This is a genomic window from Saccharibacter sp. 17.LH.SD, assembly GCF_009834805.1.
In the GTDB taxonomy this organism is placed as follows: Bacteria; Pseudomonadota; Alphaproteobacteria; order Acetobacterales; family Acetobacteraceae; genus Saccharibacter.
Genome location: NZ_WVHO01000010.1, coordinates 114,614 through 172,284 on the forward strand (window position 1 = coordinate 114,614; position 57,671 = coordinate 172,284).

50 protein-coding genes and 1 riboswitch (2 of these 51 running past the window's edge) are annotated in these 57,671 nt (G+C 49.6%); of the genes, 23 read left to right on the top strand and 27 right to left on the bottom strand.

The window, feature by feature from the left end; all coding sequences use genetic code 11:
• Positions 1 to 396: the 3' end of a LysR family transcriptional regulator gene (locus GS501_RS05165; protein ID WP_160830813.1), read on the top strand. The gene continues 540 nt to the left of window position 1, outside the view; only the last 396 of its 936 coding nucleotides appear in the window; its start codon lies off the left edge, out of view; its stop codon occupies positions 394 to 396.
• 143 nt (positions 397 to 539) lie between these two features.
• Here GS501_RS05165 and GS501_RS05170 read toward each other — a convergent pair whose 3' ends face one another.
• Together GS501_RS05170 and ilvD are read right to left on the bottom strand one after the other, a co-directional pair.
• Complete coding sequence (locus tag GS501_RS05170) at positions 540 to 1,244, bottom strand: hypothetical protein (RefSeq protein WP_237442435.1); 705 nt, start codon at positions 1,242 to 1,244, stop codon at positions 540 to 542.
• Between the two features lie 435 nt (positions 1,245 to 1,679).
• Positions 1,680 to 3,536 (bottom strand): dihydroxy-acid dehydratase, encoded by a 1,857-nt coding sequence (ilvD, locus tag GS501_RS05175; protein ID WP_160830815.1) that lies wholly within the window; start codon positions 3,534 to 3,536, stop codon positions 1,680 to 1,682.
• A 171-nt stretch (positions 3,537 to 3,707) separates the two neighbouring features.
• On the opposite strand from ilvD, the gene msrA reads away from it, so the two are divergent.
• Positions 3,708 to 4,241, top strand: a complete 534-nt coding sequence (gene msrA, locus GS501_RS05180; protein ID WP_160830816.1) for a peptide-methionine (S)-S-oxide reductase MsrA — start codon at positions 3,708 to 3,710, stop codon at positions 4,239 to 4,241.
• A 16-nt stretch (positions 4,242 to 4,257) separates the two neighbouring features.
• On the opposite strand, the gene GS501_RS05185 is transcribed toward msrA, so the two are convergent.
• From GS501_RS05185 to GS501_RS05205, 5 genes are all read right to left on the bottom strand, one after another.
• Positions 4,258 to 5,580 (bottom strand): AAA-associated domain-containing protein, encoded by a 1,323-nt coding sequence (locus GS501_RS05185; RefSeq protein WP_160830817.1) that lies wholly within the window; start codon positions 5,578 to 5,580, stop codon positions 4,258 to 4,260.
• Positions 5,577 to 7,046, bottom strand: coding sequence for a hypothetical protein (locus GS501_RS05190; RefSeq protein WP_160830818.1), 1,470 nt, complete (start codon positions 7,044 to 7,046; stop codon positions 5,577 to 5,579). The genes GS501_RS05185 and GS501_RS05190 overlap by 4 nt, the downstream gene beginning before the upstream one ends.
• Positions 7,047 to 7,156: 110 nt before the next feature.
• On the bottom strand, positions 7,157 to 7,606 hold the full coding sequence (gene dut / locus GS501_RS05195) for a dUTP diphosphatase (RefSeq protein WP_370517958.1): 450 nt from the start codon (positions 7,604 to 7,606) through the stop codon (positions 7,157 to 7,159).
• Positions 7,607 to 7,625: 19 nt separating this feature from the next.
• Positions 7,626 to 8,822 carry a bifunctional phosphopantothenoylcysteine decarboxylase/phosphopantothenate--cysteine ligase CoaBC gene (gene coaBC, locus GS501_RS05200; RefSeq protein ID WP_160830820.1) on the bottom strand — a complete coding sequence of 399 codons (1,197 nt, stop codon included), beginning with the start codon at positions 8,820 to 8,822 and terminating at the stop codon, positions 7,626 to 7,628.
• Between the two features lie 3 nt (positions 8,823 to 8,825).
• A complete protein-coding gene (locus GS501_RS05205) occupies positions 8,826 to 9,614 on the bottom strand; it encodes a class I SAM-dependent methyltransferase (protein ID WP_160830821.1) in 789 nt (262 codons plus the stop codon).
• Between the two features lie 30 nt (positions 9,615 to 9,644).
• Between GS501_RS05205 and mutM the strand changes: the two genes are divergently transcribed.
• From mutM to GS501_RS05260, 11 genes are all read left to right on the top strand, one after another.
• Entirely contained in the window at positions 9,645 to 10,496 is an 852-nt protein-coding gene (gene mutM, locus GS501_RS05210; RefSeq protein WP_160831089.1) for a bifunctional DNA-formamidopyrimidine glycosylase/DNA-(apurinic or apyrimidinic site) lyase, read from the top strand.
• 109 nt (positions 10,497 to 10,605) lie between these two features.
• Entirely contained in the window at positions 10,606 to 10,878 is a 273-nt protein-coding gene (rpsT, locus tag GS501_RS05215; RefSeq protein WP_160830822.1) for a 30S ribosomal protein S20, read from the top strand.
• Positions 10,879 to 11,148: 270 nt separating this feature from the next.
• Positions 11,149 to 12,597, top strand: coding sequence for a chromosomal replication initiator protein DnaA (gene dnaA / locus GS501_RS05220; protein ID WP_160830823.1), 1,449 nt, complete (start codon positions 11,149 to 11,151; stop codon positions 12,595 to 12,597).
• A gap of 70 nt (positions 12,598 to 12,667) precedes the next feature.
• On the top strand, positions 12,668 to 13,792 hold the full coding sequence (dnaN, locus tag GS501_RS05225) for a DNA polymerase III subunit beta (protein ID WP_160830824.1): 1,125 nt from the start codon (positions 12,668 to 12,670) through the stop codon (positions 13,790 to 13,792).
• Positions 13,793 to 13,801: 9 nt separating this feature from the next.
• On the top strand, positions 13,802 to 14,911 hold the full coding sequence (recF, locus tag GS501_RS05230) for a DNA replication/repair protein RecF (protein ID WP_160830825.1): 1,110 nt from the start codon (positions 13,802 to 13,804) through the stop codon (positions 14,909 to 14,911).
• 76 nt (positions 14,912 to 14,987) lie between these two features.
• Entirely contained in the window at positions 14,988 to 17,429 is a 2,442-nt protein-coding gene (gyrB, locus tag GS501_RS05235; RefSeq protein WP_160830826.1) for a DNA topoisomerase (ATP-hydrolyzing) subunit B, read from the top strand.
• On the top strand, positions 17,419 to 18,267 hold the full coding sequence (locus GS501_RS05240) for a DUF3108 domain-containing protein (protein WP_160830827.1): 849 nt from the start codon (positions 17,419 to 17,421) through the stop codon (positions 18,265 to 18,267). Before gyrB ends, GS501_RS05240 begins: the two co-directional genes overlap by 11 nt.
• A 68-nt stretch (positions 18,268 to 18,335) precedes the next feature.
• On the top strand, positions 18,336 to 19,667 hold the full coding sequence (gene glmU / locus GS501_RS05245) for a bifunctional UDP-N-acetylglucosamine diphosphorylase/glucosamine-1-phosphate N-acetyltransferase GlmU (RefSeq protein WP_160830828.1): 1,332 nt from the start codon (positions 18,336 to 18,338) through the stop codon (positions 19,665 to 19,667).
• Complete coding sequence (gene glmS / locus GS501_RS05250) at positions 19,667 to 21,493, top strand: glutamine--fructose-6-phosphate transaminase (isomerizing) (RefSeq protein ID WP_160830829.1); 1,827 nt, start codon at positions 19,667 to 19,669, stop codon at positions 21,491 to 21,493. The genes glmU and glmS overlap by 1 nt, the downstream gene beginning before the upstream one ends.
• A 22-nt stretch (positions 21,494 to 21,515) precedes the next feature.
• The gene (locus GS501_RS05255) at positions 21,516 to 24,422 is read left to right on the top strand and encodes an FAD-binding and (Fe-S)-binding domain-containing protein (protein WP_160830830.1); all 2,907 of its coding nucleotides are present in this window, start codon (positions 21,516 to 21,518) and stop codon (positions 24,420 to 24,422) included.
• Positions 24,423 to 24,547: 125 nt separating this feature from the next.
• Positions 24,548 to 27,130 (top strand): cation:proton antiporter, encoded by a 2,583-nt coding sequence (locus GS501_RS05260; RefSeq protein ID WP_202405326.1) that lies wholly within the window; start codon positions 24,548 to 24,550, stop codon positions 27,128 to 27,130.
• A 26-nt stretch (positions 27,131 to 27,156) separates the two neighbouring features.
• Here the strand turns inward: GS501_RS05260 and GS501_RS05265 are convergent, their stop codons facing one another.
• The 9 genes from GS501_RS05265 to alr all read right to left on the bottom strand — a co-directional run bounded on the left by GS501_RS05265 (position 27,157) and on the right by alr (position 36,308).
• Positions 27,157 to 28,551 (bottom strand): MFS transporter, encoded by a 1,395-nt coding sequence (locus GS501_RS05265; protein WP_160830831.1) that lies wholly within the window; start codon positions 28,549 to 28,551, stop codon positions 27,157 to 27,159.
• A gap of 264 nt (positions 28,552 to 28,815) precedes the next feature.
• The gene (gene thiD / locus GS501_RS05270) at positions 28,816 to 29,607 is read right to left on the bottom strand and encodes a bifunctional hydroxymethylpyrimidine kinase/phosphomethylpyrimidine kinase (RefSeq protein WP_160830832.1); all 792 of its coding nucleotides are present in this window, start codon (positions 29,605 to 29,607) and stop codon (positions 28,816 to 28,818) included.
• Positions 29,604 to 30,590, bottom strand: a complete 987-nt coding sequence (locus GS501_RS05275; protein WP_160830833.1) for a HesA/MoeB/ThiF family protein — start codon at positions 30,588 to 30,590, stop codon at positions 29,604 to 29,606. Before GS501_RS05275 ends, thiD begins: the two co-directional genes overlap by 4 nt.
• A complete protein-coding gene (gene thiE / locus GS501_RS05280) occupies positions 30,587 to 31,195 on the bottom strand; it encodes a thiamine phosphate synthase (RefSeq protein WP_160830834.1) in 609 nt (202 codons plus the stop codon). The genes GS501_RS05275 and thiE overlap by 4 nt, the downstream gene beginning before the upstream one ends.
• Positions 31,192 to 31,986, bottom strand: coding sequence for a thiazole synthase (locus GS501_RS05285; RefSeq protein ID WP_160830835.1), 795 nt, complete (start codon positions 31,984 to 31,986; stop codon positions 31,192 to 31,194). The genes thiE and GS501_RS05285 overlap by 4 nt, the downstream gene beginning before the upstream one ends.
• A 6-nt stretch (positions 31,987 to 31,992) precedes the next feature.
• Positions 31,993 to 32,190: a sulfur carrier protein ThiS gene (gene thiS / locus GS501_RS05290; protein WP_160830836.1), complete on the bottom strand. Its 198-nt coding sequence runs from the start codon at positions 32,188 to 32,190 to the stop codon at positions 31,993 to 31,995.
• Positions 32,187 to 33,185: an FAD-dependent oxidoreductase gene (locus tag GS501_RS05295; RefSeq protein ID WP_160830837.1), complete on the bottom strand. Its 999-nt coding sequence runs from the start codon at positions 33,183 to 33,185 to the stop codon at positions 32,187 to 32,189. Before GS501_RS05295 ends, thiS begins: the two co-directional genes overlap by 4 nt.
• Entirely contained in the window at positions 33,169 to 34,947 is a 1,779-nt protein-coding gene (gene thiC, locus GS501_RS05300) for a phosphomethylpyrimidine synthase ThiC (RefSeq protein WP_160830838.1), read from the bottom strand. The genes GS501_RS05295 and thiC overlap by 17 nt, the downstream gene beginning before the upstream one ends.
• Before the next feature lie 85 nt (positions 34,948 to 35,032).
• Positions 35,033 to 35,136, bottom strand: a riboswitch (TPP riboswitch).
• 83 nt (positions 35,137 to 35,219) lie between these two features.
• Complete coding sequence (gene alr, locus GS501_RS05305; RefSeq protein ID WP_160830839.1) at positions 35,220 to 36,308, bottom strand: alanine racemase; 1,089 nt, start codon at positions 36,306 to 36,308, stop codon at positions 35,220 to 35,222.
• 379 nt (positions 36,309 to 36,687) lie between these two features.
• Here alr and GS501_RS05310 point away from each other — a divergent pair, with 379 nt between their 5' ends.
• The 3 genes from GS501_RS05310 to spt are packed head-to-tail and all read left to right on the top strand — an operon-like array spanning position 36,688 to position 39,942.
• Positions 36,688 to 38,436: a fatty acyl-AMP ligase gene (locus tag GS501_RS05310; RefSeq protein WP_202405327.1), complete on the top strand. Its 1,749-nt coding sequence runs from the start codon at positions 36,688 to 36,690 to the stop codon at positions 38,434 to 38,436.
• Between the two features lie 52 nt (positions 38,437 to 38,488).
• On the top strand, positions 38,489 to 38,743 hold the full coding sequence (locus tag GS501_RS05315; RefSeq protein WP_160830840.1) for an acyl carrier protein: 255 nt from the start codon (positions 38,489 to 38,491) through the stop codon (positions 38,741 to 38,743).
• Positions 38,740 to 39,942 (top strand): serine palmitoyltransferase, encoded by a 1,203-nt coding sequence (gene spt / locus GS501_RS05320; protein WP_160830841.1) that lies wholly within the window; start codon positions 38,740 to 38,742, stop codon positions 39,940 to 39,942. Before GS501_RS05315 ends, spt begins: the two co-directional genes overlap by 4 nt.
• A gap of 47 nt (positions 39,943 to 39,989) precedes the next feature.
• Here spt and GS501_RS05325 read toward each other — a convergent pair whose 3' ends face one another.
• Both GS501_RS05325 and GS501_RS05330 read right to left on the bottom strand, forming a co-directional pair.
• The gene (locus tag GS501_RS05325) at positions 39,990 to 40,925 is read right to left on the bottom strand and encodes a hypothetical protein (RefSeq protein WP_160830842.1); all 936 of its coding nucleotides are present in this window, start codon (positions 40,923 to 40,925) and stop codon (positions 39,990 to 39,992) included.
• Entirely contained in the window at positions 40,918 to 41,892 is a 975-nt protein-coding gene (locus tag GS501_RS05330) for a diacylglycerol kinase family protein (RefSeq protein ID WP_202405328.1), read from the bottom strand. The genes GS501_RS05325 and GS501_RS05330 overlap by 8 nt, the downstream gene beginning before the upstream one ends.
• A 156-nt stretch (positions 41,893 to 42,048) precedes the next feature.
• Here GS501_RS05330 and GS501_RS05335 point away from each other — a divergent pair, with 156 nt between their 5' ends.
• The 5 genes from GS501_RS05335 to GS501_RS05355 are packed head-to-tail and all read left to right on the top strand — an operon-like array spanning position 42,049 to position 46,781.
• Positions 42,049 to 42,963, top strand: coding sequence for a metallophosphoesterase (locus GS501_RS05335; RefSeq protein ID WP_160830843.1), 915 nt, complete (start codon positions 42,049 to 42,051; stop codon positions 42,961 to 42,963).
• A complete protein-coding gene (locus GS501_RS05340) occupies positions 42,960 to 44,114 on the top strand; it encodes an LptF/LptG family permease (RefSeq protein WP_160830844.1) in 1,155 nt (384 codons plus the stop codon). The genes GS501_RS05335 and GS501_RS05340 overlap by 4 nt, the downstream gene beginning before the upstream one ends.
• 11 nt (positions 44,115 to 44,125) lie before the next feature.
• The gene (locus GS501_RS05345) at positions 44,126 to 45,226 is read left to right on the top strand and encodes an LptF/LptG family permease (RefSeq protein ID WP_160830845.1); all 1,101 of its coding nucleotides are present in this window, start codon (positions 44,126 to 44,128) and stop codon (positions 45,224 to 45,226) included.
• Positions 45,223 to 46,029: a sterol desaturase family protein gene (locus GS501_RS05350; protein WP_160830846.1), complete on the top strand. Its 807-nt coding sequence runs from the start codon at positions 45,223 to 45,225 to the stop codon at positions 46,027 to 46,029. The genes GS501_RS05345 and GS501_RS05350 overlap by 4 nt, the downstream gene beginning before the upstream one ends.
• On the top strand, positions 46,026 to 46,781 hold the full coding sequence (locus tag GS501_RS05355) for a nucleotidyltransferase family protein (protein ID WP_160830847.1): 756 nt from the start codon (positions 46,026 to 46,028) through the stop codon (positions 46,779 to 46,781). Before GS501_RS05350 ends, GS501_RS05355 begins: the two co-directional genes overlap by 4 nt.
• A gap of 85 nt (positions 46,782 to 46,866) precedes the next feature.
• Here GS501_RS05355 and GS501_RS05360 read toward each other — a convergent pair whose 3' ends face one another.
• Positions 46,867 to 47,757, bottom strand: a complete 891-nt coding sequence (locus tag GS501_RS05360; RefSeq protein WP_160830848.1) for a hypothetical protein — start codon at positions 47,755 to 47,757, stop codon at positions 46,867 to 46,869.
• A 120-nt stretch (positions 47,758 to 47,877) separates the two neighbouring features.
• Here GS501_RS05360 and GS501_RS05365 point away from each other — a divergent pair, with 120 nt between their 5' ends.
• Positions 47,878 to 48,684, top strand: coding sequence for an inositol monophosphatase family protein (locus tag GS501_RS05365; protein WP_160830849.1), 807 nt, complete (start codon positions 47,878 to 47,880; stop codon positions 48,682 to 48,684).
• Positions 48,685 to 48,739: 55 nt separating this feature from the next.
• Positions 48,740 to 49,489, top strand: a complete 750-nt coding sequence (locus tag GS501_RS05370) for a lipid-binding SYLF domain-containing protein (RefSeq protein WP_160831093.1) — start codon at positions 48,740 to 48,742, stop codon at positions 49,487 to 49,489.
• Between the two features lie 56 nt (positions 49,490 to 49,545).
• On the opposite strand, the gene mltG is transcribed toward GS501_RS05370, so the two are convergent.
• The 8 genes from mltG to GS501_RS05410 all read right to left on the bottom strand — a co-directional run.
• Positions 49,546 to 50,619, bottom strand: a complete 1,074-nt coding sequence (gene mltG / locus GS501_RS05375; RefSeq protein ID WP_160830850.1) for an endolytic transglycosylase MltG — start codon at positions 50,617 to 50,619, stop codon at positions 49,546 to 49,548.
• 64 nt (positions 50,620 to 50,683) lie between these two features.
• The gene (gene fabF / locus GS501_RS05380; protein ID WP_160830851.1) at positions 50,684 to 51,967 is read right to left on the bottom strand and encodes a beta-ketoacyl-ACP synthase II; all 1,284 of its coding nucleotides are present in this window, start codon (positions 51,965 to 51,967) and stop codon (positions 50,684 to 50,686) included.
• Positions 51,968 to 52,097: 130 nt separating this feature from the next.
• Positions 52,098 to 52,343 (bottom strand): acyl carrier protein, encoded by a 246-nt coding sequence (locus GS501_RS05385; protein WP_160830852.1) that lies wholly within the window; start codon positions 52,341 to 52,343, stop codon positions 52,098 to 52,100.
• A 158-nt stretch (positions 52,344 to 52,501) separates the two neighbouring features.
• Positions 52,502 to 53,245, bottom strand: coding sequence for a 3-oxoacyl-[acyl-carrier-protein] reductase (fabG, locus tag GS501_RS05390; RefSeq protein WP_160830853.1), 744 nt, complete (start codon positions 53,243 to 53,245; stop codon positions 52,502 to 52,504).
• A 13-nt stretch (positions 53,246 to 53,258) separates the two neighbouring features.
• A complete protein-coding gene (gene fabD / locus GS501_RS05395) occupies positions 53,259 to 54,203 on the bottom strand; it encodes an ACP S-malonyltransferase (RefSeq protein WP_160830854.1) in 945 nt (314 codons plus the stop codon).
• 92 nt (positions 54,204 to 54,295) lie between these two features.
• Entirely contained in the window at positions 54,296 to 55,015 is a 720-nt protein-coding gene (locus tag GS501_RS05400; protein ID WP_160830855.1) for a glycine betaine ABC transporter substrate-binding protein, read from the bottom strand.
• A gap of 112 nt (positions 55,016 to 55,127) precedes the next feature.
• Positions 55,128 to 57,233 carry a M13 family metallopeptidase gene (locus tag GS501_RS05405; protein WP_160830856.1) on the bottom strand — a complete coding sequence of 702 codons (2,106 nt, stop codon included), beginning with the start codon at positions 57,231 to 57,233 and terminating at the stop codon, positions 55,128 to 55,130.
• Between the two features lie 63 nt (positions 57,234 to 57,296).
• On the bottom strand, positions 57,297 to 57,671 hold the 3' end of the coding sequence (locus GS501_RS05410) for an acyl-ACP desaturase (RefSeq protein ID WP_160830857.1). Its footprint extends 453 nt past the window's final position; 375 of the gene's 828 nt are visible here — the last part of the coding sequence; its start codon lies beyond the right edge, outside the window — the gene reads right to left on this strand; its stop codon occupies positions 57,297 to 57,299.

Here is a 57,671-nt window from a genome sequence, read left to right on the forward strand (position 1 = left end):
GCCACGCAGCCTCCCAGCAAAGTCCTACTAGCGCGTTATGCACACGTCGAAATTCGTGGAATGGAAGCCGTCGGGATGTCTGTTATAGAAGAAGGAAAAATATGGCGCATGAATACTGTTGAAACAGCGATCGAAGGGGTAAGGCGAGGCTTATGCTACGGATGGTTACCTTATCATCTTATTGAGCATGACCTTCGAGATGGGATACTTGCTCCTTTACCGCTTAACGTCGGAGGAACACGTCATATCCCCCTCGGATTATTAGTCAATGAACATAAGCTGATGAATGGCCCATCAATCAAAACGCTAGCATCACTTCTATCAACCGACACAACAAAGGGTACAAAGAGCAACGCATTAAATTATAACGATATAATAACAAATATCCATCTATGACCCGCGAATGATCACGTCAATTACTTGGGAAGCCTCATAAGTTATAGCGAAGATGAAAAAATATCTCCGCTATGAGGATAGTTGTCTCTAATCTACTTTTATAGCGGTTCTTTCGATCATTTCATACGAAAGAAGAGACTCTTTCAATGTGCCATAGACTCCAACATTTTCGCACGCTCCATACTGATCCATGCTTCAGCACCTTGTTTACCCCAAGCGGGGTATACTTTTTCAGCGAAATCGCCCCAAGCGTCTCTATAACGTTCCCACGTTTTCTGTGTTTCTGAAATACCATTCCATTCAATTGTACTATTAGGAATGACACCTTCTTTTTTAAGCTTTGCGAGAGAAATTTTCATGATTGCGTTGCTTTTAATGATGTCTTTTTGAGTATATTTTGGGAAATCACTCCGTTGCAAACGTATTAGTAACGCAACAAAATTTTTCTTCTGATTTTCTTCAGCTTCAATAGTTTCACTTGCTCTATCTGTTCCCGTGAGGTCAACCTCATTTTCTGAGGTTTTTTTGGTCCATTTTTTCTGCTTCTCCAACACATTTTGAAATGATTTTTGAGCGTTTGGAGAAAGTTTTTTTTGAAAATCTATGATACTTCTATCGAGTTCAACATCTTGCAGCCTCGCATGATGAGAAGAACATATTCCTCCTACGTAACCACTTGTTGCCCCATCACAGAAATCGAAAGGTCGTGTTGATGGCTTATATTGGCGTGCACGTAAATCCTCAAGACGTTCGGTTTCTTCAGCAGGAGCCCAAGAGGATAAGCATGCTAGGTGCATGGCATAAGGAATATTTTTATGCACTCCGCGCCCATTTGCGTAAATCATCATTAATATATGTGAACCGGAAAAGCCATCCGGTGTGCCATTATCTTTCTCAGAACGTTGTTCAACGAAAGCGCAAAGCCGAGCCTTTATAGGGTCTGCGGGCTGACCAATTCCATAATACAGACTCTCACTATCACAATGCTCAAGGAGCTTTTGATCCGTTTTGTTAGGCAAGTCAGATAAAGGAGGGTTTACCGTACGGACTTGTGCACATAGGCTTTCAACTTGCGCATCAGACAATGTATTTAAATCATCTGCTTGTACATCTTCTATGCAGAAGAACGCATATATAACTGGGATAATGCACAAAAAAATTCGTTTTATCATTGGCCAACACACTGAATATCATAGAAGATCCGACAATAACCCTTACAAGGCTCAGTCATACCTTCTTAAAAAAAGAGGGAGGACACAAGCCCTCCCTGACGATATGTTTCTTTATGATCGTTTCTTAACGATAATTTGGGATAAATCACGCACCGCCCCATGGGCAGCACTTGTGGTCATAGCACCATAGGCTTGCAACGCAACGGAAACGTGACGTTCACGCTGTGGCTGCCAAGCCTCATCGCCTTTAGCCTCCATAACCGCCCGGCGCTTTTTCAGCTCACTCTCAGACACCGCTAAATGCAACCGACGCGCAGGAATATCGATCTCAATCTTATCGCCTTCTTCAATAAGACCAATTAATCCACCCTCTGCCGCTTCAGGAGACATATGACCGACCGATAAACCGGAGCTCCCTCCTGAAAAACGACCATCCGTGATCAACGCGCAGCTTTCACCCAACCCCATCGACTTTAAATAGCTGGTTGGGTAGAGCATCTCCTGCATGCCTGGCCCACCTTTGGGGCCTTCATAGCGAATAACCACCACATCACCAGGGACAATTTGTTTTCCTAAAATCGCGTTCACAGCACTTTCTTGACTGTCAAACACCCGGGCACGCCCCTGAAATGTCAAAATATGGTCTGCCACACCAGCCGTTTTCACAATGGCACCTTCTTCAGCCAAATTGCCGTAAAGAACCGCCAATCCACCATCCTGTGAAAAGGCATGTTCGCGCGTACGGATCACACCCTTTACCCGGTCTGTATCCAACTCTTTATAATGACTATCTTGAGAAAAGGCTTGAACCGTCCGCACGCCTCCTGGGGCCGCGCTAAAGAGAGATCGCGCTTCATTCCCTCCTTGCAGAATATCCCATTTCCGCAAAGAGTCCGCCATCGTCGCGCTATGTACTGTTGGCACCTGAGTCTCGATCAATTCCAGGCGCGACAATTCTGCCAAAATAGCCGGAATTCCTCCAGCACGATGCACATCTTCCATATGCACATCGGCCTTCGCCGGAGATACTTTGCACAGATTGGGGACATGACGCGACAAACGATCAATATCGTTCATATGAAAATCGACACCAGCCTCACGCGCCGCCGCTAAAAGATGCAGTACCGTGTTGGTGGATCCTCCCATGGCAATATCCAACGTCATCGCATTTTCAAAAGCCGCTTTTGTTGCAATGCCACGGGGAAGGGCCATTGCATCATCTTGCTCATACCAACGGCGTGCTAGCTCAACGCTCAATCGTCCTGCTTCTAAAAACAACTCACGTCGTGCCGCATGGGTCGCCACTAAAGAACCATTACCAGGAAGGGACAAACCAAGCGCTTCCGTGAGGCAGTTCATGGAATTAGCTGTAAACATCCCTGAGCAAGACCCACATGTCGGACATGCTGACCGTTCCACGAGTTCAGATTGCTCATCACTCACGCGCTCATCAGCGGCCGCGACCATGGAGGTTACAAGATCCGTAGCTTGCACCACACCATCCATATCCGTACGTCCTGCCTCCATAGGCCCACCAGAGACGAACACAGTCGGGATGTTAAGCCGCAATGACGCCATCAACATGCCAGGCGTGATTTTATCGCAATTGCTGATGCAAATCAGCGCATCCGCACAATGCGCATTCGCCATATATTCAACGGAATCCGCAATCAGTTCACGCGAGGGGAGGGAATAGAGCATCCCACCATGCCCCATAGCGATCCCATCATCGACAGCAATCGTATTAAATTCACGTGCAATCCCGCCCGCTTCTTCCACGGCCGAGGCCACTAACTGCCCCATATCTTTCAAATGCACATGGCCTGGCACAAACTGGGTAAAGGAGTTCGCGACCGCGATAATTGGTTTGCCAAAATCTTTTTCTTCCATGCCGGTTGCCCGCCAAAGAGCCCGCGCCCCCGCCATATTGCGGCCATGGGTGCTGGTGCGTGATCGGTAAGCCGGCATGAGAAACCTCGTTCAATCCTATGAAAAACAAACAGTGTTGGAAATAATCATAAACATAACCAACAAAAATTGAAAGATATGGAAAGCACTTCTTCTTCCCCCTAGCGATTCATTTTTTTATCAACCATATGGAGACAGTACGAAATGTCATTCTAAGGTAGGACGATTATTATGGCTGAAACCTCATCTATTCTTCTCGGTGGCGGATGCTTCTGGTGTGTCGAGGCGGTTTTTGATGGCTTGAAAGGGGTTTATTCTGTAAAACCCGGCTATGCTGGCGGGCATACAGACCATCCTACCTATAAAGAAGTCTGCACCGATAAAACGGGCCATGCGGAGGTCGTGGAAGTCCGCTTTAACCCAGAAGAAATTTCGTTAGAGGATCTTCTCCGCGTTTTCTTCACAACACATGACCCCACACAGCTAAATCGCCAGGGAGGCGATGTCGGGTCCCAATATCGGTCCGTTATTTTTGGTGATGCTGCTCAACAAAAAATCGCCCATCACGTGCGCGATGCCATAGAGGCAGAGAAAATTTGGAACGCCCCCATTGTCACGAAAATTGAAGGGCCAGTTACCTTTTGGGAAGCGGAAGAAAGCCACCATCATTATTTTGAACGCAACCCAGAAACGGCCTATTGCTCCGCTGTTGTGGCACCCAAAGTCGCGAAAGCACGCAAAATGTACCGTGACCGTCTGAAGTAATCAGCCCTCGTGGAGGTTACTCATCCTGCTCGAGTAAAAACCGGTCTGTATCTTCATCATAGCTGAAGAGATTAGCATAGCGCGCCCAGGCAATAGCCGTGTTCAATGTCTGGCGCGCATAATTCTCAGACATGGTATTCTCGAGCAATTTACGGAAACGATCAGCATCCACCATGTGGCTAGGACGTTCGTCCAAAACCCCGCGGATATTTCTCAATAGTGGGAAAGCGTGAAGTAGAGCAGAGCGCATCAAGTCACGGCGTGCGTCAGCATCCCCTGCGATAAAGGTTTGACCAGCACTGGTGAGAAGAATATCGCCATCCTCCAGCTCGGCTAGATCTAAAAGTTCCAACGTTTCGCCAATAGGGAGCAGATCATCCAATGTCATCTGAAGATGTTGGGCCAGTTCTGGCAAGTCCGCTCGGCCAGACCGTGGCTTGGCCTCTAGAGCCTCTAGAAGTCCAACCAAAAGCTCAATCGACAAATCAGGCAGAGTGACAGAAACCACATCCTCCTCAGCACTCGCACGGCTTTCGGGAGAGGCTAACAAATCTACTTCTGAAACAATGGGCGCCCGGCGGGTCATTAATGTGTAAATCTGATCCACAAAATGCCGAAACTCAACATCCTGCCGGTTACGCGGATGAGGGAAGGGCACGGGGATTTCATGCGTCACACGCCCTGGTGAAGACGAGAAAAGCAAGATACGGTCACACATCAAAACCGCTTCTTCAACAGCATGTGTGGCCAACACCATAGCTTTTAGAGGGGCAAGACGCTTCTCGCTCCATAATTCAATAAGATCCGTGCGGAGATTTTCTGCACTGAGCATTTCAATATCGTGAAAAGGCTCATCAAGAAGCAAAATTTCTGGCTGCTGAGCGAGAGCGCGTGCAAGGATAGCGCGCTGCTGCATAGCTGCTGAAAGCTCACGTGGGTAAGCGCTCTCATAGCCATCCAAATCCATAATTTCGATAATGTTGTCGGCAATCTCCTTGCGCTGCGCCACGGGCAGACGCCGAGCTTCAAGGCCTAAAAGCACATTTTGTTCAATCGTCAACCAGGGGAACAAAGCATCATCATGAGAGATAGTCGCAACACGTTCAAAATCCTGCGGTTTTGCTGGGTGACCAGTCCAATAAACCGTACCGCGCAGGGGGGGTTTTAACCCCGCCATAATCTCCATTAAACTTGACTTACCCGACCCAGAACGCCCCACAAGGCCGAGAATTTCACCCTCTTGCACGTTCAAACTGACGCAATCAATAATGATCAATTCTTGAGGGCGCGCCTTGTCAAAAGCCTGCGAGCATTCTTGAAGGCGAAGAATATTAGTCATGGTGATACTCGATATTTACGAGAGAAACGAAGCTGCAGCGGCACTATTACAGCGTGACGCACCCCAAAAGCCAGCAACGTCATCAAAATAAGTAACGCTGCTTGCTTACCAAAAGACGATAGCTGGAACGCCGAGAATAAAAGGTTCCCTAGGCCAGTGGAAGACGCAGCGCGAGGGGCAATCATCTCCGCTAAATAAATCTGGTTCCATAAGAGAGGAAGAAGCACCGACATGCTCCGCAAAAGGGGCGGTAAAACAAGTGGTATACGGACATAACGCCACGTCAGTAGGGAAGGGAGATGCAGGCGCTGCGCCGTTTGATAGAGCCGTTCCCGTGGGCCATCATCCTCTCCTGAGAGAAAAATCCCCCAGCCTAATGCCCCTTGCATACTCACAATCATAAGAGCCGTTATCCCCCAAGGAGATAAAAACGGGTCACATAGAAAAACGGGAATGAGCACACAACCGCTGCACAACAAACGGAAAAGGCACCGCTTTTCGGGGCGTACCCCCACCAGTGCGCCTCCCAAAAATCCCCATAGGATAAAGCAGGGAAGGAGGACCGCCAAAACATGCAGCACACTCTGCCATAACGCAGGAATAACTCGATACCAGGGGTGAATAATCACCAGAATTACAGCAAAGCTAACCCCTAAAGCACCCCATACTCCCAAAAGCCGTGGCTCCTGCCACCAGGGAGATCGCCCTTCCTCCGTCCGTGCTGCCCGTGTCGGTGCCAATACATGCGCTTCATAGCGTTGTGCCCGCCATAAAAGTGGCACAATAAAAGCATGCTGACACAACGCAATCATGACGGCTGTAGCGAGGAATATTTCCCCCAAAAGAACACCCTCATGTGCTCGGTCCGCCGTAATAAGTTGTGCACCAATCCCTACAGAAAATTTCGGCCCTTCCACAACAGCAATAATGGCTTGCGAACCGATAAGACGTACCCAGAAATCTGGAATATCGCGCACAATGGCACGCATTAAACGCGGCACAGCAACCGGAATTTGTAAACGCCAAAAACACTGCCACGGTGTCATACGCAAGGCACGCGCACTCCGTACGAGGGACAGAGGAATGGTCTCTTCTTCCTCTAAAACAGCGTGAATCGCCTGGGCACAAACGCTAAAAGCAGCTACTAAAATGCACCCTAGAAAACTAGGGCAACACCACATCACAAAACCAACCCAACCCAGGGCCGGTACATCAATAAGGAGGGTAATAAGGGAACGAACAATACGGCGCAAAAACCGCGAAGAAGCAACAAGAGAAAAGACGAGAAGACTGCCGCATCCCGCTAGTGTAAAGGCGAGAAAACTTTGCATGAGCGTCGGAAGAAGAGCGCCCCAAAAAACAGAGCTCCCCATCCATGCAGCAAAAGAGGGAAACACCCATCGGGCCACACATAGAAGGAGCCCTAACACATACAGGCAAAGCGCTACACCACTCCCGTAATGCATAAGGAGCCCACGGGAGATCTTACCTTCCACCCACGATAACCATGGAAGTAGAGAGAAATGTCCCCTCATAGCTTACCCATGGATATTCGGTCGCCCATCGTCTTTCAGCCTTAATGCCCAGTACTGCCAAACCCATCTTGCCCACGGGCCGTCTCCTCCAGGCGGTCACTTTCCTGCCAAACGATTCGAACCACAGGAGCCAGTACACCCTGGGCAATCCTCATGCCTCTTTCAATAGTAAAAGCCTCATGCCCGGCATTCATCACGATGACTTTAATCTCACCACGATAATCTTCATCAATCGTTCCCGGGGCATTCGGCAAGGTAATTCCATGTTTGAGCGCAAGCCCTGAGCGCGGGCGTAGTTGCAGTTCATACCCTGGAGGCAGAGCGATACATAACCCTGTCGGGACTAACACCCGCTCCCCTGGCGCAACATGTAAAGGCTTCTCCACCGCAGCAACAAAATCCAACCCCGCAGCACCCGCTGTTGCATACTGGGGTAGGGGAAGCCCTTCAGCGTGCGCAAGACGCTTTAACGACACAGCTACATTGGACATGGAAGAAGACATGTAATTTCTACTCTTTAAAAAGATCAGACGTTAGGTAACGAGAAACTTTATCGGCCAAACGCATCGCGAGCACTTTCTTATCCATCACAGGCCAGGTCTCATAGCCTTCTTGATCGAAGAGATAGACCTGGTTTGTCTGGCCTCCAAACGCATATTGGCTCACATCATTCGCCAAGAGCCAATCGCACCCCTTGCGCAAACGCTTTGCACGCGCATGATCAAGAACGTTCTCCGTCTCTGCTGCAAAACCAATCACCAAAGGCGGGCGCTGCTCATGATGGCTTAACGTGGCAAGAATATCGGGGTTTTCCACCAATTCAAAAGTTGGTGGTTGGTCCCCTTGCTTCTTCATCTTCTCTGTGGCTTGAGAGCGCGGGCGCCAATCGCTCACCGCCGCGACACAAACCGCCACATCCACAGGCAAGAGTGCCTCACAGGCTTGTGCCATCTCCACAGCCGTTTGCACATCAATACGCGTAACCCGAGGCGGCGTTGGTAAAGAGACGGGACCACTCACCAGTGTAACCTCAGCACCATAATAAGCCAGCGCTTCTGCAACGGCATAACCCTGCAAACCTGACGAGTGATTGGACAAAAAGCGTACTGGGTCCAAGGGCTCAACCGTCGGTCCCGCCGTCACAAGCACTCGCTTCCCGCGTAGTGACTGTGGCGGATTAAGACAGTGCTGCACAGAAGCAACAATGGCCTCAGGCGTACTCAGCCGTCCCACACCTTGCTCGCCACAGGCCATACTACCCTCATCCGGACCAACCAAATGCACCCCACGTTGACGCAGGAGGGCAAGATTCTGCTGCGTAGCCGGATGCTCCCACATACGCCAATTCATCGCAGGGGCGAGTAAAATAGGCGCTGTCGTGGCCAATAAGAGGGTTGTTGCCAAATCATCAGCCAACCCCTGAGCCATACGCGCCATAATATGCGCTGTAGCTGGGCACACAAGCACAAGATCAGCTGCACGTGCTAAGGCGATATGCCCGATCGTGCTCTCTTGAGCCGGCTCAAAAAGCGTCTCGTGCACGAGCTCGGCACATAAAACCTCAAGCGACAAAGGGGTAATAAATTCCTTTGCAGCCTCGGTCATCACAGGTGTTACATCCATACCTTGCTGACGAAGCAGCCGTGCAACATCTAGAGCACGATAGGCGGCAATACCGCCACTCACGATCAAAAGAACGCGAGACATGTGTTAAAGCCGCCACCCCGAATGAATCGCAACAATACCACCCGAGAGATTGCGATATTCAACCCGCTCCAATCCCGCTTCACGCATCATCTCCGCGAGCGTCTCTTGATCAGGGAACATACGGATACTCTCCGCCAAATATTGATAGCTCTCTGAATCCCCCGCGATCATTTTCCCCATACGTGGCAGAACCTTAAAAGACCACGCATCATAAAGAGGGGCGAGCGCTGCAATATCTACTTTTGAGAATTCAAGGCAGAGGAAGCGACCTCCCGGCTTCAAAACACGCCGGACTTCACGCAAAACAGCACTTTTATCAGTACAGTTGCGTAACCCAAATGCCATTGACACACGATCCATGGACGCATCAGGGAAGGGAATTTCTTCCGCATCCACGACAGTCACACCCATACGGTCAATCAGCCCGGCCTTAATCGCGCGTTCACGCCCTACTTCCAGCATCGCTTCATTGATATCAGACAAAATAGCGTGACCACCGCCATGCTTCAGCCAACCAAACGTGATGTCACCCGTACCACCGGCGAGATCAAGCAGCTGATAGTGCGGACGCGGCGAGAGCATCGTGATGAAAATATGCTTCCATACCCGATGGATCCCCAACGACATCGCGTCATTCATGACATCATATTTACCCGCAACACTTTCAAAAACGTGGCGGACCATCGATTTTTTCTCATTCCGGGGAACATCACGATACCCGAAATCAATAAAATCATCCTCTGACTCTGTCGAAGAGGAAGACGAAGGGTGAGGTTTAGCGCTATCAGTCATAAATCCACCATTACCGTATTGCCGACGATTATGCCAGAACTGCCCGAAGTTGAAACCATTATGCAAGGAATGCGCCCTGCCTTAGAGCAAAGATTCCTTCAAAAAGTGCAGGTCAATCGCCCTGATTTGCGCCGGCCATTTCCTGCACATTTAAAAGAAACCCTGACACAACGCCGCATTATTAAGCTCTATCGCCGTGCAAAATATATTCTTGCGGACCTCGAAGGGGGATGGACGCTCCTCATCCATCTCGGCATGTCAGGGCGGATCTTTATCGATCCACCAGGTCACCCGATAGAAGAGCGTCGCCACGAACATGTCGTGATGATCACCGATGAACATACACGCCTCGCTCTAGTTGACCCGCGGCGTTTCGGAATGGTTGACCTCTTCCGCACAGAGGAGGCTGCCCATTACCCTCCGCTGGCCTCATTAGGGATCGAACCACTCGACGATGGCGCTTTAACTCCTGAACATCTCAAGCACGCCCTTGGGAAGAGCCTTACGCCGATCAAAAATGCGTTACTGGATCAAAAACGCATTGTTGGTCTGGGAAATATTTATGTGTGCGAGGCGCTTTTCCGTGCCTCTATTCATCCAGCCCGTCCAGCCACACAGCTCACCAACAAAGAACGTGAACGCCTGTGCATGATTATACCGGAGATCCTGCATGAAGCGATCAAAGCGGGAGGGTCTACCCTACGTGATTACGTTACAACGGACGGTGAAAAAGGCACCTTCCAAACCATGCACCAAGTCTATGGGCGGGAAGGGGAGGAATGCATCTTTTGCGCACAACATCATAAGAAGACGGCTTTGATTATGCGAATCACCCAATCAGGGCGTTCTACTTTCTTTTGCCCTCAACATCAGAGAAAATAGCCCTGTTCTTTTGGCGAAAATGGCATAACAACGCTTGACGAAACCCAGATCTCAGAGTAGAGGGCAGGCAATAATTTAGAGAACTGTCTGCAGGAAAAACGGAAGACCCATGGCAAATAACCCTTCAGCTCGTAAACGTATCCGTCAGAATGAGCGTCGTCGTGAGCGCAATATCGCTCGCCTTTCCCGTATGCGCACCTTCATAAAGAATGTTGAAAAAGCTATTCTGTCAGGTGACAAAGAAGCAGCTGCAACCGCTTTCCGTGCAGCACAACCAGAGATGCAACGCGCTGCTGGCAAGGGTGTTATTTCACGCAACACAATCGGCCGTAAGCTTTCCCGTTTGTCTGCGCGCATCAAATCTCTTTCTCAGGCAGCCTAATTTTTTAGGGATTCTACCTGGAAAAAAGCGGCTTGCATAAAAGCCGCTTTGGGCGCGCCTTCTGGGCGCGTTCTTTTTTAGACACCAGGTCGTTTAACGTGCAAGGTGGCTTTTCCTTGCCTCCTGGGAGAGAGAGGTTTTATGCTTCTCCTTTGCTCACCACATGGTGAAATGTTGCTAACCTATTGACCACATCGAACAGAGTAAGAAAGACAGCCATCCGCTTTTCTTTCGATGGAGCGAGTCACAAACAAGAAACGGAGACCGGAAGTGGAAAACGCTCAGTCCCTGGACGCTGCTGTCACCTCTTCTGAGACCGCTCTTTTAGAGGCTACTTGGATACGCATCCGCGACCGTCTCAAGACGGAGGTCGGCGATGTGGAATACCGCACGTGGCTCCAGCAAATTGTCCTTGGGCCACTTGATGAGGATGAAATTGTTCTATTTCTTCCCTCTCGCTTCTTGCGTGACTGGGTCCGCGGGCAATATGGGGAGCGGCTACAAACCCTTTGGCGGCAAGAAAGCAAAGTCATCCAACGGGTAGAACTTCAAGTCCGTAAAGAAACCACATCCCCCGCAAATGCCGCTGGAGGAGGGGCTTCTGCTGCAACATCAGCGACGGCATCCCCCTCGCCAGAGAGTATTGAGGCTGAGGTGCCCAATGCGCGTTTCCCTACGCATGAGATCCGTAGCGACCTCGCCGCTCCACTTGATCCACGGTTCACCTTTGAGAGCTTCGTCGTTGGTAAGCCTAATGAATTTGCCTATGCCTGCGCACGCCGTGTCGCAGAACGGCCTTCAAGCCCTGGCTTTAACCCACTCTTTCTTTATGGTGGGGTGGGGCTCGGTAAAACACATTTGATGCATGCTATCGGCTCAGAGCTTATCCGTATGGGCAATGTTTCGGTTGCCTATATGTCCGCCGAAAAATTCATGTATCGCTTCATCGCTTCCATCCGCGCGCAATCGACTATGGAGTTCAAAGAACAGCTTCGCTCTGTTGATGTGCTGATGATCGATGATCTGCAGTTCCTTATCGGGAAAGACAACACACAAGAAGAGTTTTTCCACACATTCAACGCGTTGGTCGATGCTGGGCGGCAGATCATTGTTAGTGCGGATAAAAGCCCATCTGATCTCTCTGGGCTAGAGGACCGGCTCCGCACACGTTTGGGCTGCGGGATGGTCGCTGATATCCACGCAACTACATTTGAATTGAGAATTTCCATTCTCGAGGCCAAAGCAAAAGCCTCTGGTGTGGCGGTTCCAAGCAAGGTGCTCGAATATCTCGCGCATAAAATTACAAGCAATGTGCGTGAGCTTGAAGGCGCTCTTAACCGCTTAATCGCCCATGCGGATCTTGTGGGGCGTCCTGTGACATTAGAAACCACACAAGACGTGCTCAAAGATATGCTCAAAGCCCATGAGCGCCGCGTGACCATTGATGATATTCAGCGCAAAGTGGCAGAGCATTGGAATATCCGTCTAACGGATATGTCCTCCGCGCGCCGCGCTCGTGCTGTCGCACGTCCACGTCAAGTCGCCATGTATCTCGCTAAGCAGCTCACCAGCCGCAGCCTTCCGGAAATTGGACGCAAATTCGGCAATAGAGATCATACAACCGTTATGCATGCTGTCTCACGCGTCACCGAGTTGATTGAAGAAGATCCTACATTTGCAGAAAGTGTTGAACTCTTGAGACATATGCTTGAAAATTAGGCCTTATTTCCTTTTGTGGCAGAGCTCTGCTAAACTGGGACAAGATTACTCGTAGGGGTTTGAGACTGATATGAAATTCACGGCCGATCGTGCACCACTCCAGCGCGCCCTTGCTCACATTCACGGTGTGGCAGAAAAACGTAATACGATCCCCATCCTCGCGAACGTTCTCTTGTCCCATGATGGTGAAACGCTTCGCCTCACTGCCACGGATATGGAAATTGCTCTGGTAGAGGAGCTGCCATCAGAAGGGGATCGGCCTGGCGCCACCACCGTACCTGCGGCCGTCTTGTTTGAAATCGTACGCAAGCTCCCTGATGGTGTGCGTGTTGAGTTTGAACAAGCAGACGAAGACGCCCCCCTTATCGTGCGTGCTGGCCGTTACGAGACGAGCCTCAATGTTCTCCCAGTCGATGATTTTCCAGCTATGGTAGCGGGAGATCTCCCGCACCATTTCACACTTCCTTCTGGCATATTGCGGAACCTGATTGATCGCACACGCTTTGCGATGTCAAATGAGGAAACACGCTATTACCTCAATGGAATCTTTTTCCACGTCGCCTACGAGGGGAAGACACCTTTCCTACGTGCTGTTGCAACAGACGGGCATCGCCTCGCGAAGATTGATGCAGAGCTTCCTCTTGGTGCCAAAGACATGCCAGGGGTCATCATCCCGCGTAAAACCGTTACCGAAGTCCGGAAACTATTAGACGCTGACGATGTCTCTATCGTAATTTCTCTTTCAGAGACACGTATTCAGTTCCAAGTCGGGCCTATTACCTTAACGTCTAAGTTGGTCGATGGCACATTCCCTGAATATAGCCGTGTTATTCCTAGCAAAAATGACCGCGTCTTACGTGTATCCCGCCAAGATCTCGCCGCCGCTGTGGGACGTGTTGCCGCCATCAGTCAGGAACGTTCACGCCCTGTTAAACTGACAGCAACAACCAATCATCTTTCCCTCTCGGCCGTCAGTCCCGATCAGGGCGTGGCCCAAGAAGAGCTGGATGAAAATAGCGTCACCTATAACGCTGCTCCGTTGGAAATTGGCTTTCAGGCCCGTTACCTAACAGATATCACAGATCAAATTGACGTTGAGGCTGAATTCGCCTTTTCAGATAATGCATCACCAACATTAATTCGTGATACGCAGGCCCCAGAAGCTCTTTATGTTCTGATGCCCATTCGCGTTTAATTTTGTCTCTTGCAGCTGCTCCAATTAACGCTGACAGACTTCCGTAACTATAAACGGTGTGTGTGGAACCCCACATCACCGTTTGTCATTCTTCATGGCGAGAATGGAAGTGGCAAGACCAATTTATTAGAAGCCCTTTCTCTTTTAGCACCGGGCAGGGGCCTCCATGGAGCCTCTTCCGCCCATTTTTGCCGAGAAGGCGCGCATAATTGGGGAATTTCAGCTTCTCTCAAAAAGGGAGAGCATGTTTTCCGCCTCGCGACAGGCACAGCACCATCCAACACAAAACGCCGTGTATTCCTTGTTGAAGGTGAACCTGTTCGATCTCAAAGCGATGTGGCCAGCCTCTATGCTTGCGTTTGGCTTGTCCCGCGGATGGACCGCTTATTAAGCGACAATGCAGCACACAGACGCCGCTTTCTAGACCGCCTTGTCGTTGCGTTATTCCCTGACCACGCACAACAACTTGCCGCCCATGAACGCTCTGTGATGAGCCGAAACCGCATTTTAGCAACACAACCCTCACAAAAAACCTGGCTTAGTTCCGTAGAGGATTCCATCAGCCGACACGCCGTTGCGATCACCGATGCCCGACTGACCTTTTTAGAGCGCATGAAAAATTCCGCCATCACCACGCCAGGCTTTCCAGAAATTGACCTCCAGCTCGATTGTCTTTTAGCGCAAGAATTACAACGTCATTCAGCTTTAAAGGTTGAAGACTGGTTGCGTGACAACCTTCAAAAAACCCGCACTGATGACCAACAACGGGGAGGAACACGCTATGGAGCGCACCGGGCCGATTTTTCTTTAAATGACACTACTCATGGTATTCGGGGTGCTTTAGCCAGCAGCGGGCAGCAAAAAATTATGCTGCTCAGCCTTCTGCTTGCTCACGCTCATTGTGTCCAAGAAGGGTGGGGGGACGCTCCTTTTTTATTGCTTGATGAACCACTTGTGCATTTGGATGAACCCCATCGACAAGCCCTGATGACGAATATCCTTGAGCGTAAAATGCCCTCTTTTCTCACAGGAACAGATGCAGGACTTTTTGCTCCCTTAAAAAGTTCTGCCGATTTTGTTCACGTTAAGAACGGTTTTCTTCACCCTGAAGCCCCGTGATTGCTCTGGCTTTACCAGCCATAACGCAGTATATTCACCTTTTAGACGACGACCGAAATTGGAGTGACGCGTAAGCATGTCAGAGACCCAAAACCAGCCGGATCCCTCTTCCGTCAATGCAGAAGAATATGGCGCATCTTCGATCTCGGTCTTAAAAGGGTTAGATGCTGTCCGTAAGCGCCCCGGCATGTATATCGGTGATACGGATGATGGTTCTGGCCTTCATCACATGGTTTTTGAAATCATCGATAACGCGGTGGACGAAGCCCAAGCCGGCTACGCAACCTATTGTATTTTAACCCTGAATGGTGATGGTTCCATTTCCGTACGTGACAATGGTCGTGGTATTCCCACCGACATGCACGAAGAGGAAGGAATAAGCGCGGCTGAAGTCGTGTTGACCAAGCTTCATGCGGGCGGAAAATTCAACCAAAATTCTTACAAAGTTTCAGGAGGGTTACACGGCGTCGGTGCAGCTGTTGTCAACGCCCTGTCTGAATGGATGGAAGTGCGCATTTGGCGCCAAGGCAAAGAGCACGTTATCCGCTTCCAACATGGGGAGCGCGATGAAGCGCTCCGTATCGTCGGACCATCCTCAGAAGAAACCGGCACACTTGTTACCTTTAAACCCAGCCAAGAAACATTCACAAAAGTAGATTTTGACATCGCGATCCTTGAGCGACGCGTACGTGAACTCGCGTTTCTTAACTCTGGAATGGAAATTATTCTGCGTGATGAGCGCAGCAGTGAACCTAAAGAGACCATCTTCCATTATGAGGGCGGCCTCAGCGCCTTTGTCCAATGGCTTGATAGCTCAAAAACCTCTTTGCTGGACCCACCCATCACGGGTGAAACATATGATGAAGCAAGCGGCATTCGCGTAGAATTCGCTCTAAGCTGGAATGACAGCTATCACGAGACGATGCTCTCCTTCACCAATAATATTCCACAACGCGATGGTGGGACACATCTTGCTGGCTTCCGGCAGGCCCTCACGCGTTCTGTGGGAAAATATGCAGCCCAGAGTGCAAAAAAAGATAACGCCCTCACAGGTGAAGATATGCGTGAAGGCATGACCGCTGTTTTGTCAGTGAAGGTGCCTGACCCTAAATTCTCATCACAAACCAAAGACAAACTCGTTTCTTCCGAGGTGCAGCCCGTTGTCCATACGGTTGCTGCCGATATGATCAGCCATTGGTTTGAAACGCACCCTAAAGAAGCGCGTATTATCGTTTCTAAGGTGATGGATGCGGCCAATGCACGCGAAGCTGCCCGCCGCGCACGCGAGCTTACACGCCGTAAAGGTGTTTTGGATGTCTCATCGCTTCCTGGAAAATTAGCAGACTGTCAGGCACGTGACCCTGCCGAAGCTGAAATTTTCATCGTAGAGGGGGATTCCGCTGGCGGGACGGCCAAGCAGGGGCGTGATCGCCGTTTTCAGGCGATCCTCCCATTGCGCGGGAAAATCCTCAATATTGAACGGGCCCGCTTTGACCGTATGCTCGGCTCTGCTGAAATCGGCACGCTCATCACCGCTTTAGGAACGGGGATTGGCCACGGGCCGGTTGAGCAAGGCGGCTTTAATCTTGAGAAACTGCGCTATCATAAAATTGTTATTATGACAGATGCAGACGTTGACGGCTCTCACATCCGTACCTTGCTGCTCACATTCTTCTTCCGTCAAATGCCGGAATTGATCGATAGAGGGCATCTCTATATCGCTCAGCCGCCTCTTTATCGTGCCAAACGCGGTCAGGAAGAGCGTTTTCTAAAAGATGACGCAGCCCTTGAAGCCTATCTGTTAGATAAAGCGCTCCATCGCGCCTCTTTAACCTATTCAGATGGACGCGTTTTAGAAGACGACGCACTTATACAGAATATTCAATCCCTCATGCCGATCGCGCATAGCCTTCGCACATTGTCAGCACGCATTCCGCTCTGGGTTGTCGAGCAGGCAGCGATTGCCCGCATGTTGGATACAGATCGCGCTGCACGCGAAGCGCACCTCTCAGACTTCCAAAGACGGCTTGATGCCGCATCGGCTGAGAATGAGCGTGGCTGGAAGGTTTCGTTCACAGAGCAAGGCTTTAGCTGTGCACGGTCACTACGCGGAGTTGGAGAGCTTTATACTTTTGAAGGGTCGCTCTTACGCTCACGTGACGCCCGTCTGCTTAATCAGCAAGGCGAGCGCCTCGCACGTGATTTTGGCCAACCTGTGATACTCACAATCGACCAAAAAGACTCAGCCCTCCCAGGGCCGGGCCTTCTGGTTGAACATATCTTAGCCCAGGGCCGCCGTGGGTTGGCGATCAACCGCTTTAAAGGTCTGGGGGAAATGAATGATGAGCAGCTGTGGCACACAACGTTAGACCCAGCGACACGCAGCCTCCTTCAAGTTCATGTTGGTGATGTTGAAGATGCTGGTAAGGTTTTCTCAACCTTAATGGGCGACGTTGTTGAACCTCGTCGTGAGTTCATCATTGATAATGCATTGAAGGTCGCTAATCTTGACGTGTAAACGGATATTTCCGCGCTTCCTCAGTTGGAAAACGGCTTTCTTGTGCCTCGGTGTCTCCATAAGCAGCTTATGCGCTCGTCCCGTTTTGGCGCAAGAGACACAAGCCACCCCCTCTGCACAAGAGGGGCAGACCAACCTACGTTATGCAGTCATGATCCATGGATATCATGTGCTTGATGCTACGGCTTCATACGCCATGCGCCCTTGGGGATATGGGGGTACCACCCATCTTTACACCGTGGGGTTAGCGAGCTGGTTTCTTACGGCGAACCTCACCTCAACGGTGGAGGGACGCTTTGATGGTGACAAAGCCATCCCGCTGAGCTTTGACAATCAAGGCTATTCCCGCGGGAAAGAGCGTCACGCACATTTGACGTTTGATCAAGCTGGCCCGCATATCACGGCACTTACCCCCATTGATGATGACCGAGAGCCTCTGCCGAAAGAGGAGCTTTCCTCCTCTCTTGATATGCTCAGTGCCCTCGCAGCACTTTTGCATAATCTTGAACATCATGCGTCATGCACGATGGCAGGAAATGTGTTTGACGGGCTCCGCCTGTTCCATATTGATGCACAAGGTCCGCATCAAGAATCGATCCCAGAAGGGCGTAATCCGTATTATACAGGGACAGCCTTCCGCTGTGATTTTTCTGAGCGACAAATTGGTGGTTTTGTAAAAGGCTCTCATCATAAAGCCGAACAAGCCTCTCCACACCCTGGTACAGCATGGCTCAAACGCCTTGATAATGGGCAAGTTGTCCCTGTACGTATTGAGCTACAACATCCTAAATTGGGTAAAATGGTGTTTGTCCTTCAATCACTTGCCTACCAACCGTAAGTATGAACGGATTTTTGACGTATTTCTCTCGTTAAGGTAACCCAGAGGAAAACTGGGGTGGAGTAGCCATGACATCGACGACCACAGCCGTCATTCTCGCTGCCGGGATGGGAACGCGTATGCGTTCGCGTATGCCCAAAGCATTGCAGCCCTTGGCCAATCGCCCCATGATCCAGCATCTCATCGCAGCCGCTGAAACGGTTTTTGATTATATTATCGTCGTTGTCGGGCCTGATATGCCTGAGCTTGAAAAAGCCGTTTCTCCCCATAAAACGGTCATTCAACGTGAACGTCTCGGCACAGGCCATGCGGCCTTAACCGCTATTTCATCGGTGAAGGAAGGAGAGGTTGTTTTCCTTTATGCAGACAATCCACTTTTAACACCACAAACCATGCAGCGCCTGCTTAAGGGCCGTCATGAGAAAGGTGTTGTCCTGACATTACTCGGGATGCGCCCTGCGGATCCGGCTCAATATGGTCGTCTCATCACACATGAGGATGGTTCCGTACAGCGGATTGTTGAATATAAAGATGCTTCCCCTTCAGAGAGGGCCATCCCACTCTGTAATGCAGGCATGATGTGCGCTGACAGTGCATCTTTTCAACGTTGGTTGTCTGAAATACGCCCGAATAATGTTCAAGGAGAATATTACCTCACAGATATTGTTGAATTTGCTGCTCGGGAAGGGCGCGTTCATTGCATTGAAGCGGATGAAAAAGAACTCGCTGGGGTTAATTCTCGCGTGGAACTCGCACGCGCCGAAGCCACATTGCAAGAGCGTTTCCGCCTCAACGCTATGGAAGCAGGGGCTACACTCATTGACCCCGCCTCAACCTTTCTCAGTGCTGATACGCAAATTGACCCTGATGTGATCATCGAACCAAATGTCTTCATCGGGCCTGGTGTTGTGTTGAAAGAGGGCTGCACAATCCGAGCCTTTTCCCACTTAGAACGTTGCGTCGTGGGAGAGGAAGCCATTATCGGGCCATATGCCCGTTTGCGGCCTGGCACGCATTGCGAAAGTAAAACCCGTGTTGGAAATTTTGTTGAACTCAAGAACACAACCCTTGGGGAAGGCAGTAAGGCAAACCATCTATCATACCTAGGGGATACCTCCATCGGAAGAGACGTCAATATTGGGGCAGGGAGCATTACATGCAATTATGATGGCGTCTTCAAACATAAAACAACGATTGGAGACCGATCATTCATCGGCTCCAACAGCCTCATGATTGCCCCCATATCCATTGGGAAAGAAGCGCTCATTGCAGCGGGATCCATCTTAACCAAAGAGGTTCCAGCCCGAGCCATGGCTTTTGGCCGAGCCAAGCAGATAAACAAAGAAGAACGTGGTCTTGCCTATCAACAGGCACTTAGAGCGAAAAAGGAACAAGGCTGATGTGTGGGATTTGTGGCGTAGTTGGACACCGTCCTGCAACACCCATCGTGTTCGAAGGTTTACGTCGTTTAGAATATCGCGGTTATGATTCAGCAGGGATCGCGACACTGGACGCCCAACAGCGTATCACGCGCTGTCGTGCTTCGGGCAAGTTGGACAATCTTGCAGAAGCCCTAAAAGAAACACCCTTAACGGGCACAACGGCGATTGGTCACACACGGTGGGCTACGCATGGCGCGCCAACCACCAATAACGCCCATCCTCACAAGGCGGGGAAGGTGGCGATTGTCCATAATGGCATTATCGAAAACTACGCTGAACTCCGTCAGAAATTACAAAAAAATGGGCGTGAGTTCAAAACAGAAACAGATTCTGAGACCGTCGCCCATCTTCTTGATGAGGAATTAAAACGCGGTTTGTCACCCAAAGATGCCGCTTATGCGACCATACGCCAACTCGAAGGCGCTTATGCAGTCGCTATGATTTTTGAAGACCATGAAGGACTTCTGATTGGTGCACGTCATGGGGCCCCTCTCGCGATTGGCTTTGGCGAAGGGGAAATGTTCCTCGGCTCAGACAGTCTTGCACTCGCACCATTGTCACAACGCATCACCTATCTCGACGATGGTGATTGGTGTGTGCTGCATGCCGATAGTGTAACGATCTATGATGCCACAGGGTCTGAAGTGCAGCGCCCTGTCCAAACCGTCGCTCTTACGGCGGGTCAGATTGGTAAAGACGGCTATCGTCACTTCATGGAAAAAGAGCTGCACGAGCACCCTGTCGCCATTGGGCAAACTTTGCAACGTATGATGGACCCCGTCACGCGCCGCATCACTCTGCCTGATATGCCATTTGATCCTGCTGACCTCCCACGCGCGACCATCACGGCCTGTGGGTCTGCTTTTTATGCCGGTATGGTCGGACGTTATTGGTTGGAATCTTTAGCGCGCCTGCCGGTCGATATTGATGTCGCCTCTGAGCTGCGTTATCGGAATCCACCTCAGCCCAACCAAGGAATGGCGCTGTTAATTTCTCAGTCTGGCGAAACAGCCGATACACTCGGGGTATTGCGCGCGTTAAAGGCTGAAAATCAACGTATCGTCTCTATCCTGAATGTAGAACAATCAACCATGGGACGTGAGAGTGATTTAGTGCTCGGCATGGTGGCAGGGCCTGAAATCTCCGTCGCTTCGACCAAAGCTTTCACCGCACAGCTTTCCGTTCTCGCAGCCTTGACCATCACATTCGCCCGTAAACGAGGCACACTTGATGAGGCTCAAGAGCAAAAGCTCACCCAGAGCCTGCTTGATCTCCCATCTCATGCAGCAACGGTGCTTGGGCTATTTGACGCCATCCGCAAAATGGCTCGTATTATCGCACAAGCACGTGATGTCCTGTATCTTGGCCGTGGTATTTGCATGCCCATCGCACAGGAAGGCGCCTTAAAGCTCAAAGAAATCAGCTATATCCATGCTGAAGCCTATGCGGCTGGAGAGCTAAAACACGGCCCCATCAGCTTGATTGACCCCAGCGTACCTGTTGTTGCCATCGCACCATCGACGATTTTGTTTGAAAAGATGTTGTCCAACTTGCAGGAAGCCAAAGCACGTGGGGGGCTCATTCTCGCTTTCACCGATGCACAAGGGGCAAAACGGCTTGAGGGCATTGCGGACCATATGGTTGTGCTGCCAGATGTTGATGCTTTTGTTGCGCCTATTTTATACACCATTCCCGTGCAAATTTTGGCCTATGAAGTCGCCCTTCTTAAAGGCACAGATGTCGACCAGCCTCGCAATCTCGCTAAATCTGTCACGGTAGAGTAACACGATCGGGAGATTTATACCCATGCAGCATGGCCAGACTACCTCACAAGCCCATCACGCTTTTGATACGTTTCTGCGCCATGCTGGCTTTGAAGGGGATGTTGGGCGAACACAAGCAGAACGCCTTATTGCCGCAACAGATAACAGCGTTTACCAGCAAATGCCGGCCTTGGTGGTGTATCCACGCCACCACGATGACCTGGTGAAAGTTGTCCAAGCTGCGCAGAAGACGCACCTGCCTATAGCCCCACGTGGTGGAGGTACAGGGACAAACGCTCAGTCCCTCACCAGTGGTGTCATGGTTGATCTCTCTCGTTATATGGACCGCATTATAAGGTTTGACGCAGAGACTGAAACTGTTCGTGTGCAGCCCGGCGTCATTTTGTCGCGTCTCAATGCCTTCCTCAAACCTTATGGCGTCTTTTTCCCGCCCATGGTCTCCACAGCTAATCGAGCAACGATTGGCGGGATGATTGCCACAGATGCGTCAGGGAAGGGATCACGCCTTTACGGAAAAACATCCGATTATATTGAACGAATGGATGTTGTTCTATCAGATGGCACCTCTTTTGAAGCACGTCACTTTAGCGCCAATGACGTGCCAAAGACCTTAGAAGGAGAGGGGCTGGCTGCCCGGGCTTGCCGAGAAATTTACCGCGTTGTGAGTGAGCAACAGGCTGAAATTGAGCGCGTTTTCCCTAAGATGAATCGTGGGCTTACGGGCTATAACCTCAAAAATATTCTCATGCCTGATGGCAGCTTTAACCCAACGCGCCTTTTAGCAGGGTCTGAAGGGACCCTTGCCCTCACCAGCGAAATTGTTTTACGCGTCAAAAAGCTTCCCCGTTACCGACGTCTTCTTGTCATTCGCTATGATGACTTTGACGCAACCTTGCGCCATGTGCAACAACTTCTTCCCGCCCATCCGCTCGCGATTGAAGTGCTTGATGACCGTTTGCTTGAAACAGCACGCGATGATGTCTCATGGGCGCAATTTAAGGATGTTCTTGATGAACAAACGGACCGTCCCGTTCGTGGTATCAATTTTGTAGAATTCGTCGGAGATGATGACCGCCTACTAGCCCAACATATTGAAGACGCACAAAGTCTCTCTCGCAACGCGCATATCATTGACTGTCATCCAATCGAAGATGCTTCTCTCATCGCTCAGTTATGGGAGCTCCGAGCAAAGGCGGTCGGGTTGCTTGGTCGGCCTCGTGAAAACAAACAAGGTGTCCCTTTCATTGAGGATACCGCTGTCCCACCAGAAAATCTTGCTGATTATACAGCCGAATTTCGCCACATATTAGATGATTATCACCTTGATTACGGCATGTTCGGCCATGCCGATGTCGGGTGCCTTCACGTCCGGCCGTTTCTCAACATGCTCGACCCGAACGACCAACACCGTATTCGGGCTATTTCAGATAAAGTGGCCCATCTGACACACCGCTATGGTGGGCTTTTATGGGGAGAACACGGGCGCGGGGTGAGGGGAGAATTTTCTCCGCTTTTCTTTGGTCCAACTCTTTTTGCCGAACTCTGCCACATTAAAAAAGCTTTTGATCCGAAGGACCTTTTTAATCGCGGGAAACTTGTTCCTGTAGAAGATCATTCCGTTATAAAAATAGATGAACTTCCTTTCCGTGGTTCGTTCGATAAGCAAATTTCTGCACAGAACAAAGAACATTATGAAAAAGCCATTCTCTGCAATGGCAATGGCGCCTGTTTTAATCAAGAACCCACCACAACAATGTGCCCGTCTTATAAGGCCACGAAAGACCGTCTCCAATCACCCAAAGGGCGGGCTGCTCTTTTACGTGAGTGGCTGCGCCTTTCATCTTTGCCCGACGCACAAACATCACCCGAGAAAAAACAGCTCGGCAAAGCCCTTAAAAAAACGTTTGATAGCTGCCTCGCTTGTAAAGCGTGTGCCTCTCAATGCCCAATACGTGTCGATATTCCGTCATTACGGTCTCATTTTTTACATGATTATTACCATGCTCGTCTGCGCCCATTGCGCGACTATCTCGTTGCCTCTCTGGAGCCCTTACTAAAAATCGGGCGTCTCACCCCAGGGCTTACCAATTTTTTGATGCATAACCCACTCTCACGCCGTGTTCTCACTGGGGTAGGGCTGGTTGATCTCCCCACGTTACGCCCCACACATTTTCCAACATCTCAACACGTCACATCGTCATGGCTCTCTCAACCGTCCGAGAAAAAAATTGTCCTCCTTCAAGATAGCTTCACGGGGAGCTTTGATGGAGGCGTTCTTCATGATGCCTATGCACTGTTTGCAAAACTTGGCTATGACATCCGCGTGACGCCTATATTGGATAATGGTAAAGCCCAGCATGTTTTAGGCTTTCGCAGGCTTTTTGCCTCAACGGCACGGCATATTCTTTCCGCGTTACAGCCAATAGCCTCTCGTGGAATTCCGATTATCACGTTAGATGCGGCAACGGGCTTGATGTTCCGCCATGAATATCGTGAGATTGACCCCACGCTTTCGTGGAACGTCCTCGCCCCTGAAGAGTTTCTTCATGCAGAAATTCAGGAAGAGAAGGTCCATTTTTCACCATCCTCTACACAAATCGCATCACTCGACTTCCTACCACACTGTACCGCTAAAGCCCTCACACCGGAAACCACAACTCATTGGACACACGTGATGACACATTTCGGGATCGCTCTGACGAGTAAAGCAACAGGCTGTTGCGGTATGGCCGGTCTTTTCGGCCATGAGCGCAATAATGCCCCTCTCTCTAAGAAAATTTTTCAAGACAATTGGGAAAATTTTGTCACCAAAACAGTGACAGCTGGCGGCTTCTCGTGCCGGTGCCAAACAAAGCGCTTTACTGGGCAGACATTATTGCACCCCATTCAAGCCCTTTATCAACATATCCAAAAATCACCCCCAACATAAGGACACATCATCGAGGCTGGAAAATACCTATATGAGTAATTAGAATATTTTTGTTAGCCATCTGATATAATTAGACTTACAATACGGCAAGCGGCATGAGATTGATAAGAATCTGAGGGGACATAATGGAAACAGGGCTTGCAGCTATTCTTCTAACGCTGATGTTCCTGCTTCTTTTGGTTAGTCTCATTCAGCCACTTGCCAAAAAGCTTAAGCTTCCTGACACCGTTCTCATTGCTCTCGTTGGTATTGGTCTAGGTGGAGCCGCGGCCATCATTACCAATTCGCTGGGGCTAGATCTATTAGAAGGCCCTGCGGAAACCCTCACATCATTTCCTATCAATAGCGAAGGGTTTTTGCTCATTTTCTTGCCTATCTTGGTTTTCCAAGGAGCAATGAATATCAATGTACGCAGCTTAGCCCATGAGATCGCTACAGTTTTACTCTTGGCCGTTGTGGCTGTCATTGCGTCTACGGCCACCATTGGGTTGGCTCTTTTCCCCTTTGCGCAACAAAGCCTCGCTGTCTGTCTTTTGTTGGGAGCGATTGTTGCAACGACGGATCCTTCTGCTGTTTCGGGTATTTTCCGCGAAATTGGCGCTGCCGCACGCTTAACGCGTTTGGTTGAAGGGGAGGCACTCTTTAACGATGCAGCGGCCATTGCGATTTTTAGTATTCTCGCCGCCGCTATCACCGCCCATCACCCTGTCAGCCCACAAGAAGCCATCATAAACTTCCTTACGGAATTTGCAGGCGCTGTCGTCGTCGGGGTAACCGTTGCTCGCCTGACCCTGTTACTCATTTCAACGATGAGTGGCTTCCCGGCTGCAGAAATAACATTAACCCTTGTTCTGCCTTACGCCGTTTATATTCTATGTGAAGATGTTCTCGGGTTTTCAGGCGTCGTCGCCACAGCGACAGCAGGGCTTACCGTCTCTGCTTATGGGCCTTCTACATTCCGCCCTCAAGTTTGGCGCTTTCTGCATGAGTTATGGGAGCAGCTTGTTTTTTGGGCTGGCTCTCTCGTCTTTATCCTCGCTTCGATGCTGGTCCCTCGCATGATGTTTGGCATGACACGCTGGGACTGTGTTTTAATTTTAATCGCCAGTGTTGCAGGGTTAGTCGCGCGATCAGCCATTATTTTCGGCCTTTTGCCTATTCTCAGTATCACCCGTTTATCTCCCCCAGTGCCGACCCGTTTCAAAGCGACCATGGCATGGGGTGGACTGCGCGGAGCTATTACGCTTGCTTTGGCTTTAGCGGTTAATGAAAACCCGTATATTAATGAATCGATTACCCATTTTATCGGGATTGTCGCTACAGGGTTTGTGCTTATTACATTGCTCGTCAATGGCACAACCTTACGCTCTTTAGTGCTTTTCTTGCGTCTTAATCGTCTATCTCCCATTGACGAAGCCATACGTCACCAAATTATCGGGATTGGGTTAGGGCACGTTGCTAAACGTGTTGAACAAGTTTCCGATGAGCTCGGCTTTAACAAACGTACGCGTTATGGTGTCATCAGTCGCATTGAACGACGTGCCGAAAAAGAAAAAGAAGCTAATAATTTTGAAGCCGCCTTAACAGATCGAGACCGTGTTCAAATGGCGCTTATTACCATCGCCAACCAGGAACGCTCACTGCTGCTTGATCTCTTCCGTGTGCAGGGAATGTCAAGCCGACGTGTGATGGAAATCCTCCTCCGCACCGCTGAAGCCTTGGTCGATAGTGTGCAGAGAGAAGGGCGATACGGCTACGTGCGCGTCAGGAGAAAACGCCTCCAGCCGACCTATCGTTTCCAGATTGCTCAATTTTTACATCGCCATTTCCGGGTCGATCGGCCTCTCATGTTTTGCATGATGGAGCGTTTTGAAATGCTCATCATCGCCCACCTTGTTTCGACATCTCTAATGCGCTTCGTACGGGAGCGTATGGAACCGACATTAGGAGCACGCATTACCGAAATCGTGGCTGAAGTTCTCGGTCGACAACGTAAATTACTTGATGATGCTCTCGAAGCATTACGCCTTCATTATTCTGGTTATTCTGAAGCGTTAGAAAGCCGTATTCTGCGCCAAATTGCTCTTCGGATGGAAGACGAAGAATATACAACGCTTGCAAAAGAAAATCTCATTTCTCAAGAGCTTCATCGTGAGCTCAACTCTACCATTGATCGGCATCGCACACGTTTGGAATCTCCCTTACGCTTTAATTTGCGCAGTGGCATTGAGCAGAGACTCAGAGCATTCCCGGCTTTCAACGGCGTTCCCGATGCCGCTTTGCATGACTTAGCGGGAAAGGTTTCTATGTGTTTCCTATCCCCAGGGGAAACGCTGATTAAAGCCAATCGGAAAATTCGCACGATTTATGCGCAAGTTGCGGGTTTGGTTGAATATCGTTATGAGGATCAAGATATTCAGCTTGGGGCAGGGGATCTTGTCGGAACCATGAGCCTACTCCAAGGCAATCATGCCCTTGCGACTGTTCATTCTCTCCAATTCTCACATATGCTGGCCATTCCTCGTGATGAATTTGAAAAGCTTATCAAGAAATATCCCATCGTCCGGCGGCAGGTAATCCAACGCCATCAACAACGGCGGCATGGCTTGCTCGAACCTAGCGTGGTGATTACCAGAACCGGGCATTCCATTCTTCCTGCCCATGATGCCGGCTTCATTGTTTCATCTTTATCAGATGATCGTTTTTGAAACCGGCTTTTGACAAGGGAGGCCTCTTACGCTTTTTCTTCAGTAGAGGTTAGGAGAGGGCGGAAGAGCAGGGTGCAGAAGATCATTATAATGGTCGCTACCGCGGCACAGCCCGCATGGATCAACCAGAATGCGATGTCAGAAATCTGATAGAATAATGTCGCAAGTTTCCCGACCATAATATTCGCGAAAAAGACTTGTGTCATATAAACAGCAAGCATGATGGTGGTTACACTTGCCGGTGCAACACGCGTAAAGAGCGCCATCCCAATTGGAAAAATCATCGCAAAAGCAATGTCATTAATCGTATGAAAAGCAAGCCCCCACCAAACACTCACATGATGCAGCCCAGGAGAGACCCAACTTCCAGCCGCTAAAAAGAGCGGCCCTAAGATACTTAGGGTGCCACCAATGATGATTTTATCAACCTCATAAACCGTCTTCTGAAATTTCTTCTCGTACCATTGCCAAAACCACAGAACGAGAACGGCCGTTACCGCACTGACAAAACTATCTAAGGCAATTAAATCACTGACAGGGAAGGTAAATCCACCAAAGGAGAGATCGTAATGCTGCTCACCCCAAAGGAGATATCCATCACTAATATCCTGATTAGGAATAGACCCCACTGCAAAGACAAGCACCAATCCGACGAGCAAAATGATTTTTTTCCAGTCTTTTTTGCTCAAGACAACCTTTGGAGTATCTGTTTTTTTATGGATGAGCTGATCTTTAGGGAGCGTATGACGCCAAAAAACATACCCTAAAAATCCAAAAACAGCCCCAGCGGCAGGGACAACAAACCCCAACCACCAAATATGTTTTTGTGCCGCAGCCCCACATAAAAGCGGAGAAATTGATGCGGCAACTTGAATCCCCAGCGTATAGAAAAGATACGCATCAGAACGCCTACGATCATCCAACGAATATAGGCCGCTTACTTGAACTTTAATACTGCCACAGCAGCCGACGCCTATCAAACTCAGCACGATACCGAGAACAAATAAAGGTCCAAATCCGATGAGACCAAAGCCAATTCCGGCCAAAATGATACCCATCAGAACAGTAGGGGTTTTTCCCAAAACGCGGTCAGCTAAAATACCCCCAAAAATAGGTGTCGCGAAGAGGAGGGCTTCATAAAGCCCCGTTAAACCACCCGCAACAGCCTTAAGGTCCACAGGGGCATAAAGCCATTGCACACCCTTTAAAACCGCAGAAAATCCCCAAATACGCGCTACATGTTCTGGTGTAAGCAAAAAATCTTGCAGATACAGGACAAGAATGGACAAAACACCATATTGCGCGAAAGCAATCCATCCTTCCGTCATACACAATACCCAAAGGCCTTTGGGATGCCCATAAAGTTCGTGATCCACAGTACGCTTTAAGCGCTCAATCGTGTCTACATGGGTGTGCGTCACAAAAACGAAACCTTGCTTAGAAGAGAACAAATTTTTGGAAGCCTTATTGTTGGCCGGAACTATCGGCTTATGCAATATTATAATATTTTATTTTCGAAACAAAAATCCTCAAAATCTATATCAGGAACAAAGCCAGAATATAATTGTGAGAGGCTGGATAAAAACAGGGGAAGTATTTTTAGGCCCTTGATCTAGCTATATATGAAAGTCGTATAATATATATTATGCCAACTCATACATATAAACGTCACCAAACAACATCGATCAATACCAATGAAAATGATTCAACGGGCCACGCTCTTGAACCAGATTAAGCTGGCCCGCTGTCTGTAAAGCTCGATACACGAAATGTCGCGCACGTTCCACAGCTTCTGGAACATCATGATGAATCATATAAAATGCCAGCGCTGATGATAACGTGCATCCTGTTCCACGACCATGAAACGTTAAAAGCCGTTCTTGCTGATACCATCGCACATAATCTGGCCCGACAAGCACATCAGGACTGCAAGATTCATCAGGAAAATGTCCTCCTTTAAGCAACACCCAGGACACTTTTTTCTGTAAAGCCCGCGCTTGATGCTCCATAGCGTCCAAGGTTCGTGCTTCCTCTTGGCCAAGTAAGGTCGCCGCTTCTGCAAGATTTGGCGTTATCATCGTCACATTGGGCAAAAGATCCGACAACATCACAGATAAAGAGGCAACCTTCAAAAGATCCTGCCCTGCACTCGCCTTCATCACAGGATCCAAAACGACAGGAAGAGCCTTAACAGAAGCACAATAGGTTGCCACTGTTTCAATAATACGTGCATCACCCAACATGCCAATTTTTATGGCATGAACCGACATCTCTTCAACAATAGCCTGAAGCTGCTCCTGCACCATTTCAGGCGTCATTAAAGCTGTATTCAGCACATGAGATGAATTTTGCGCAACTACGGCCGTAATCACACTGAGACCATATCCGCCTAGTGCTGCGATGGTCTTTAAGTCCGCCTGAATTCCCGCCCCACCTGTCGGGTCTGTCCCGGCAATACTCAACACACAGTATGTCATAAAGGCTGCTTTGCCACGGCCATAAGAGCGATATTCGTATAACCTTTCCCAGCCAAAAAAGATGCCGCTTTTGAGGCCCGTACGCCAGTTTGACAGCAAATCACAAGCCGTCGATCTTGCGGTAAATCATCATATGATTTTTCAAACTCTGGTAACGGTTTTTGGTAAAGTTTTGCTCTTTCTAAAGTCGGCTTTTCATCAAGCAACCGCACATCGACCACGACATCATCATCCCGAAGTTCTGACCATGCCAGAAAAGGCCAAAAATGAGATGGTTCTTCCGCATCACGGAAGGAAAAATGACGCATTTGCATCACACGTGCATCCCAGCGACGCAACTCCCCCACAGGCGACGGTGTTATGTCTAAAAGAAGCGATAAGCAGAATTGCGCCATCACACTGCCAATGACCGCAACAACAGGCCCGACAATACCCGCCTGCCCGCAATTTTTCTGAGAATTCTCTGGAATTTTTGGAAAAACTGCACGATAACTCGGCCCATTCCCGCAAAAAGCCCCGACATATCCTTCCCAGCCTAGGGAAGATCCACTGACCAAAACACATTGCACTCTTTGGCAGGCATCACTGAGCACATAGGTTGTCGCAAAATTATCCGCGGCGTCAATGACAACATCACTTTTCTGGATAAGAGCACGAACCGTATCCGGCTGTGCCGCCATCACATGAGACGTGAACTGACAGTCAGGATTTAACGCACGCAAACGTTGGCACGCAATATCTGCCTTTGATTGACCAAGATCCTCCATATGATACAGGGGCTGACGATGGAGATTTTTAAGCTCAATAACATCATCATCCATCACATGGATATGGCCTATCCCTGCCCCAGCCAGCCACGGTAATAAAGCGCATCCCAGCCCCCCAGCTCCAACAACGAAAACCGTCGCTTGGGCCAGTTTTTGTTGACCGCTCTCCCCAATTTCGAGCAAAAGCTTCTGCGTTTGGTACCGGTCTGCCCTCATGAAACCTCTCCCAAAGCCTGTTGCCATTTCCGGGTCTGCCCTTCGAGATCAGAATGCCGAAAAATATCGCTCACAACCGCAACAGAATGAGCCCCCGCCTCTAAACAAGAACGGCACCGCGCTAAAGTGACCCCACCAATGGCCACTAATGGCAACGGGTCAATGAGTGTCGCCCATTCACGCACACGCTCCAGCCCTTGGGGCTTCCAAGGCATGACTTTTAAGGTCGTTTCCCAAATGGGCCCTAAAGCGACATAATCAGGTTTTACAGCCAGCGCTTTATTCAGCTCCTCATGAGAATGTGTGCTCACACCCAATTTAAGGCCACCACGACGGATACGCGTTAGGTCAGCTGTCTCCAGGTCCTCTTGTCCTAAATGGATGTAAGAAGCACCTTGCTCAAGTGCTACTTCCCAATGATCATTCACCACAAGCTGCGCATGATAATGTCGGCAACTTGCCAAAGCGCGCGACACTTCCTCTACAATGTGTGCGCGATCAGTCGACTTGAACCGAAGCTGAATAAATCGCGCCCCTAATGCCGCAACACGCTCCACCTCTTCAGCCGTGCCTGCAATGGGGTAAAACCGCCCTATTCCCGTCATCCCAACTTTCCTCTTCCCATCAAAGGACTTGCTGAAATTGCAGAGGAAAAGGATTCCATTGGGTCTGCTTCATAAGCGGTTCGCCCTGCTTCAATCGCCTGGGCAAACGCATGGGCCATCCGCACGGGGTCTCCTGCTTGAGCCACGGCTGTATTGAGCAACACAGCATCAAACCCCATTTCCATTACATCAACAGCATGTGAAGGGCGGCCAATTCCGGCATCAATAATCAATGGAATATCCGCAAAACTCTGGCGCATTGTCCGCAATGCCGAACGATGGCTGATTCCCTGCCCGCTCCCAATAGGAGCTGCCCACGGCATCAAAAGCTGACATCCCGCACGCAGCAAACGCTCTGCAACACCAAGGTCCGTCGTGGTATAGGGAAAGACCTTAAACCCTTCTTTGACAAGGATCTCTGCCGCTTCCACTAAACCGAATATATCTGGATGGAGGGTCTGATCATCACCGATCACCTCTAACTTGATCCAATCCGTCCCTAAGATTTCACGCGCCATTTGTGCCGTCGTGACAGCCTCACGCACAGAATGGCACCCTGCTGTATTAGGCAGTACATGCACGCCAAGCTGTTTGATCAACCGCCAAAAACCCTGACCAGAAAGCCCTTCTCCTCGCTGCATACCAATCGTTTCACGCCGCAAAGAAACCGTGACAATATCAACGTGAGCTTTTTCTACGGCCTCTTGAAGACACGCAGGAGATGGATAGCGCGCAGTTCCAAGCAAGAGGCGCGACCGCACCTCTTGCCCATAAAGCGTTAATGCCGCCATGAGACCTCACCCTCCTTGCATCGGGGCAAGCACTTCCACTTCATCACCCGCGTGTAATACTGTGTCATCGCGCTTAACCGCCGGGACAAACTGACCATTCAACGCTGTGGCCACAGACGCTTGATCAAGCGCTAAGTCCTTAATCAACGCACCCAACGTCTCTGAAAAAGGATGCCACTCGCCATTCACCTTAAGCTGTGTCATGCCATTTCTCCGCAATAAGCCATCACCTGCTCCTTAACCTGACGCGCGCACCAAGGCGAAAGAAGGAAGCCATGCCGATAAAGACCATTCGCCCGGAACAAACGGCCATGTTGCTCCACATCTGGCAAATTATCCGGGAACGCCGGCCGAATACCGGTATTAAGTTCAATTATCTCGGCTTCACCAAAGGCCGGATGTAACCGCTGCAATGCTTCCAATAACGTATAAGCTGATTGGACAGAGACCGGCCCGTCATAGGCATTCTCAATACTCGTGGCCCCCACCATAAAAATCCCCTCACCACGTGGTACGATGTAAACAGGGAAACGAGGATGCAGCAGACGAACAGGACGCGAGAAATTCAACTCATATGAGCGGACGCGTATCATCTCGCCCCTGACACCGCGCAAACGAGGCATTTCAGGGTGAGCCGCCCAACCACGGCAATCAATGACGATATCTTCGGCAATATCTCGCGGTGAGACCTCTTGCCCAAAAGACAATAACCCTCCCTGCTGCTCCAAAAGCCATGCTAGGGATAAAAGCGCCTTTCGTGGGTCTAGATGCGCTTCTTGTGGAAAAAATAATCCCTCCTGAAAGCGTCCTTCCAACGCCGGTTCAAGCGCTGCAAGGTCCTCTCCCTCAAGATAGTCAAAAGCCTCACTCCGCCGGGCAAAGCGCACAATTTCATGGCGATCATGCTGTGATGACAGCACAAGGCTCCCACGACAGCGCGTCTCTTTATAATGTTCTGGCCACCATTGCAGCGCTTCTTTTCCACGTTCAATAACAGCCCGCTCCGAGGCATCACGCTCACACCATGGTGCAATCATCCCCCCCGCCAGCCAAGAACACCGATTCTGAGAAAAATCTTTGTGCCTCTCATACACATGAACGGGAAAACCAGCCTCTTGTAGGGTCAGCGCGGTAACCAGCCCTGCTGCTCCACCGCCAATAATCCCAATAGAGGCATGACGCTTAGACGGTTTCAACATACAGAGCTCCTCCTTTTTGACGGAACTCCTTTGATTTTTCCTCCATTCCCTGCTGACGTAACGTTTCTTCACGAATATCTTGAGAGATCTTCATAGAGCAGAATTTAGGACCACACATAGAGCAAAAATGCGCAGCTTTATGGGCATCTTTCGGCAAGGTTTCATCATGGAAAGACCGCGCTGTGTCGGGATCCAAGGACAAATTAAATTGATCTTCCCACCGGAATGCAAAACGCGCACGCGATAGCGCGTTATCACGCAATTGAGCTGCTGGATGCCCCTTCGCCAAATCCGCCGCGTGGGCTGCAATACGATAGGTGATCACCCCCGTTTTCACATCATGACGGTCAGGAAGCCCCAGATGCTCTTTGGGTGTGACGTAGCACAGCATGGCAGTCCCGTACCATCCGATCATCGCTGCTCCAATGGCTGAGGTAATATGATCATATCCAGGGGCAATATCTGTCGTCAGCGGCCCTAATGTGTAAAATGGTGCCTCACCACATAATTCTGATTGTTTCGTAACATTTTCATGGATGAGATGCATCGGCACATGGCCCGGGCCTTCGATCATAACTTGGCACCCATGCGCATGCGCCACACGTGTGAGTTCGCCCAATGTCTCAAGCTCGGCAAATTGTGCAGCGTCATTCGCATCGGCAATACTGCCTGGGCGAAGACCATCCCCTAGGGACAATGCAATGTCATACCGCCGGCAAAGCGCGCAAATCTCGTCAAAATGCTCATAGAGGAAACTCTCGCGATGCCCATCTAAGCACCAACGCGCCATAATAGACCCACCACGGCTTACAATACCCGTTACACGTTGTGCTGTGAGAGGAATATGAGCGAGGCGCAGTCCTGCATGGATCGTGAAATAATCCACACCCTGCTCGGCTTGTTCTTGCAACACATCACGGAATATTTCCCATGTTAAGGCTAACGGGTCATTCCCCACACGCTCCAAGGCCTCATAAATAGGCACGGTTCCAACCGGAACGGGCGCATTCCGCATAATCCACGTTCGGACTTGCTGAATATTCTTCCCTGTTGAGAGATCCATAACCGTATCAGCCCCCCAGCGGATGGCCCACACCATTTTATCCACTTCAGCCGCAACCCCAGGCGTAACCGCGGAATTACCAAAATTGGCATTAATTTTGACCAGGAAGTTACGCCCAATGACCATAGGCTCTAACTCAGGATGATTGATATTGGCTGGAAGAATCGCCCGCCCTGCCGCAATCTCCTGGCGCACGAATTCAGGCGTGATCGACGCCGGCATGTGAGAAGGAGACTGGCGCTTATGGCCATCCATCGCCGGGCCAATCTCTGCCGCAGCACGTCCGAAATTTTCACGGTGCGCTGCATAGATCATTTCTTCCGTAATGATGCCTGCTTTTGCGTATTCATATTGCGTAATAGGCTGCCCATCTTGCCCGTGACGCAATGTGTAAATCGCTGGGCAGAAAGGAATCTCCTCTTCCTCTGCCGCTATTTTATCAGCAGACGCTGGCGCCCCTTTTATCCCTCTTTTCTCAAGCCAAGGAGCACGCACCGCGGGCAATCCCTTGCTGAGGTCAATCAGCGCAGCATGATCTGTATAAGGGCCAGAAGTATCATAAACTCTTACAGGCGCTTCTTGCGGGTCATTTAAAGCAATTTCGCGAAAAGGAACGCGTATATCGGGCCGCTCAAATGCCTGAGAATATATTTTGGAAGACCCGCAAATAGGGCCGGTTGTTACGGTAAAATCCTGCATCGATCTTCTCCACACACATAATACGGGAAAAGATCCGGGAATGACGATCTATTAAGGATGAGCTTTTCTTATTAGATTTTTTATACACGCTCATAATCTCCTGTTCCTTCGCCGGCATGACCCGGATCAGGTTCAAAGGGTTCGGCACTTACCGTCTCAGCCTCGTCAGAGACACCCCCCGGAACATCTTTTTGGCTATGCCCCTTTTGTAGAAAGGTCAAGCATCCTTTGTGTGATTAAAGAAGATGTTAAAAAACCCACTATCTCCCACTTCAAACACCCACATAATGCCGCTCGAAACGGTGTCCAAGCGATGTGAGGATTTCATAGCCAATCGTCCCTGCCATACGGGCTACGGAGTCTACAGATTGGTGCGGACCAATAACCGACAAAAAATCCCCCGGCTTTAAGGCATCGTCGGAAATATTTCCGATATCAACGGACACACTATCCATGGAAATGCGGCCTACAACCGGCAATTCTATATCTTTGTACCACAACGCCATATGCCCACTGACAGACCGAAACAGCCCATCTGCATAGCCAATTCCTACCGTGGCAAGGCGTGTCCCTGCTGGCGCGCGCCATGTCATTCCATAACCAACACCTGCTGCTTGTTCGACATGCCTTATTTGAACAATACGTGCCTCAAGCTGCACGACAGGACGCAATGGGTTCTGTCCTTGATCATTAGGCGCAAGACCGTACAAAGCAGCTCCCGGCCTCACAAGATCAAAGTGGTAATCGGAGCCTAGAAAAATCCCTGATGACGCCGCCAATGACCGTGGCACTCCAGGAAAAAAATCTGCCATTTTGATAAAAAAATCACGCTGGCGTGCATTAGCAGGGTCATCGGGCGTGTCGGCACAGGCCAAGTGACTCATGACCAATACAGGCTGAAGCCCTTCCGTCACCCCAAATTCGAGATCCTTGAGCGACAAACCAAAGCGCGACATACCACTGTCAAACTGCAAAGCAACGGGATCATTTCTCCCGCTTTCTTGGCAGAAGTTTCGCCATTCCAAAGCTTGCTCACGGCTATTAATGACGGGGATTAAACCGTGCTCTGCCATAAAAGCCGTACCGCCGGGTAAAAACCCATGCAGAACAAAAATTCTACTTTTAGGAATAAAAGCACGAAGCCTCTGCCCCTCTTCGGGATGCGCGACAAAGAAAGTCTTCACATACGGCGCCAAAGCAGAAGCCACAGGCCCTAACCCTACTCCATAAGCATCTGCCTTAAGCACTGCCGCACATTCTGCTCCGACGGCTTCTTCTTGTAGTCGTTTATAATTGTAACACAAATTAGCTAAATCAATTGTTAAGCGCGCGTGATGACGTTGCTGTTGTTGAATTTTCACGCATTCATTCCCTGCCTAACTTGAGGCAAGCACGATGGAAAACTGAGCCCCTGAAGTCAAGATAATAGCGGGGTTTATCGTAAAAATTCCCCATTCTCCAATACTGGAAAAGATCCTCTATTCTCCCCAGATAAAGAACCGACACCTATAAACACCAGCATGCCTTGCATGATTTCCCGATGTGCCGCTTTTTGGTATACTCCGCGCAATGTCATTAAGGAATTTGTTAACTTCTGCTTGAGAAAGTACCTACAAATGTATTAGAGACTGTCGCTAATCCAGGTAACTCCATCCATCTGGGGTTATCTTCAATGTCGTTGTTTTTATTTTCGCAGGGGCCCCAAAGGTATCTGGTGGTCCAAACGGAGCTAGTTCAGGTTTGACCGAGGCCAACCTAAATACCCAATCCCCCCTTTCCATCACGCCAAGCCGTTCAGGCATTGAACGACGGTATGGGGATTTCCCAACTTTTCCAGCTGCGCTTGATTATGCAGCGCAAGGAAAGTCAGGGTTCAATATCTATTCCGGTCGTGGCACCCTTATTGAGTCACTGCCCTACAGCACGCTGCGTGTTCAGGCCCTATCTGTCGCACGCCGTCTTTTGGGACTTGGCCTCACAAAAGGGGATCGCGTTGCCATTGTCGCTGAAAGCGATGGTGACTTTGCGCGCGCCTTTTTCGGTTGCCAATATGCAGGGCTCGTTCCAGCTCCTCTTCCCCTTCCTGTCGTTTTCGGTGGGAAAGACGACTATATCAAAACCCTTCGAGGCATGATCACCAGTGCAGGTGCGCGCGCTGTCGTGGTACCTAGCGTTATTGGTGGATGGACAGACCTCATTACTGAAGGTCTTGACCTCCTCTTTGGTGGCTCCCCTACTGAACTAATGGAACAGGAAGAGAAAGAGATCGCCTTGCCTGACGTTGGCCCGGACGATCTTTCTTATCTTCAATTTTCATCGGGAAGCACACGCTCTCCAACGGGCGTATGCATTACCCAAAGAGCTGGTATGGCGAATATCCATAGCATCTCCAAATATGGGCTTTGCGTCTTCCCTTCAGAAGATCCTCGTGTCGATCGTTGTGTCTCATGGTTGCCGCTTTACCATGATATGGGGCTCGTCGGGTTCTTCCTTACCCCTATGGGATGCCAACTTTCTGTTGATCTTCTCCCAACTAGAGAGTTTGCACGCCGCCCTCATATCTGGTTAGAACTTATTTCGCGCAATCGTGGAACACTTTCCTACAGCCCCTCTTTTGGCTTTGAACTATGTGTTCGCCGCGGAGCTCGTGAGGAAATTGACCTTTCCTCCTGGCGTGCTGCAGGAATTGGTGGCGATATGATTCGCCCCCAGATTATGCATCAATTCGCTGAGGCATTCGCTTGCCGTGGTTTTGATAAACGGGCTTTTGTGGCAAGTTACGGGATGGCAGAAACGACCCTGGCCATCAGCTTTGCGCCTCTGAATGAAGGCATCCACACCGATACGGTTGACCTCCGTTACCTAGAAGAGCGCAATTACGCACGCCCTGCTGATGAAAAGACAGAGCCGCGGCGTACTTTTGTCCTTTGCGGTAGGCCTCTTCCCGAACATGAGATGGAAGTACGCTCCCCGGACGGTAAAATCTTATCTGAGCGCGAAGTTGGCACTATCTTCGTGCGTGGTCCGAGCATTATGTCGGGATATTTCCAGCGCCCGGATGAGACTGAAAAAGCTCTTTCAGCTAATGGTTGGCTCAATACAGGGGATCTTGGTTATTTCCTTGATGGTCAAATCGTCGTGACGGGCCGAGCAAAAGACCTCATCATCATCAATGCACGCAATATCCTCCCGCAAGACCTCGAATGGGCAGCGGAACATGAGATGCCCAATGTGCGTTCGCGCGATGTTGCTGTTTTCTCAGTCGATCACCAAGAAGGTGAAAAAGTCGTTGCTCTCGTTCAGTGTCGCCTCAGCGAAGAAGAGACACGCGCCAAACTAAAAACTGATCTCACAGCCCTATTCCGCAGGATTCATGGGATTGACGTGGAAGTCACACTTGTTGCGCCACGATCGCTCCCACAAACATCCTCTGGAAAGTTGACCCGAGCCCGTGCAAAGGCCATGTTCCTAGCTGGAGAATTTAGTTAAGTAGGAATACGCATACATTCCACCTCCTGTGACGGTTAAAAGGTTAAGAGACATGACTGAAAGTGTTGCCGATATTTCCTCAATCATCATTGAGAAACTTCTGGCTAACCCCAAAGTTCCTCGTAATATCAATGGTGATAGCCGTATTGTGGAAGATTTGTCTTTTGACAGTTTGGCCGTCATGAATTTTGTCATGGAGATTGAAGACACATTGGATGTCTCTGTTCCACTCGACAAGCTTGCTGATATTCGTACTATCAATGATCTTGCGCAATGCTTGCACGAGATTAAGGCTGCACAAGCATGACAGCGGGATTGTTCGACAAACACCAGAATTTACGCACCTCTTATGAGGCACTTATAGCGGCAAGCCCTCGCAATCCGTTTGGTGTCGTCATAGAGCGCCCGCTTTCAGCAAGCGTTGGGATCATCGAAGGACGCAAGACGCTTCTCTTCGGTACCAATAACTATCTTGGACTGAGCCAGTCACAAAAAGCACGTGATGCCGCTATCGAGACTGTTTCGACCATGGGCGTTGGCACCACGGGCTCGCGTATTGCGAATGGTACCTATTCCCTTCACACCAAGCTGGAAGAACGTCTTTCTCAGGTACTCCAACGGCGCCATACCATGATATTCTCAACAGGATATCAAGCTAATCTCGGCACCATCTCCGCTTTGGTCAACAAAGATGATATCCTGTTTCTAGATGCTGACAGCCATGCCAGCATCTACGATGGGGCGCGTCTTTCTGGAGCGCAGGTTATCCGCTTCCGTCATAATGACCCTGCCGATCTGGATAAACGCCTAGCCCGTACAAAGAACGCATCCGGTGCTCGCCTTGTCATCGTCGAAGGCATTTATTCCATGACGGGGAATATTGCACCTGTCGATAAATTTGTTGAGGTAACAAAACGCCACAACGTTACCCTTATGGTGGATGAAGCCCATTCTTTCGGCGTTATGGGGGACCATGGCCGCGGCGTTGCCGAGATGCAAGGCTGCGAAGATGGCGTTGATTTCGTCGTAGGGACTTTTTCCAAATCGCTTGGAACCGTTGGTGGCTATTGCGCGACCAATCATGATGAGATCGCTCTTATGCGCCTCTGCTCGCGCCCTTATATGTTTACAGCGTCTCTCCCCCCTGAAATCATCGCCTCAACCCTCGCTGCTTTAGAAGAAATTCAAGCGCGCCCTGAATTACGTGAAAAATTAAGAGAAAATTCAGAACGCTTGCATCAAGGGCTTAAGAAAAGTGGTCTCAGCACAGGAGATTTTGTCTCCCCAGTCGTTGCTGTGACGTTAGAAGATGTCCCTCAGGCTCTCACCTTCTGGAATGCTCTTCTCGAGGCCGGCGTTTACGTCAATCTTTCTCTTCCACCGGCAACGCCAGACAACCGTCCACTCCTGCGTTGTTCTGTGATGGCAGCTCACTCTGCAGAAGAGATTGATCAAGCCGTTGCCGCCTTCACAGACATTGCCAAAAAACTCGGCCTCACGGCTTAAGACTGAATACCTTCTCTCCTATGGAGGGAAGGTATTCTAAGAAGTTTTTATTGACGCACTGACTTAAGCCGTCGGGCTTGCCAGAGAAATATAGGAAGCCCAAGAAGAGGGTGACGCTCTACAAAAGGAGGAACTCTGACTTCCTCTCCTGTATGACGTCGAATTTTCCACAGAAGGTAACGCATACCTCCCCTAAAAGTGAATGCCGCCTTCAAAAGACGCATCACATTCAAAGGACGTCCAATTCTCTTAACGCGTGCCCAACGGGATTTTGCCTTTTCCCGTAATGCCGGGCTCAATTGCGGCTGAAATGTATCGCCAATGACCGAGACATGAATCGCTTCTTTTTTCCATGCGGCGAGTAACAGAACCGCATAACGCTCCTCATGCCCGGCTAATAAATCATGGCTGCGTTTCTTTTTCTCAACACGCAATTCCGCTTCATATGTATGCTGGAAAAGCGTGTGCCAATAATCTTCCGGCTCACCAGAGTAAGGCCCTAAGAGAGCCGCCCAACGGGCCGCCGTGACTACACATTGTTGAATCGCTGACAAAATGCGATCTGCACTTTTCTCGTCTTTCACCCAAACAAGACGCACAGGCTGACAAAAACGTGCCCAAATGGTTGTATCTAATGATTGCAGACGACTACGCTTCAAAAATTGTGCAAGCGATAGAACCGCCACCTTTGCACGAAGCAACTGTCCCTCATGTTCATATTCACAATAATACACATTGGGTGGGAGAAAAGCGTTCGCCATACGCTCCATTACATGATGGGAAAAAGACGTATTTTCCTCGGTAATGACGTATAAATCGAGAATACCATTTGGATCCCTATGCCGCAACACTGAGCCGTAAAAAACAATACCTAATGGCATAACCGGCATGATGCTTGATAGATACTGAGCAAAAGCGACAACAGCCGCGTCAGTTTCCGTCGTCAATTCACGAATTAAAATCGTCCTCATGAAATCAGGCATGTAGAAACCGGAAGACTGGCCCCCGCTCCAAAATCATTGTCGCCTCAGGGAGTGCAGGAAAAACCTCACCATCAAGCACAAAATCACTGTCCGTTGCCAACCGCATCCGCTCTGTTTGGCTACTCACATAATCACTATTTTGTCGTAACCATTGTGGTGCACGTCCACGCAATAAATTCCCTAATGCAGCGGGGAAACGGCTGGGAAACGCATTAACATCAATAAAATGAAAGCCGTCTTGGTTATTCTTCTCATCCCAAAAAGGCCAAATACCACGCGATAGTTTCTCAAGAGCGGTCACGAGAAAAAAGAAGCTCTGCCCATCTCGAACAAGCATTCCCTCTTTTTGCAACGCTTGCCAGTGCAGCCTATTACCCCGCAACCACGAATGCCGGCTCCGCGGGAAAATTAGACTTAACAAACTCGTTGCTACTGTGATGATAACCGCAAGATCATGCGGTGCAAAACGCAGTACTGTTGGAGAATGAGCAATATGTACAGCACGAGCATAACCCGTACATCCCCCGAACATGCCTAATATCGAGGGCCGTGTACCCTCAGGCCAGGAAAGGCGGATAGGGCTTCTCTCACTGATGCGAAATACTTTTCCACCTACCAAACGCTCTATCGCCGCAGCCCCACGCAAACCGAATCCGACATCTCCCGCAATAAGATTTGTATTGCCAGACGGCAGTACAGCAATTGCAGGTAATTTATCTTCAGGATAGACAGAAGCAATCGCCGTTAAACACGCACTGACCGTGCCATCACCACCATTAATAGCAATCGCATCAACATTGCGTTCTGCTAGACTGGCAATATGGCCCCGCAAATGCGCATCATGCTGAGAGCTGATACAAAACTCTCCCAGCTTTTCTCGGGCGAAAGCCAAAGATTTGTCACCATCTTGCTGATTGCGCCTGCTATTGGGATTATGGAGAAAGGCTGGTTGCGCGATTTTAGTCAATGTTTTGCCATAATAAACTATCTCGCCGAAAGACAGACTGCCTTTCAGTCATTCCAAAACTAGTAAGACCGCTCTAACATAGCTATAGTGCCGGGGCCAGTGAGGAAGCACCTTCCCTGGCGGAATATTCGTTCGCTGTCTCTATTTCGGAACAATATGTCATTGGACCACATCGCTGATTTTCACACATCCCGTTATGGCCAACCCGTTAGCTTGGCTCATTTATCTGATCCACATTTGCCACCTCCCCGTCTTCGGTGGACATCTCTTTTCTTCAACAAAAGGCTCCTGAGCTTTTTACTCTGGAAAACCCAAAGAAGACTCGCTCATTTATCTTCTGTTAACCAGCAATTGCTAGAAAAAATTCGCTCTCATGGGAATATTGCCGCCACATTAGTCAGTGGTGACATCACCAATTTCGGTACCTATGAAGAATATCAGTCATCTCAACATTGGCTCAAGAAACTTCCAGAACCTGCTATTGTCGTTCCAGGCAATCACGATATTATGGTTGCCATACCGCCAGAAAAAAGCCTCCATTTGTGGGGAGAGTGGTGCGATGACGTCTTCCCATTTGTACGTGTTATTGATCACGTTGCCATTATCGGTTTGAATTCGGCCATCCCAACGCCTCTCTTTACCGCTTATGGATGTTTAAAGAAGCGCCAGCTCGCAAAATTAGAAACCCTTCTTGATGTCTTGGGCAAAGAGGGCTACTGCCGAGTAATTATGATTCATCACCCCCCCAAGAAAGGTCTTTTACCCCTCCGTAAATCATTTCTGGGGACAAAAGCCTTCGCACGTGTTTTACAACGAAAAGGTGCTGAAATTGTCCTCCATGGACACTCTCACAATGCAACGATAAACACGATTGAGGGGACGAAAATACCGCTCGTCGGGGTTGGTGCAGCGTCCCTTAAAAGTGACCATCCACAGAAAGAAGCGAGCTGGAATCATCTTCTTTTGACCCCAAAAGAGCATAACTGGCATATTGCCCTAACACGCCAGAACTATAAAGGGCAGGTCATGGAAACAAGAGAATGGGTTGCCCCCATAAGGGATGATAGATGAGGAGCGCCTTACCCACACTGGACCGTTATCTTCTCCATCAGTTGATTCCGCCCTTCAGTGTCACACTTGCGACCATGCTTATTGCTCTCTTGCTTGAGCGCCTTCTGATTATTTTTAATCATTTGGCTAATGCAGGCAGTTCGCTCGCTACTCTTGTTACACTCTTAACGGACTTGCTCCCTCATTATATGGGGCTTGCTCTTCCCGCAGCTCTCTGTATTGCCGTTTTCCTCACGATTAATCGTATGAGTGAGCAAAATGAGATTGATGCCCTATGCGCAGGACATATTTCCCTCCTCCGCATCGCTCTGCCTTATATTAAGGTCGGCTTGGCCTTGGGGGCTCTAAGCGTTTTTCTCTATGGCTATATCCACCCCATTGCCCGCTATGATTATCGGGAAGGCTTTTATTTTGCCCGCCATACCGGATGGGCTCCCCATCTGCAATCCGGCATGTTCGCTGTTACCTCCAACAGAACAATGATTACGGCCGATAAGGTCGATCGCGGGGGATCACAGTTAAGCCATGTTTTTATCCGTGACATAAAAGCAGATGGAACCATCCAAATTATTACGGCACCTCAAGGGGTTTTAACGATTTCCGAACAAACAACTTCCACAGAACTTGATTTATGGAACGGCCAAATCGTTACAACACACCATCCCGACACCCCAGGTAGCGAGGCGACCGTAACGCACTTTGATCATATCACACGCCTCATTGAACGTGCGAAAAAACGCGCCCAATTCCGCGCCCGTGGAGATGATGAAGAAGAACTCACTCTTTTCGAGCTTGCCCATGCTCTCAAATTTGGTTCTCCTAACCTGCCTTATAAGGTCCTCCGCGCAGAACTCGATTTCCGTTTTGCTCGTGCTTTAGCTATCCCCTTCATTCCACTCCTTACGATCGCTCTTGCCGTTGGTAGAAAACGACGTCGGTCCGCATTAAAACAAATTCTTCTCGCTCTTATTCTTGTTGGTTTTGATGAAACACTTCTATTTGGTCACAGCCTCGCGGCAGAAGGAACCTTCCCTGTATGGCTTTCCATTTGGGTCCCGGAGAGTATTTTCTGCGCCTGTTGTGTCGCTGCTCTTCTAATGCGTACACAAATTTCGTGGAATCTGAAGAAAAAGTCGGTGGCTAAAGGATAATATTCATCGTCATGTCCTTCTCTCTCCCAGCGCGCACATTATCCTATTTCTTTCTTAAACCACTTCTTGTGCGGATCCTTCTATGCTGTGCTGTTCTGACAGCACTGTTGGAGATTCTTGCGTTACTCGAAGAAGCTTCGACGATCCTATCACGTCATCTGGGGATAAGCGGACTGCTGCACTTTAGTCTTTTACATCTCCCCACACTCATAACAGAGATTATGCCGCTATCGGTCATGATCGGCTCGCTCCTCACACTTTTACCCATGACATTATCCAGTGAGATCTCTGTTATACATGCCGCCGGCCTCTCAACCCTCGGTATGTATAAACATATTCTCCCCGCTCCTCTGCTCATCGGTGTTATCACTATGGTGATACAGTTTTGGGTCGTTCCACCTTGTGAACAAGCTCTTAATATCTGGTGGAATATAACCGCAACACAAGTGAATGACCAAGACGCCTTCCCAAATGTTTGGTTTCGCCAAGGCGGTAATATCTCCCATATCGGTAAAGTAAGCGCTGGGGGCTATACGCTCAGTGATATTACAATCTATCAGCGCCGTCCCTCTGACGGCATACTCCTCCGCACGGAGCATTTCCCAGCTCTTCAGGCAACAAAAAATGGTTGGCAAGCCGCCCCCAATGCCTTGGAAATATCCATTGATAGCACTCAAACAAAAGGCCGGTTGAAAAATTACTCTGGCCCCATTCCTCTTTCAGCCACGCCACGTCAAATTATCAATATGACCGTCGCCAATGCGGCCTATACCCCAAGTCAAATATGGTCTGTTCTTGTTGGAGAATCGCCTGCCAGTCTTCCGGTATCAAATTACCTCATGTCATTTTTCTTAGGTCTTTTTTTACCCTTACAAATGGCTGTAATGGTTCTCATTACCCTACCTGTTACCTATATACCTCCACGAGCGGGGTTGCGAAATCCTCTCCCTGTGTATGTGATGGGGGCTGGGTTAGGTATAGTTATTCTTCAGGGAATGATTTCTGCCCTAGGAAATGCGGGGTCATTACCGGTGTTACTCGCGGTCTGCTCGGGCCAAGTGATCGCAATTCTACTTAGCCTAACGTGGATTTTGCGAATGGAGGAGAAATGAGTAGTTTGAAAAATATTCTTAGTAGCACGCCTCTTATTAGAAAGGGGCGAAGTTACGATCTCGGTAAAATGAACCTTAAGCAATTATGGGCAGCTTATCTTACCTACCCGTCGATTTTGCTCTATTTTGCCCTCATTATTATCTCGGCCGTCTTAAGCCTTAAACTAAGCCATAATATATGGCTTACACTGATCCCCATTCCGGTGATCGTAGCTGTTTACCCAACGGCCTGGTATTTAATTCACCGCTATATCCTGCATGGGCGCTGGTTCTACCGCAATCCCATCACGGCTTCTATGTGGAAACGTATCCATTTTGATCACCATCAAGACCCCCATCTTTTGGAAGTTCTCTTCGGATCTCCCCTAAATACGGTTCCGACGATGATGGTCATTACCATGCCGATCGGTGCCCTCATCGGTGGTTGGGGTGGCGCACTCTCAGCCCTAGCAACCGCCTTGGTCATGACGTGTATTTATGAATTTTTCCATTGCATCCAGCATTTAGCTTATAAGCCACGCTGGCAGTGGGTTGTGTATATTAAACAACTTCACGTCCTACACCATTTCCATGATGAAGATGGAAATTACGGCATTACAAACTATTTGCCGGATCGCCTTCTCGGCACATTCTATCGCGAAGCCAAAGAACGCCCACGCAGTCCTTACGTCTTTAATCTAGGTTATACGATTGAGGAAGCAGATCGTTATCCATGGGTTATGAAACGCACAGGTTCCCCGCCACGTGACCGGCCTGATCCAGCCCGCGCCCCTAAAAAGGAAGAGTTAGCGAAACGCGCATGACCCTCCCCGTGCTTATCTTAGCAGGATCACGTGATGGTGAACGTGATCCTCTTGCTCGCGCTGGACGCGTCTCTCACAAGGCTGTTCTCCCCATTCATGGGGTCCCCATGATTGAACGTGTGGTGCACGCTCTTGAAACTGTTCCGTCCCTTGGTCCGATTTGGGTCAGTATTGAAAAACCTGATTGTCTCGCTTTTTTGGGGTCACGTATCCGCATCATTCCCGCCGCATCTTCACCAAGCGAGAGCGTCTCTAAAGCTTTAGAGACCATAGGGACACCCTGCCTCATTACCACGGCAGACCATGCTTTGTTACACCCAGAATGGATCTCGGAATTTTTAGAGGCAAGCAATGCAAGCGATGTCGATCTGACGGCTGCCATCGCCTCATCCGCTGTTATTGAGCGTGATGTACCGCAGACACAGCGTACCTATATTCGCCTTGCTGACCTCTCCTTTTCGGGATGTAATCTCTTTTTCCTACGTTCTAACAACGCCCAAAATGTTGTTGCTTTCTGGCGAGTGCTCCAAAAAAATCGTAAACATCCCGTGCGTATGGCTTTTACATTTGGGTTGGGTACTTTAGTGCGTTTTCTGTTCCGTCGCCTCCGCAAATGCGACGTTGAAGCACGTATTCACACGCTCACTGGCGCCAGGGTCGCCCTCATTCCACTCTCCGACGGACGAGCCGCTGTTGACGTCGATAAAATTTCTGACTTGAAACTTGTTCAATCTCTGCTAGCGGCTCATTGAAATCCTGTTTTCTCTAGCTGAAGAATTCTAAAAAGCTTTCCAGCACGCAAGAGAAAACCTCCCTCTCTCGCGTGCCTTGCGTTCCTCACTTAACGCCCAAACGCCGCTTCAACGAAAAAAGTAATGGCTTCAAAGAATAATGTATCTTCTTTAAGTCAATTAACGTCACATCCCCGGCTGCAGAAAGTGTGTGCATCCCATCAGGGAACTCCCTTGCCAAACGGCTGGAGGCTATGAGAGACGGCCCTGCCACAAGACGCGGGCGCCCGTGGCCAAACTCATGAAACTGGAGGAAACGAATTCCCCCGCCATAAGTGCGGCTGCAATCTTGAACTGGTAAAACAACCTTATCATCAATAACGAGCGGAGTACCACCTGGCCGTGCTCCTGTTGGGTCCACAAGTATACAGCCCATATCAGACCAAGCCCCTGTGAGCTCTTCCGCTAATGCAAGATGGAGGGCACTTTGCCGGTAAGCCTTAGGGGTTGGCGGTGTCCAAAATAACCACCAGCGACCTGCATGATAAAGAGGGGTTGCATCAATCGCGCCAATGGGGAAATCAAATTGTGAAACACGTTCCCACGTAAATGGAAAATCCACAGCACGATAAAGAGACAGCCGACCGGATTTATACCCCTCCGGCAGCATATAAACCTCTCCTTGATGTTCAAAAACATAAGGATACGACAAATGCCATTTCTCTTTTAAAACCGTTTTACGTTCAAGTAATTGAAAAAAACGATCGTAAATGAAAACCTCTATCTCACCTTTTGCGGTTCGATAATCGTATAGTTCTGCAAAAATATAGAGTTTTTCATCGCGCCATAATCCAAAAGGATCTGCTAAAAAACGCCCATCCCCTGCATCAGGTAGGAAACTAATCTCGACATCTTCTAGAGAATGACTCTGAACAATGGACTTGAGAGGAGCATGTAAGATTGCACACTGCCACATATCCATATCAAGAAAGGACATAATAAAAGCCTCCAATTAAGCAGCCACGATCCTGCCCTGATCATCTACTAGATAGCTCTCAGTGTCACCATTATGAAATACTCATTTCCCATTTCATGAATAATAAGGAAATTATGTCACATGACAGTCTCTAACACTCATCATGCTTCACATTCAGTAAGGTTCCAAGCAGCACGCAGTCTTGTGGCAGATGCGGCGAAAAAAGCCCTCGCTATGCAACCTGCCCCCGGCAAGCCTCAAGCCTCTCTCAAAGGTCATCAAGATTATGTGACAGAGGCCGACAAAGCGGTCGAACTCTTTGTCACCCAAGAACTCAATGGTCTTTTTCCAGATGATAGCGTTCTTGGGGAAGAACAAGGTGGAAACATCACAGGGCGTTTCCGCTGGGTGATTGACCCTATTGATGGCACTTCAAATTATGCTCGCGGTCGAAATCGCTGGTGCATTTCTCTTGGATTGTTTGATGGTGACACACCTGTAGCAGGCATAATCCACGCTCCTGCTTTAGGCGAAGTCTTCACGGCCCAAAAAGGCCAAGGCGCTTTTCTCAATGGCCGCCCCATCAAAGCCTCTCAAACCCACAATATGAAAGAGGCGATGGTCGAGATTGGATGGTCACCTTACGTTCCTGAAGGATGGTTTCAAGAAAAAATGACAGCCCTTCTGGACCTTGGCGCTATGCCACGCTCTTTAGGGTCAGGCGCCTTAGCGCTTGCTGATGTCGCTTGCGGCCGATCCGATGGCTATCTTGAAAAAGTCATCTTTCTTTGGGATGTCTCTGCCGCACTGGTTATTCTAAAAGAAGCTGGTGCAGTGGTATCCCCTTATCTCGAAATGGGAGGCGCTTCAAAGCCTCAGACAATTCTTGCCTGTGCGCCCCATACGGCTCTTCCCCTTTCACACGCCTTTAAAGTGGATCTCTCCTAATCTAACCAGAACAACGATGTCTCTACCAACAAGCAACCTTTATAAAGGATCGCCCATGTCACGCCTCGCACGCTCTCTCGGCCTCATCGCTACCAGCAGTCTCGCTTTACTCGGGGCGTGTTCTTCCTCTTCCCGGACAGACAACACAGCACGTGACCAGCAAAATCTCGTTGAGCAAGCCACCACAATTGTTTCCACAACATTCAACGACCCACAACATAAGCGCCCTCAAGAGCTTTTGAAGAAATCACGCGCTGTCATGATTTGCCCTTCTATTTCCAATGTCTCTCTTGTCTTTGGCGGTTCGGGCGGCCATTGTGTCCTCTTAAGTCGTGATGCTCGTAATTCGTGGTCTGACCCTGCCTTTTATCACATTGGCTCTGGATCATTTGGGCTCCAGCTCGGCTATCAAAATACCCAGCTCGTACTCTTCATCACCTCTAAAAATGGCCTGCAGGCCTTATTGGATCACCAATTCACTTTTGATGCCAACGCGAGCGCCTCTTTCACCACGCTAAGTGGTAGCGCCCAAGATAGCAATGTCAGCGGTGCAGGAAGTGATATCTATGTGATGGAAAAATCCAATGGTGTTTTTGTCGGCGCCTCTATCGGTGGTAGCAAGCTGACCTCTGACAGCACAGCGGATCGTAATTACTACCATCAACAGGTCGGGCCAGAAGATATTGTTATCAATATGCGCGTTAATAACAGCGCGGCCGACCCATTACGCCGTGCGTTAATGAAGGCAGGAGGAGAACAAACCACAACAATGAAGCAACATGATATCTCTGAAGCTCCTCTTTAAATAAAGTAACATACAGACAGGGGAGAGCAATCTCTCCCCTGTCCACAGGGATCCTCTTATGGTGATTGGATCTGTTGCCTGCGATAAGATCTTACATGTTCGGCTTGCCCAGAGAGCGTTTTAGAAAAAGCGTGCCCACCTCGTCCCGTTGCCACAAAGTAAAGCTCATCCCCCGCAGTAGGATGCGCAGCTGCCTCTAAAGAAGCTAACCCGGGTGAACAGATCGCCCCAGGTGGAAGACCCGTATGTTCATAGGTGTTGTAAGGACTATCTGTCTCTAAATCATCATGCGTTAAAGGATGATCCAAAACGCCCTGACCACCGCTCAGTGCGTAGATCACTGTCGGATCCGTTTGCAGGCGCATATTGTTTTTGAGACGATTAAGAAAAACACGCGCAATTCTAGGGCGTTCTTCAACGATAGAGGTTTCACGCTCAATCAAAGAAGCGAGAATAAGCAACTGCTGTGGTGTCTTTATAATCCCTTGAAGAGCATTTTGATCACGTTGCGCCCAGACCCTCTCCAAAGACGTTGCCATCAACGTTTGTAATTTATGCAAGAGCGCTTGTCGCTCCATACCCCATAGGTAAAACACCGTTTGTGGATAAACGCTCCCTTCTTCAACCGCAGGAACATCGCCTTTTAAGGCTGGTGCGTTTTGCAATTCCGCACGAATACGCACAGCCGTCAAACCCTCTGCAATGGTAAGACTATGAGAAACTGGATGGCCATGGCGCAAAATCTGTAAAATATGCGCAACAGACGCTCGAGCAGGAAAATAAAGCTCCGCCGCGTGAATACCACCTTGATGGGCTGTTATAAGTGCCGATAAACGAAAAAACCACGTGGACGACCAGCCTTCAGCAAGAAGGCCTTCTTTTTGCAACAGACGTGTTACTTGTTCCGTACCACCACGCGGGATGACAATATTGCGTCCCTTCGTTAATGGCCCGGGGTCTGTAAAAGGACCATACCCAGCTCCACCCAAGGCCGCCACAAACGCCAAGGCACCCGCCAAAGCACGACCTGGTGTAATATAGTGCCACCATTTTTTGGGGGAAGAAGAACCCCCCTCCTCTAATCCTGAATCAGCTTTTTTCTGGCTCTCCGAGGATGAGGCATCCGTCATTAAAAATCTCTCGTAACGAGGTCAAAAGGCGCCACCCCGTGAACAGAGAGCGCCCTTAAAAATCTTAGTCTTTAAAACGCTTCAATATGATGCTGGCGTTTGTGCCACCAAAGCCAAAGCTATTTGACAATGCAATATCAAAGCGACGCTGCTGTGCCTCATTTGCGACGCGATCAATCACACTCTCACGCTCTGGATTGTCGAGATTGAGCGTTGGAGGGACCACGCCATCACGAATAGCTTGCAAGCAGAAAATCGCTTCCACGGCACCAGCCGCACCTAACAAATGCCCAATGGCAGATTTGGTGGAAGACATGGCCAACTTACGCCCATCTTCACCAAAAAGCCGTTCTACAGCACCCAGCTCAAGATCATCTGCCATCGTGGACGTGCCATGAGCATTCACATAACCAATCTCGCTAGGCTCAACACGAGCATCCTTCAGCGCTGCCTTCATCGCCCGGAAGGCACCGTCATGCCCTTCTGCCGGCGCTGTAATATGATGTGCATCTCCTGAAAGACCATAGCCACCAATCTCGCCATAGATCTTCGCACCACGGCGCTTAGCGTGCTCATATTCCTCTAGCACAACAATCCCGGCACCTTCACCCATCACAAAACCGTCACGATCTTTGTCCCAAGGGCGCGATGCGTGTGTTGGCTCATCATTAAAGCTTGTCGATAAAGCACGCGCCGAGCAGAAGCCCGCAATCCCGAGCTTGCAAATGGCTGCTTCAGCCCCACCCGCGACCATCACATCAGCATCCCCATGTTGAATGAGACGTGACGCATCCCCAATCGCATGGATACCAGAGGCGCACGCCGTCACCACCGCATGATTCGGGCCTTTAAACCCGTAGCGAATGGAAAGATGACCTGATGTTAAATTAATCAACGCTGAAGGGATAAAGAATGGCGATAAGCGACGTGCCTTCCCACTCGAAACCGTTAGAGACGCATCATAGATCGTTTCTAAACCGCCAATACCTGAGCCAATCATAACCCCGGTCGCGCAACGATCTTCTTCGCTCTCAGGCTTCCAGCCCGAATCTTCTACAGCTTGAATAGCCGCTGCGAGGCCAAGATGGATAAAACGATCCATCTTCCGCTGATCCTTAGGGGATACCCAGTCAGAAAGCGTCAACCCACCTTCCGCCGTTGGTCCCTCTGGTACTTGCCCAGCCACCCGAGCTGGAAGATCAGACGGATCGAAGTGCGTAATCGGACCAATGCCCGACTGAGAAGCGATAAGACGTTTCCACGTTAGTTCAGCACCAACAGCAAGTGGGCTTACAACACCCATTCCCGTAACGACAACACGCTTCCTGCTCGTTCCTGCCCCACTCATTTAACGTCCTACCTCACACTTCTTACGCGTTTAAAGCGGAAACAGCTTAACTACTCTTTCCGCTTGTCTCTTCCGCACAAGAGACCGGCTTCCCCCAGCCTCTGCACAGGCCCTATCAAGGACTAAAAACTTAGGCAGCTTTCTGTTTGCTGATGTAATTAATAGCGTCAGAAACCGTTGCGATCTTCTCAGCGGTATCTTCTGGGATCTCAACAGAGAATGCTTCTTCAAACGCCATAACGAGCTCTACTGTGTCCAAGCTATCGGCACCGAGATCGTCAATAAAAGAAGCATTTGGCGTCACTTTGCTTTCATCAACACCAAGATGCTCGACGACAATCTTCTTTACCTTATCAGCGATATCTTCGTTGCTCATCTGCCTTCTATCCTTTTAACCCTTATGATCGGGCGATACTAAACAAAAACTTTACCAGCTTCCATAGCGAAAGATGGTGCTGCCGCGTATGGAAACGATCCCATTTAGGCAAAGCAGGCGCGCCTTAGCACGCTTTTCGCCTTTTGGCCAAGCATTTCTCACACCATCGCCATACCACCATTCACATGAAGGGTGGTTCCCGTCACCCATGCTGCTTCATCAGAGGCCAAATAAACCACCGCTGAGGCCACATCATCAGGGCGCCCCATACGTCCCAATGGAATCCCTCCTACAAGGCGCTCACGCGCGGCTTCTGGCAGGGCATCCGTCATAGGGGTTTCAATAAATCCAGGCGCCACAACGTTCACGGTTACGCCGCGTGATCCCACTTCCTGGGCAAGAGATTTACTCATCCCCACTAATCCTGCTTTAGCCGCTGCATAATTCGCTTGCCCAGGATTGCCAGTCGTTCCCACAATTGAAGAGATCGAAATAATCCGACCTGCACGACGCCGTAACATGCCCTTTAAAGCCGCACGTGCTAAACGAAAGGGGCCTTCCAAGTCCACTTTCATGACGTCAGCCCAATCGCTGTCTTTCATGCGGAGCGCTAAAGTATCGCGTGTCAACCCTGCATTATTGACCAAGATATCCAAGGTCTGGCCCGCAGCTTCTTCCGCACGGGTAATTAAGGAGTCGGCTTGCTCTGCGTCAGAAAGATTAGCTGTAACCAAATAGACACGGTCACTCCCCAAAGTCGCTGCCACATCCTTCAAAGCCGCTTCCCGTGTACCACTCAACACCACGGTGGCACCTTGTTGATGCAACTGACGAGCAATAGCCGCCCCAATACCACCTGACGCTCCTGTAACAAGAGCAAGCTTTCCAGAAAGAGAAAACATAGAAGCTTTTTCCTTATAATCCGCCGAGCATTTTTTCAATTTCAGCCGGGTTACCCGCATGATCAGCTGTTATATCTGGGACAATGCGACGGGCTAGCCCTGTCAGAACTTTCCCTGCACCAATCTCGTGCTGGCTGGTAACGCCATGTTGCGCAACATACTGCACTGTCTCACGCCACCGCACACGCCCTGTCACCTGCTGAACCAATAAAGCGCGGATCTCCTCCGGCTCATTCACCGGCTGCGCCGTCACGTTAGCAATGACAGGGATAGATGCCCGATGGAGTGTGGCTTCAGCAAGAGCACTCTGCATTTCTTCTGCAGCAGCCGTCATGAGAGACGAATGAAATGGCGCTGATACAGGGAGTTTTATAGCGCGCTTTACACCCTTCTCTTTCGCTAAGGCGATAGCACGATCAACCGCCGCACTCTGGCCCGACACAACAATCTGACCGCCCCCATTATCGTTCGCGACTTCAAGGATATCCCCTTCAGCAGCCTCCACGCACAAAGCTTCCGCAGCCTCTAATTCAATCCCCAACAGAGCGGCCATGCTCCCTTGCCCCTGTGGGACAGCACGTTGCATGGCTTGTCCCCGTAGCCGCAATAAGCGTGCCCCCTCTGTAAGGCTCAGGACACCAGCAGCAGCCAATGCCGCATATTCCCCTAATGAATGCCCCGCTACAAAACGTGCTTTATCTTTGAGAGCAAAGCCACCTTCCTTCTCCAGCGCACGCAGTGCGGCCATAGAAACGGCAAAAAGAGCGGGCTGCGTATTTTCAGTTGCGGTGAGTTCCTGGGCCTCTCCCTCAAACATGAGGCGCGATAGATGCATCTTTAATGCCTCATCGACTTCCTCAAAAACCGCACGTGCTACAGGAAAAGCCTTATAAAGCTCCAATCCCATACCAACAGACTGGCTTCCTTGCCCCGGAAAAACAAATGCGTGATGCGACATGTAATCCTCTGTCCTAATCTAAACCCACTCGCGCTTCATCCCTCACCTAAGACATGAAGCTTTCCTGTTGTTATGCCTATAAGGCCGCACCGTTAACGTGGCAGAAGACGCCCACGTTGCCATGCTTCAGCAGCAGCTTCAGGATCTTCTTCCTCAACACTCACCGCATAATCAAGAGCATTCATCACCCGATTACCCAGCATCATAATGGAGAGTTCATCAAGCAAATCTTCGTCAATTTCGGCTCTTAATCCATCACGGAGAACCATTTGCGCCGATAAAGACTGTTTCTCGAGCGCCTCTGTCTCTGGAAGAATAGCCAACTTATCCGTATGGAAAATAGCGTGCGGCTGCCATAGAGCGCAAAGCGGCTTTTCTCCCGATGATGCCGCCTGACCAACACGGGCAATCAGGGCACTCTCCCCAACGACCTCCAATGAGATTTTCTGCAAACTCGCCTGGGAGGCTTTATATTTTTCCGCCCAAGGACGCGCCTCTTCCGTTGTTAATATAATCGTTGTTTGTGCATGGTCCCAGCCTGCCGCCTGATCTTTCAACACAGCCAAGGTCGGTTGAGGTTGGTAGAGATCCCCAATCGCTTCTCGTTCATCAGAGATCAAAGCATGATCACGCGGCATCCACGCAGAAACCAGAATGTCAATTTCATGGTTCGCTAATGCCTCTTCACGTTCCTCTACACTCAGATCAACGTAAGAAACATCAAACCCATTTGCCTCGATCACACGAGCGACTGCGCTAGCACAGGCCGCATGTAATGCGGTGTAAAGGTGACCGATAGCCAACTGCGTCATGAAAAAAGCCCCGTAACCATAAAAGATGCTACGGGGATACAATACCATACTCCATGTTGTGAAGCCTTTCTTCCCATCCTGTGAGGAAGAAGAAAGGCGTCAACACGACCATCTACCAAATTTTAACGCGCTGATCAGGGCTTAGATACAACTTCTCACCGGGCTTTACATCAAATGCTTTATACCACGCGTCGATATTGTGCGCTGGCATATTCACACGTGTAATGGCAGGCGCGTGTTCGTTAGAAAGCATTTGGCGCCGGAGTGCGTCAGGGCGGTCTTTTTCACGCCACACTTGCGCCCACCCTAAGAAAACACGTTGATCTCCCGTAAAGCCATGAACCACACCCCCATCTTTCCCATGAAGGGAATTATGATAGGCCTGCAGTCCTAAATTTAGCCCACCCAAATCAGCAATATTTTCTCCCATGGTCATCGTCCCGTTCACATACAGATGAGGCAGAACTTCTTGTGCGCTATATTGCGCTCCTAGCCGTTTTGCTCTCTGTTCAAACGCCGCTGATGACGCTGCACTCCACCAATCGTGCAAACGACCATGCTCATCATAATGACGCCCTTGATCATCAAAGCCATGGCTCATTTCATGACCAATAACGCCACCAATGGCTCCATAATTAACGGCCATATCTCCTTTAGGGTCAAAGAAAGGAGGCTGTAATATCGCCGCGGGGAACACCACTTCATTCATGGTAGGATCGTTATACGCATTAACCGTCTGCGGGGTCATTCCCCACTCATCACGATCAACCGGTAAGTCGAGACGGGACAGTTGATGTTGCCAGTTAAATGCAGCCCCACGCAGCGCATTTCCGTATACATCACCCGGTTTGATCTCAAGCGTGCTATAATCCCACCATTTATTGGGATACCCCACCTGGAACGCAAAATTATTAAGTTTCACCAGAGCCGCTTGACGGGTTGCTGCATCCATCCATTCATTATGCTCTAACCGATCTTGGAAAGCGGCTTTCAGCTCATGAACAAGGCCTGTAATGCGCTCTTTCGCTTCAGGTGGGAAATAGCGTGCAACATAATCGCGCCCCAAAGCCCATCCCAGTGCACTATTCGTCGCGGAAATTGCGCGTTTCCACCGTGCTGGCTGCTCGGCCAGACCTGTCAGCGTCCGTCCATTAAAGTCAAAAGAGGCGTCTGAGAAATCATGCGATAAATAAGGGGCGGCATTGTCAGCAAGGTGGAACGCTAACCAGGCTTGTAACGTTGCCGTATCCGCATGGGCTAATACACGCCCCATAGCCGCAATAGCTCTCGGCTCCCGCACATCAATGAGACGATCTGCCAATCCTGCTTCGGGAATCCCGGCGGATTTTAACAGCGTATACCAATCCACATCCGGCGCTAAAGCCACAAGCTTCTTCACCGGCATCGGGTTGAAAAGCTTCAGAGGGTCACGGGTCTGATCACGCGGCGTCTCGACCTTTGCCAAAGACGTTTCAAGCGCCACCACATCCTGAGCTTTTTGCTTTGCATCCGACCAATGAACCAAGGTCAGCATTCGCTCAATATAATGCTGATAAGCCTCTTTCTTCGCGGCTAATTTAGGGTCGGTATAATAGCTAATATCAGGTAAGCCGAGCCCACCACTGACACCAATGCTCATCCCTTGATCAAGGACCAGCATATAATGTTCTGGATCTTGCTGATTTTGCTCAATCCCTAACGAGAACGTTCCAAACATAAAGGAACGAACCGATTGGCCAAAAATCTCTGCCAATGAAGTTTTATCATGAACCCGCTTGATCGCCTCCAAATCTTGGGCAAGCGGCGTCGCCCCTTTTTGGTCAACATCTTTCTGGTTCAAATAGCTGGCATAAAAAACACCAAGCTTCTGGCGCTCTCCCTGCTCAGTCGCACTCTGCGCACTAAGCTCTTCCAAAATATGTTTCTGACGCTCTTGTGACAGTTCGTAGAGCACCATGAAAGGACCATAACTCCGCATATCCCCGGGGATTTTGAGGTTTTTAAGATAACGCCCATTTGCAAATTCAAAAAAATTATCCCCTGCCTTTACCGCGGGATTCATTCCTTTTTGATCAAAACCCCACCCATTTTGGTAGGGCTGAACCGCCGGGGAAGACGATGCTGCTTCAGACGACGAAACAACCCCCGCCAGGCTTAACCCAATCGCCGCTAGGGCTGTTGTATGTTTCAATAAAGAACGTCGCGAGAAAAGACGCATAATATCCCCCCGGAGAAATGAACGATCATCACGCTAGCACTACAAATCAATGCTGGGAATATGTTACGATGCCGTTTTTAAATGACGTGCAAATGTTTTTTGACGCCATTTAATGAGATGATAGGCCGCATCTGAAATAAAGCGCTGCAATCGTGAATGGGGCGTCATCCCAGCCGTTTTCAAAACCATCGCCACCACACGCCCAAGATGCTTTCTCTGATAGAACCCTAAAGCACGTGACATATAAGCGGATATGCACCGCTTATGATCATAAGGCATATCAGCTGGCTCATTCGTGATATGATAGGCCGTTGCGAGCTCATCATCTTCACTTTCCAGCACACGGCTCAAGGCAATACGCAGGCGTGCCCAACGCCCCAATTTCTCGCGCTTAAGATAGCGGTGCATACAATCATAGAAGAGTTTAAAATGGCGGTA

What these genes read in the sequence shown, in the direction of transcription:
- GS501_RS05170 (WP_237442435.1), bottom strand. Translation starts at nt 1,244, where the DNA reads ATGATGATTTACGCAAATGGGCGCGGAGTGCATAAAAATATTCCTTAT.
- ilvD (WP_160830815.1), bottom strand. Translation starts at nt 3,536, where the DNA reads ATGCCGGCTTACCGATCACGCACCAGCACCCATGGCCGCAATATGGCG.
- msrA (WP_160830816.1), top strand. Translation starts at nt 3,708, where the DNA reads ATGGCTGAAACCTCATCTATTCTTCTCGGTGGCGGATGCTTCTGGTGT.
- GS501_RS05185 (WP_160830817.1), bottom strand. Translation starts at nt 5,580, where the DNA reads ATGACTAATATTCTTCGCCTTCAAGAATGCTCGCAGGCTTTTGACAAG.
- GS501_RS05190 (WP_160830818.1), bottom strand. Translation starts at nt 7,046, where the DNA reads ATGCATTACGGGAGTGGTGTAGCGCTTTGCCTGTATGTGTTAGGGCTC.
- dut (WP_370517958.1), bottom strand. Translation starts at nt 7,606, where the DNA reads ATGTCCAATGTAGCTGTGTCGTTAAAGCGTCTTGCGCACGCTGAAGGG.
- coaBC (WP_160830820.1), bottom strand. Translation starts at nt 8,822, where the DNA reads ATGTCTCGCGTTCTTTTGATCGTGAGTGGCGGTATTGCCGCCTATCGT.
- GS501_RS05205 (WP_160830821.1), bottom strand. Translation starts at nt 9,614, where the DNA reads ATGACTGATAGCGCTAAACCTCACCCTTCGTCTTCCTCTTCGACAGAG.
- mutM (WP_160831089.1), top strand. Translation starts at nt 9,645, where the DNA reads ATGCCAGAACTGCCCGAAGTTGAAACCATTATGCAAGGAATGCGCCCT.
- rpsT (WP_160830822.1), top strand. Translation starts at nt 10,606, where the DNA reads ATGGCAAATAACCCTTCAGCTCGTAAACGTATCCGTCAGAATGAGCGT.
- dnaN (WP_160830824.1), top strand. Translation starts at nt 12,668, where the DNA reads ATGAAATTCACGGCCGATCGTGCACCACTCCAGCGCGCCCTTGCTCAC.
- gyrB (WP_160830826.1), top strand. Translation starts at nt 14,988, where the DNA reads ATGTCAGAGACCCAAAACCAGCCGGATCCCTCTTCCGTCAATGCAGAA.
- glmU (WP_160830828.1), top strand. Translation starts at nt 18,336, where the DNA reads ATGACATCGACGACCACAGCCGTCATTCTCGCTGCCGGGATGGGAACG.
- glmS (WP_160830829.1), top strand. Translation starts at nt 19,667, where the DNA reads ATGTGTGGGATTTGTGGCGTAGTTGGACACCGTCCTGCAACACCCATC.
- GS501_RS05255 (WP_160830830.1), top strand. Translation starts at nt 21,516, where the DNA reads ATGCAGCATGGCCAGACTACCTCACAAGCCCATCACGCTTTTGATACG.
- GS501_RS05260 (WP_202405326.1), top strand. Translation starts at nt 24,548, where the DNA reads ATGGAAACAGGGCTTGCAGCTATTCTTCTAACGCTGATGTTCCTGCTT.
- thiD (WP_160830832.1), bottom strand. Translation starts at nt 29,607, where the DNA reads ATGACATACTGTGTGTTGAGTATTGCCGGGACAGACCCGACAGGTGGG.
- GS501_RS05275 (WP_160830833.1), bottom strand. Translation starts at nt 30,590, where the DNA reads ATGAGGGCAGACCGGTACCAAACGCAGAAGCTTTTGCTCGAAATTGGG.
- thiE (WP_160830834.1), bottom strand. Translation starts at nt 31,195, where the DNA reads ATGACGGGAATAGGGCGGTTTTACCCCATTGCAGGCACGGCTGAAGAG.
- GS501_RS05285 (WP_160830835.1), bottom strand. Translation starts at nt 31,986, where the DNA reads ATGGCGGCATTAACGCTTTATGGGCAAGAGGTGCGGTCGCGCCTCTTG.
- thiS (WP_160830836.1), bottom strand. Translation starts at nt 32,190, where the DNA reads ATGACACAGCTTAAGGTGAATGGCGAGTGGCATCCTTTTTCAGAGACG.
- GS501_RS05295 (WP_160830837.1), bottom strand. Translation starts at nt 33,185, where the DNA reads ATGTTGAAACCGTCTAAGCGTCATGCCTCTATTGGGATTATTGGCGGT.
- thiC (WP_160830838.1), bottom strand. Translation starts at nt 34,947, where the DNA reads ATGCAGGATTTTACCGTAACAACCGGCCCTATTTGCGGGTCTTCCAAA.
- GS501_RS05315 (WP_160830840.1), top strand. Translation starts at nt 38,489, where the DNA reads ATGACTGAAAGTGTTGCCGATATTTCCTCAATCATCATTGAGAAACTT.
- spt (WP_160830841.1), top strand. Translation starts at nt 38,740, where the DNA reads ATGACAGCGGGATTGTTCGACAAACACCAGAATTTACGCACCTCTTAT.
- GS501_RS05325 (WP_160830842.1), bottom strand. Translation starts at nt 40,925, where the DNA reads ATGCCTGATTTCATGAGGACGATTTTAATTCGTGAATTGACGACGGAA.
- GS501_RS05335 (WP_160830843.1), top strand. Translation starts at nt 42,049, where the DNA reads ATGTCATTGGACCACATCGCTGATTTTCACACATCCCGTTATGGCCAA.
- GS501_RS05340 (WP_160830844.1), top strand. Translation starts at nt 42,960, where the DNA reads ATGAGGAGCGCCTTACCCACACTGGACCGTTATCTTCTCCATCAGTTG.
- GS501_RS05345 (WP_160830845.1), top strand. Translation starts at nt 44,126, where the DNA reads ATGTCCTTCTCTCTCCCAGCGCGCACATTATCCTATTTCTTTCTTAAA.
- GS501_RS05350 (WP_160830846.1), top strand. Translation starts at nt 45,223, where the DNA reads ATGAGTAGTTTGAAAAATATTCTTAGTAGCACGCCTCTTATTAGAAAG.
- GS501_RS05355 (WP_160830847.1), top strand. Translation starts at nt 46,026, where the DNA reads ATGACCCTCCCCGTGCTTATCTTAGCAGGATCACGTGATGGTGAACGT.
- GS501_RS05360 (WP_160830848.1), bottom strand. Translation starts at nt 47,757, where the DNA reads ATGTCCTTTCTTGATATGGATATGTGGCAGTGTGCAATCTTACATGCT.
- GS501_RS05365 (WP_160830849.1), top strand. Translation starts at nt 47,878, where the DNA reads ATGACAGTCTCTAACACTCATCATGCTTCACATTCAGTAAGGTTCCAA.
- GS501_RS05370 (WP_160831093.1), top strand. Translation starts at nt 48,740, where the DNA reads ATGTCACGCCTCGCACGCTCTCTCGGCCTCATCGCTACCAGCAGTCTC.
- mltG (WP_160830850.1), bottom strand. Translation starts at nt 50,619, where the DNA reads ATGACGGATGCCTCATCCTCGGAGAGCCAGAAAAAAGCTGATTCAGGA.
- fabF (WP_160830851.1), bottom strand. Translation starts at nt 51,967, where the DNA reads ATGAGTGGGGCAGGAACGAGCAGGAAGCGTGTTGTCGTTACGGGAATG.
- GS501_RS05385 (WP_160830852.1), bottom strand. Translation starts at nt 52,343, where the DNA reads ATGAGCAACGAAGATATCGCTGATAAGGTAAAGAAGATTGTCGTCGAG.
- fabG (WP_160830853.1), bottom strand. Translation starts at nt 53,245, where the DNA reads ATGTTTTCTCTTTCTGGAAAGCTTGCTCTTGTTACAGGAGCGTCAGGT.
- fabD (WP_160830854.1), bottom strand. Translation starts at nt 54,203, where the DNA reads ATGTCGCATCACGCATTTGTTTTTCCGGGGCAAGGAAGCCAGTCTGTT.
- GS501_RS05400 (WP_160830855.1), bottom strand. Translation starts at nt 55,015, where the DNA reads ATGACGCAGTTGGCTATCGGTCACCTTTACACCGCATTACATGCGGCC.
- GS501_RS05405 (WP_160830856.1), bottom strand. Translation starts at nt 57,233, where the DNA reads ATGCGTCTTTTCTCGCGACGTTCTTTATTGAAACATACAACAGCCCTA.